The sequence below is a fragment of the Desulfobacteraceae bacterium genome (assembly GCA_022340425.1).
Classification (GTDB): domain Bacteria; phylum Desulfobacterota; class Desulfobacteria; order Desulfobacterales; family JAABRJ01; genus JAABRJ01.
Genome location: JAJDNY010000049.1, coordinates 1 through 52172, shown reverse-complemented (window position 1 = coordinate 52172; position 52172 = coordinate 1). Strand labels below are relative to the sequence as shown.

Here is a 52172-nt window from a genome sequence, read left to right as displayed (position 1 = left end):
CATCTCTTCAAGGATGTCCCTCTTAACGTCGTCAAGACCATTTATGTAGTCGGTCAGGGAGGGGGCGTCATCAAAAGGCCTGTCGCCATCATTCGGCCCGAACGGCTCATCCATTAATGCCTTGGCCCGTTCAAGGTATTTCGTGACCATGTCGCGGATCTGGTGATCGGTCAGTTTCATGAATCCTCTGTGGTTCCTCCTCATCCCCTGGAATAGTAACTGAACCTGTCCGGCAAGAACCCTTGCCCTCGATTTTGCGGTTCGTAGGTACCCTGTTTGGAGGGAGAAGCGCAACTCCGTTTTTCCGATAAACGGTCGAAGATCTGCCGGCACGCTCATCCTGAAACAGTACGAGTGCGGATTGCGGATCAAATAGGAGGGGGACCTGGTGATCTGGTGCATATGCTCGCCTCCAATCCCTCGGTTTGTGTAACCGATTTGTGTAAGAGTTGGAGTCGAGCCTTAAAGGGTGGGCGAACCAATAAAAAACCCACTGTTTTCACAGTGGGTTATACTGAAAAGATGGTGGCGATGCAGGGATTTGAACCCCGGACACTGCGGATATGAGCCGCATGCTCTGACCGACTGAGCTACATCGCCATTTATTGGATATTACCGCGGAGGCTGGAACATTTCCACCGAAAATTAACAGCGGGGTTGATACCAGTTCCGAACGCCGTAGTCAAGGCGAAATTGGCGAAAATATCCAGCCGGCGGGCCGTGGCGGCAGCGGTCCGGAACCCGGTGGTGCGGGTCCCGGACCGCCGGGAGAAACGGGTTAGTTGGCCGTCGGGGCGGTAACCGCCGCGGAGCCGGTCACCTCGATGGTGAACTCTTCCAGGTTTTCCGGCAGGTCCGAGAAAACCAGCATGAAGGGAATGGTGGCACCGGGCTTGACCTCGAGGTTGGCCACGCCGATTTCGCCTTTGGTGTTCAGGCGGCCCTGAATCTCCTCGAAACTCAGGTTTTTCAAATCCAGGTCGGCGAGAATGTTGCCGCTGACTACGTTCTCGCTTTTCACCAGCTGCTTTCCCTGGGAGTAGATTTTGCCGTTGACCGCGATGTCACGGCGGGCCACGGTGTAGCCGTTTTTGACCTCACCGGTGATGATGAAGAGCCTGCCGGCGCTATCGTTTTCGATAAACCGGCTGTTGATGTTGAGGGTCGAGAGATACAGGTTCCCGGCAGGATCGCTCACCTGCCCCTGGGGCTGAACAAACTCGCCGATAAAGGGGATGCTCCGGGTGAGATCCGTGACATAGGGGATGTGGACTCCCAGAAATTTTTGAAGGGCCAGAACACCGACGATCAGAAGAATCAGCAGGAGCAGGATCAGGGCCGGTGCGCCGCTGCCCTTTTTCTGGGCGCCAGCGGCGGCCCTGTAGGGCTCCGACTTGCGAACCTTATTACGCTCGGCCGGCCGGGTTTCGGCTAAGCCCTTTTCAGCCGGCGTCTCGGCGCCAACGGGCGTGGCCGCCCCGCCGGCCGCGACCGCTGCCGTTGCCGCAGCCCCAAAGCCGGCGGCTTGCTTGCTCTCGTCGGTTTCGAATTCAAGCTCGAAACCATCGGCCGCGGCTTCCTGATCCTCATCGGCAGCCGAATCAAAGTCCAGCTCGAGTTCCAGATCATCGGCATCGGCGGTCTCGGCACCGTCAGCGGATGAGCCGTCACCTTCGTCATCGAAGGCCCCCCCGACATCGGAGAGATCGATCAATTCGACGTCATCGCCGTCGGCATCAAGGGCCTCTGGCGCTTCGCCCCGCTGCGGATCACCGGTGGCCGCATCGGTATCGCCGCCTTCGGCCTCATCGGTTTCCAGCAGCGACTCCAGATCCGAGAGGTCCAGGTCATCCTCCTCGCCGCCGCCTTCATCAATAGCCGACAGATCCTCTTCTGCGCCGAAATCCTCGCTCAAGGTGAGTTCCACCTCCTGGGGTTCCAGCGCATCCTGATCCTCCTCGAAATCCAGCATTTCCTCGAGATCGGAGAGATCGATGATCTCGTCTTCATCGGCCTCATCCTCAGCGGGTTCGGCCTCCTGCCCTTCGGCGGCCGCCACCGGGTGTTCCCCCCCCTCGTTGGCCTCGGCTTCCTCCGGAATATCGAACAACTCATCCAGACCGCTGAGGTCCAGGCCTTCATCGTCGGCCGAGGCCCCTTGGCCTTCGGCTGCGCTCCCGGCGGTTTGAGAAGCCCCCGCTGGCCGCTTTTCGCGAGTCCCGGCATCATCCTCCAGTTCCAGCAGGTTCTCGATCTCGCCCAGGTCCATGTCACTGCTGCCCGCAACGCTGTCGTCCTCAAGCCCCAGCTCTTCCAGGGCTTTCTCGAAGGCCCGCTCGGCCCCGGGGTCGAACTCCTCGTCAAAGCTCAGGGCCCCGCCGGCTGCCACCGCCCCGGCTGCTGAAGCCTGGGCCGCTTCGGCGCCCCCACCAGCCGGGGCATCCGCCCCGTGGGTCGCCGGTTGCGGGGGAAGCCCGGCCTGATCCGCCGCCAGGCCAGACGATGGGTGGACCGTGAAGACATGCCGGCACTGGGAACACCGCACCTTGGAACCGGACGGTTTGACGACTTTATCGTCCAGGTTGAAACTGGTATCACACTCTTCGCAGGTAATAATCATGACAGATCCTCGCGGGTTATAATTTCAGGTGATAAATCTCCTGCAAGCACCGGTAGTCCTCGGCATAATCCAGGCCGTAGCCCACCAAAAACCCCTCCTGCACCACCTGGCAAGCATAATCCACCGGCACCGTGCGCTCGCGCCGCTCGCGCTTGTCGAGCAGCGCGCAGACCTTCACCGAAAGCGGCCCGAATGATCGGAGGTGGTCCATCAGGCAGGAGAGAGTCAGGCCGGTATCGACGATGTCCTCGACGATCAGGACGTCCTTGCCGCGGATATCCAGTTCGAGGTTCTTGGTCAGGGAGAGTTTCCCCGACGAGGTGGTGCCGGCGCCGTAGCTGGCCACCCGGACAAAATCGATTTGGGCGGGGATGCTCAGCGCGCGGGCCAGGTCGGCCAGAAAGATGAAAGCCCCGTTGAGAACCCCCACCAGAACCAGCTTGCGCCCCTTGTAATCGCGCGAGATGCGCAGGGCCGCGGCGGCGACCATCCGCTGGATTTGATCTTTGGTGAAGACTGGGAGTAGTTCGGGCATGACGGGATTTCACTGTATCCGAAGCGCCGGCGGCGGCCTCACCAAAGCCATCGGGTCGCTGCCGGTGTTGCAGGCTCGCGGCCGGCTGAAAAGGACTTAAAGGCCTGTTTGGGCGAGTTTTTCAACCAGTTCCTTCTGTTCCCGCGTCAGCTTGCCGGGAATGATGACATGCACGTGCACGTAAAGATCGCCTTTGCCAGTTCCCTGCATCTGCGGCAGGCCGCGGCCGCCCAGCCGCATCTTGGTTTTGTGCTGGGTTCCCGGCGGGATCTTGAGTTTGAGGCTCTTGCCCTCCAGGGTCGGGACCTCCACCGTGGTCCCCAGGAGCGCTTCGGTCAGCTTGATTTCGCGCACCACGTAGAGGTCTTGACCTTCGAACCCAAAAACCGGATCGTCCATCACCCGGGAGCGGATGAAGAGGTCCCCGGGCGGCCCCCCGTAAGGGCTGGGATCGCCCTTGGCCGCCAGCCGCAGCTTTTTCCCGGTGGTCATCCCCTTGGGGATCTTGACAGTGATTTTTTCGCTGCGCCCCTCGTGCTGGAACGAAATCGTCTTGCTGGCGCCGGTGGCCACCTCCTTGAGGGTCAGCGGCAGTTCGTAGACCAGATCGCCGCCCTTGACGGGCGCCTGCTGCCGGTGACGACCGCCGCCGAAAGGCTCGCCGGGGTTGAAAGAAAACCGGAACCCGCCGCCCTGCCCGGGTCCGCCGAAGCTGGCGCCGCGGGCGCCGCCGCCGCCAAAGCCGAATTCGCGGAATATGTCTGAAAAATCGAAATTGCGGAAAATATCTTCCTGCGAATAGCGCTGTTGAAAGCCTGCTGAGCCGAAGGTGTCGTATTGCTGGCGTTTTTCCTTGTCACTGAGTACGGCATAGGCCTCGCTGATCTTTTTGAACTTCTCCTCGGCCTGCTTGTCCCCCTCGGTGTGGTCGGGGTGGTATTTCATCGCCAGTTTGCGATAAGCCTTCTTAATTTCTGCTTCGGTCGCGTTTTTACTGACTCCCAGTTCGGCGTAGTAATCCGTCTCGGACATTGTCGCTACCCTATCTGATAAACAATGTTAATCGGAATGGTTTGCTTGAAACTTGAAACAATATTTAACAGGTTAAACTAAGGTTAGAGCCGGAAGCTGTCAAGCGCGCTTGTTCTAATAATTCTAAATATATCAGATATTTTTAAGCGGGCTTGGGCACCGTTGGCGGAGAGGTTTTGGCTCTTCGCGGCGAGTCAAACCCCCTGCTCCGCGACCCGCTTCCGGCGCCGCACCGCCGCTGCCTGCCGGCGAGTGCCGGACGCGGCCTCAGGGGGCGGACTTGAGGCGCTCCAGGCGCAGGCGGTGGCGCTCGTCGAACAGCCTCTGCCCCCCCAGCCATACGGCGGTGATGGTGCCGAACCCGGTGCCGGCGGCGATCAGAAACATCACCAAAATCTGGTACTTGACGGCCTCCAGGGGCGGCGAGCCGCCGAGAATCTGGCCGGTCATCATGCCCGGCAGACTGACGATCCCGGCCGCCGACATGGCGTTGATGATCGGGATCAGACCGCTGCGGATGCTGTCACGGCGGATGCCGGCGATAGCCGCTGGGGCCTCTTCGCCCAGGATCAGCCGCCCCTCGATGGCGGCCCGCTGGGACCAGGCCGCCTGGGTGAGGCGGTCCAGACCAACCGCCATGCCGGTCATGGTATTGCCCAGCACCATGCCCAGCAGCGGCACGGCATAGCGCGGCGCGTACCAGGGCTGGATGTCGATGATGGCGGTGAGAGCCAGCAGGGTGATTGAAAAAGAGGACACGAACATGGAGACCGTCCCCACGCCGAAGCCCCACCAGCCGGCAAACCGCCGCTTCTGCCGGCCCATGACCTCGCGACCCGCGGCCAGCAGCATGACCAGGGCCATCAGGCCGATCCAGAGCAGGTCGACGTGCGCAAAAACGGTTTTCAGCACCAGACCCACCAGCAGGAGCTGGACCGTGGTGCGGGCGGCGGCGATCACGATCTGGCCGGCCAGGTTGAGCCGCAAGCGCAGGCTGAGCAGAGCCAGGAGCACCACCAGCAGCGCGGCAAGGCCGAGATCCAGCGGGCTCAGGGGCACGACGTGCATCAGGAGCCCTCCAGCCGGCCATTTTGCAGGCGGCGGCAGCGGGTTGCGACCCGCCTGAGCTGGTCCAGATCGTGGGTCACCCAGACCACGGCGGCGCCCCGCGCCTCGCGGTAGCGGCGCACCAGATCCTCCAGGCGAGCGGTGTTTTGGGCGTCGAGATTGGCCGTCGGCTCGTCCAGCAGCAGCACCGCCGGCTGCCCCACCAGCAGCCGCAGGAATGCCAGGCGTTGACGCTCGCCGCTGGACAGGCGCGCAACCTCCCAGTGCAGCACCTCGGGCCCAAACCCCAGCCGGTCGAGCCAGGGGGGCGCAACCCCGTCAAAGTGGGCGCCCACCGTGTCCGCCCACCAGGCGCTTTCCGCCGGCAGGAGACCCACCTGGCGGCGCCAGTGGGGCGCGGGCAGCGCCCCGGCCGCGACCCCGTCCAGGTATACCTCGCCTGTGTGCGGGTCCAGATCGGCCAAGGCCCTCAGCAGAAGGGTCTTGCCGCTGCCCGAAGGGCCCGTGATCCCCAGGCACTCCCCGTGCGCAACGCCGAACTGGAACGGCCCCAGGTCGAGAAAAGAGAGGTTTTCGACTCTCAGGCGCGCCGCGCTCCCGCCCGCCGCCAGGGACGGTGGCAACCCCTCTTCTGCCACGGCAATCACGATGCCGCCGTTTCCGGGCGGGCGCCGGCGGCCTTGATGGCGATCATCAGGACCGATAGCGCCGCCGGGGTCATGCCGTCGATCCGCGAGGCCTGCCCCAGGGAGGTCGGGCGAATCGCCGAGAGCTTCTGGCGCAGTTCGGTGGAGAGGCCGTGGATCTGATCGTAGGCCAGGTCCGGCGGGATCGGCCGCTGTTCAAAGCCTTTGAATTTTTCGATCTCTTTCTGCTGCTTCTGGATGTAGCCCTCGTATTTGATCTCGATCTCCACCTGGCGGGCCACCTTGGGATCCACGGGCTGCGGTCCGGGGGCCAGGGCCTCCACCGCACCGTAGTCCAGCTGGGCGCGCTTGAGTAGCTGCTCCATGGTGGCCCCGCTGGTTATCGGCGGGGTGCCGGCCTGGTCGAGAAAGGCGTTGACCGCCGGGCCGGGTTTGACCACCTTGTTTTTGAGGCGCTGGATCTCGGCGGCGATCCGCCGTCTGCGTTCCCGAACCTCCCGGCTGGCGGCCGCATCGACCAGGCCCAGGTCGTGCCCGATTTCCATCAGGCGCAGATCGGCGTTGTCCTCGCGCAGCATCAGGCGGTACTCCGCGCGCGAGGTGAACATGCGGTAGGGCTCGCGCGTGCCGCGGGTGACCAGGTCGTCCACCAGAACCCCCAAGTAGGCCTGGGAGCGATCCAGGACGAACGGGGGCCGGCCCTGCACCTGGCAGGCGGCGTTGATCCCGGCCCACAGCCCCTGAGCGGCGGCCTCCTCGTAGCCCGAGGTGCCGTTGATCTGGCCGGCCATAAAAAGACCGGCCACCCGCTTGGTCTCCAGGGTCGGGGTCAGCTGGACGGGGTTGACGTAGTCGTACTCGATGGCGTAGGCGGGCCGCATGATCTCGGCTTCTTCAAGCCCCCTGACCGAGCGCACCACCCGAATCTGGATTTCCAGCGGCAGACTGTTGCCCAGCCCGCTGGCATAGATCTCGTCGGTCTCCAACCCCTCGTGTTCGAGGATCACCTGGTGGCTGTCCTTGTCGCCAAAGCGCACAATCTTGTCTTCGAAAGACGGGCAGTAACGCGCCGAGACGCCCTGGATGACCCCGCCGTAGAGCGCGGAGAATTTCAGGTTGTCCCGGACGATCCGGTGGGTCGCGGGGTTGGTGTGGCCGATGTAGCTCGCCACCTGGGGCAGCAGGCGGCCACGGGGGAAAAAGGAGAAGGGCGCCGGGTCGGCCTCGCCCTCCTGGCGCGTGAAGGCCTCGAAATCGATGCTGCGGCGGTGGATCCGCGGCGGGGTCCCGGTTTTCATGCGCCCCAGCTCGAAGCCCAGGGCTTTGAGGTGGTCCGGCAGACCGTAGGAGGCGAATTCGCCGGCGCGGCCGGCCTGCACGGCGGTAAAGCCGATGTGCACCAGCCCGCTCAGGAAAGTACCGGTGGCCAGCACCACGGCCTTGGCGCTGTAGCCGAAGCCGGTCTGGTCGGTGAGCCCCGCGATCCGCCCGCCGGCCACCTCCAGGCGCTCGACCATGGCCTGCTTGAGATCCAGCCCGGGCTGTTTTTCGACCACCGCCTTCATGGCGATGTGATAGCGGGCCTTGTCGTTCTGAGTCCGGGAGGAATGCACCGCCGGCCCCTTCTTGGTGTTCAGGGTGCGGTAGGAGATGGCGGTCTGATCGGTAACCCGGGCCATTTCCCCGCCCAGGGCGTCGATTTCCTTGACCAGCTGGCCCTTGGCCATCCCGCCGATGGAGGGGCTGCAGGGCATGGCCGCCAGCTTGTCCAGGTCGATGGCCATCAGCAGGGTGCGGCAGCCCATCCGAGCGGCGGCCAGCGCCGCCTCGCAGCCGGCATGGCCGGCCCCCACGACGATGACATCATAAGATCTGGCATCCGCAACCATTTCCAACAACCCTTTTTATTTGGCCTTTTTGTGCTAAAATGAGCACGTTTTTGACCCCCCCTCCCCAGCAGGAGACGGCATGCCGGAGCGCTACCGAGATTTCAACACCCACCTGAGGGCCCTTTTCGGCTGCCGGGTGCAGAAAATCAGCGTGGATGCCGGCCTGACCTGCCCCAACCGCGACGGCCGGGTGGGCACCGGCGGCTGCATCTACTGCAACGCCCGCGGCTCGGGCACCGGCGCCCACGGGCGGGGCCTGAGCGTGACCGAGCAGCTCCGGCAGGGCAAGACGGCCCTTGCCCGGCGCTACAAGGCCAGGAAATTCCTGGCCTATTTCCAGTCTTTTTGCAACACCTACGCGCCGCTTGAAACCCTGCGGCGGCTCTACGCCGAAGCCTTGGGTGTGCCGGACATCGTCGGCCTGGCCATCGGCACGCGCCCCGACTGCGTCGACACGGGCGTTCTCGAGCTGCTGGAAGAGCTGGCCCGCGGCCACCTGATCTGGATCGAATACGGCCTGCAATCCGCCCACGACACCACCCTCGCGCGCCTCAACCGGGGGCATACCTTCGGCCGGTTTGCAAAGGCGGTGGCGGCGACCCGGCAGCGCGGCATCCGCATCTGCACGCATGTCATTCTGGGGCTTCCGGGGGAGACCCGCAAGCAGATGCTGGCCACCGCCGACGCGGTCGCGGCTTTAGGCATCGACGGCATCAAGCTGCACCTGCTCTACGTCGTGCGCGGCACCCCGCTGGAGGCCCTCTACCGGGCGGGGCGCTACACCTGCCTGGAACAGGCCGCCTACGTGGATCTGGTCTGCGATTTTATCGAACGGCTGCCGCCGGAGATGGTGATCCAGCGCCTGACCGGCGACCCCCACCCGGAGGAGTTGGTGGCTCCCCGGTGGTCCCTGAAAAAATCGGAGACCCGGGCGCTGATCCAGGCCGCGCTGGCGCAGCGGGACTCCTGGCAGGGCAAACGATGCCAGCAAAGGGGGACCATCGGGAGATAACCCGCTTGGAACGGAAAGGTCCGGAAGGCCGCGCAAGAAAGCGCAGGGAAACGTTTTTTCCCTGCGCTTGTCGCGATTCACGGCTCCCGGGCCACCGTGGCCAGGGGCCGGATCAGGCCGGCAGTTTGGCGGCCACAGCCCGACCGTAGTCCTGGCAGGCACGGTTGCCGTCGGGGGTGCCCACCACGTGCTCCAAGAGGTTCAGCGAACCCAGGTCCACCATGTCCATCTTGAAGACATGCATCATGGTGTCGTAGATTCGGCCGGGGGCATCCCCGCTGTGGGTGTAGGAGCCGAAGGCGCCGCCCATCTTGCCCAGCAGGTTGGCCTTTTCCGCCAGGAAAAGAAAGGTCTTCATGTTGCCGGTCATGTCCCGGTGGTAGGTGGGGCAGCCGAAAATGAAACCGTCATAGCCCTCCAGGTCCTTTTCGCTTTTGATATCCCCCAATTTCTTGACATCCGCGGTGTGCCCGCTCATGCGGACCCCCTCGGCGATGAAATTGGCCATGGTTTCGGTCTTGCCGGTCCGACTGGTGTAGGCCACGACTACCTTTTTCATGTTGCGCCTCCTTTTGGGGTTGAGTTGTTTTCCTCTGACACACGCGCCTTTCAGGCACGCATTTTTTGCCGCAAGGCGAGATCACCTATCACCAGGGCGGCCATGGCTTCGACGATGGGCACCGCCCGCGGCACGACGCACGGGTCGTGCCGCCCCTTGGCCGCCAGAACGGCCGGGTTGCCGTCGAAATCCACCGTCTCCTGGGCCAGCCCGATGGTGGCCGGCGGCTTGAAGGCCACCCGGAAAAAAACCGGCTCGCCGTTGGAGATGCCCCCCTGGATGCCGCCGCTGTAATTGGTGGCGGTCCCCAGGCGCCCTGATTTGAAAACGAACGGGTCGTTGTGGCGGGAGCCGCGCATCCGGCTGCCGGCAAAGCCGGAGCCGATTTCAAACCCCTTGGTGGCCGGGATCGACAGCATGGCCTGGGCCAGGCGGGCCTCGAATTTGTCGAAGACCGGCTCGCCCAGCCCCACCGGCACCCGCCGGCAAACGCAGGCCACCACCCCGCCCAGGGAGTCGGCCGCCTCGCGCGCGTCCACGATCGCGGCCTGCATCGCTTCGGCGCTTCGACCGTCCGGGCAGCGCACCGCGCTGGCATCCACCGCCTCACGGCTGACCGTTTCCGGGTCGATCCCCTCGGCGGCGAGTTCCCCCACCGCCTGCACCCAGGCGACGATCTCCACCCCGAAGGCCTCCCGCAGGTATTTCTCGGCAATCGCACCGGCCGCCACCCGCCCGACGGTCTCGCGCGCGCTGGAGCGGCCGCCGCCGCTGGCGGCGCGGATGCCGTATTTCATCTGGTAGGTGAAGTCGGCGTGGGAGGGGCGCGGAACGGACTGCAGGTCCCGGTAGTCGTCCGGGCGCTGGTCGCGGTTGGCCACGAAAAGCGCGATGGGAGTCCCCAGGGTGCGGCCGTTTTCGACGCCGGAGAGGATCGTCACGGCGTCGGCTTCCCGGCGGTCGGTGGTCAGCCGGCTCTGACCCGGCCGGCGCCGGTCGAGCTGGGGCTGGATGTCGGCCTCGCTGAGGGCCATCCGCGGCGGGCAGCCGTCGACGACCGCGCCGACACCCTTGCAGTGGGACTCGCCAAAGGTGGTGACCCTGAATAGGGTGCCGAAGGTGCTGGACATGGAAAATTTCCTCGCTGGCCGGTTAGCGACCGAAGGCGCTGCCGGGCCGGAACCCGTGGGCAATGGGGTAGCGCCGGCCGTAGCCGAACGCCTTGGAGGTGACTTTCAGCCCGGGCGCGGCCTGATGGCGCTTGTACTCGCTGCGCACGATGCGCCCGACAACATCCGCCACCAGGGCGCGTTCATAGCCCAGGGCGGCGATTTCATCGACGGTTTTGAGGTCTTCGACGAAGGCTTTCAGGATTTCGTCCAGGACCGCGTAAGGCGGAAGGTCATCCTGGTCGGTCTGGCCGGGGGCGAGTTCGGCCGAGGGAACCTTCGCGATGATGCGCGCCGGAATCACCTCGCGCCCGTGGTTGAGGTGCCGGGAGAGTTCATAGACCATGGTTTTGGGCACATCCGAAATCACGGCCAGGCCGCCGCTCATGTCGCCGTAGAGCGTGCAGTAGCCCACGGCCAGCTCCGACTTGTTGCCTGTGGTCATAAGCAGTGAGCCGTCGCGGTTGGAGTAGGCCATCAGGATCGCCCCCCGGATCCGGGCCTGGATGTTCTGCTCGGTCACCCCCGGCGCCCGGGGGTCAAAACCGGGCGCGAGCTGCCCCAGGAACTGGTCGAAGATCGCGTCGATAGGCACCGTGTTCAGCGCAATGCCGAGGTTAGCGGCCAGCCGGGCGGTGTCCTCGAAGTTGTCGGGGGAGGTGTAGCGCGACGGCATGAACACCCCGCGCACGTTCTCGGCCCCGAGGGCCTCCACCGCAATGGCGGCGGTCAGGGCGGAGTCGACCCCGCCGCTCAAGCCCACCACGGCTTTGGCGAAGCCGCACTTGGTGACGTAATCGCGGGTGCCCATGACCAGCGCCCGGCGCACGGCGGCGACATCCGAGACGGCGGCCGGGTGGCATTCCCCGCGGCCGGTCTCCAGATCGTAGACAACGAGGTCCTCGACAAAGTCCGAGGCCCGGGCGGCCACCTCGCCGGTGGCCGCAAAGGCCGTGCTGAGACCGTCGAAAAGCAGGCTGTCGTTGCCGCCCACCTGGTTGACGAAGACCAGCGGCAGACGGTACTTGCCGGCGATGGTGGCCAGCATCCGGCTGCGGAAGGCGTCTTTGCCCACATGAAAGGGCGAGGCCGAGATGTTGATGATCAGTTCCGCCCCGCTTTCCACCAGCAGGGCCACCGGGTCGGCCGGGTAGATCCGGCGCTTGAAGACGTCCTTGTCGTTCCAAGCGTCCTCGCAGACCGTCAGCCCCAGCCGGCGCCCGCGGAAGGCGACCGTCCGGTAGATCGCACCGGGTTCGAAGTAGCGGCCCTCGTCAAAGACGTCGTAGGTCGGCAGCAGCCGTTTGGCGGCTTTTTGAAGCACCCGGCCGTCTTCGAACAAGACCGCGCTGTTGAAGAGCGGATTGCCCGCGGCCGCCGGGTTGATGTCGGCCACCCCGCAGACCACCCCGATGCCCCGCAGGGTGTCGATCAGCCGTTCCAGGCAGGCCAGGCCGGCGACGACAAAATCTCTTTTCTCCAAAAGGTCCCGGGGGGGGTAGCCCGAAATAGCCAGCTCGGGAAAGACCACCAGGTCGCACCCGCGACCGGCGGCATCGCCGGCAAAGTCTTTTATTTTTTTGAAATTGTAATCGAAATCCCCGACAATCGGGTTGATTTGGGCGAGGGCGATTTTCATGGCAGGATCGTCTGCTCCAGGGCAGCGGGGACAGGTCGCACAAGGTCGCGGCCGGTTGGATGAGGTGCAATCAGGCGCCGTGGCCGGAACCGGCACCCTGGCGAGTCGGCTGAAAATACTACAGCGCCTTTGCGGTTGTCAACCGGGGCGGCGGCGTATATACCATCGTCAAGCCGACGGTTGGATCCCGGTGCCGTAGCCCACCCCCAACAGGTGAACCCCATGGCGACCGAACCGCAAAACGAGCTGGACGACTTCGACCTCTCCTTCAAGGTCTTCTACGATCTGATGACCCGCAAGGTGCATCACATCCTTCTGGTCTCAAGCCCGTACGAGGCTTTCATCATGGAGGAGGACGGCCGCCTGGCCGAGCGGATCGTGAATGAATACGAAGGGCTGAACCTCTCCAGTCCGCCGCGTCTGACCTGGGTCGCCACCGCCGCCGAAGCCCTTGCGGCCCTGGAAAAGGAACCCCTCGATCTGGTCATCCTCAACCCCGGCCTGGGTGATCGGGACCCCTACGACCTGGGGCGCCGGATCAAGCGCCACCACCCGGATCTGCCCGTCATTCTGCTGGCCCACAGCACGGATCTGTTAGACGACCCACGCGGCACCGACCAGCGCGCCATCGACAAACAGTTCGTCTGGCTGGGCAACTCCGACCTTTTCCTGGCCATCATCAAGAGCGTCGAAGACCTCCTCAACGTGGCCCACGACACCACGCGGGCACGGGTCAGGGTCATTCTCCTGGTTGAGGACTCCCCCTTTTACTACTCTTCCTTTCTCCCTCTGCTCTACCGTGAGATCGTCAGCCAGACCCAGGCGGTGATGGAGGAATCCATCAACGCGGAGCACCGGCTGCGCCGGATGCGGGCGCGGCCCAAGATCCTGCTGGCGGAAACCTACGAGGAGGCCCTGGATATTTTTCGCCGCTACCGCCCCTACATGCACTGCGTCTTTTCCGACGTGCGCTTCAAGCGCCATGGCAAAATGGACCCCCAGGCCGGTTTTGCGCTGCTGTCCAAAATTCAGCGGGAATCGCCGGGGGTTCCCTTTCTGGTCTTGAGCAGCGAGGAGAGCAACCGGCAGCGGGCGCTGGCCCTGCCGGCGGCCTTCGTCAACAAGAACTCCCCCTCGCTGAACGCCGAAATCCGCTCGTTTTTCACCCGCTACCTGGGTTTCGGCGAGTTTGTATTCCGAATGCCGGACGGGCGCGAGGTGGCCCGCGCCAACAGCGTGCAGGCCCTGGAAAAGGTGCTGCCATCGGTGCCGGACGCCTCGGTCCTCTACCACGCCACCCAAAACCATTTTTCCAACTGGCTGATGGCCCGCTGTGAAATTCTTCTGGCCTCCCGGCTGCGCCCCATCAAGGCCAGCGATTTCCCGTCCGCGGCGGCCATCAAGGCCTACTTGATTGCCAGTTTGCGCGAGCGCCGACAGAAACGCCAGCGCGGCGTGATCTCCGACTTCGTGCCGGCCAAATTCGACACCGAAAACGGTTTTTTCAAGATCGGGCTGGGTTCCATGGGCGGCAAGGCCCGCGGCCTGGCCTTCCTGGCCACGCAGTTGATCGAAAACGCCTGGCTGCCGGCCAAGTACCCGGGTGTGCGGATCACCATTCCCCACAGCGTGGCCATCGCCACCGAGGGTTTCGACGATTTCCTGGACGAAAACGCCCTGCGCAATTTCGACCCTGAGGGTCTCGACGACGACAGCATTCTCGGAACCTTCCTGGCCGCGCGTTTCCCCGTCTGGCTGCGCGAGGATCTCAAAGCCTACCTGCAACAGGTGACCTACCCCCTGGCGGTGCGCTCTTCGAGCCTGCTGGAGGACGCCCAGGGCCAGTCCTTCGCGGGGGTCTACAACACCTACATGCTGCCCAACTGCCACGAGGAACTCAACGTCCGGTTGGGCCGGCTGATCAACGCCGTCAAGCTCGTCTGGGCATCGACCTTCCTCGAGAACCCGCGCGCCCTTTTCCGCAGCACCCTGCACCGCACCGAGGAGGAGAAGATGGCGGTCATCGTCCAGGCGCTCACCGGCGCCCGGCACGGCGATTATTTCTATCCGGCCCTGGCGGGCGTGGCGCAGTCCTACAATTTCTACCCGGTGGGGCCCATGCGACCCGAGGAAGGCATCGCCCACATTGCCCTGGGACTGGGCAAAACGGTGGTCGAGGGCGGTTCGACGCTGCGCTTCTGCCCCCGCTACCCGGAACTGCTGCCCCATTTTTCGACGGTGGCCGACATTCTGCAAAATGCCCAGCGGGCCTTTTTCGCCCTCAAGATGACCGGCCGCTCCGAAGAACGGGGGCTTGGAGGGCAAGACGCGCTGGTCAAGCTGACGATCGACCAGGCCGCCGACCACCCGGCGGTACGTTTCTTTGCCAGCGGCTACAGCCCCCAGGATCAGCACATCCGCGACCGCCTTGGCGGGGGGGACTATCCGGTGGTCACCTTTGCCAACGTTCTCAAACACAGCGCAATCCCCCTGCCGGCCATCCTGGTGGACCTGCTGGCGCTCGGCCACCGGGGCATGGGCGGGCCGATGGAGATTGAATTCGCCCTGACCCTGGCATCGGCGGACCAGCCCCAGCCGAACCTGGCGCTGCTTCAGATTCGCCCGATGGCCAAGACCCCGGCGTGGCCGGGCGAAGAAGAGAGCGACAGCGCTGCACCGCACCACACCTTCTGCTACTCCAGCATGGTGATGGGCACCGGGGGCTTGAACACCGTCCGGGACTTGGTGTATGTCAAACCCGAATCCTTCGACCCGGCCCGCACCGTGGCGATCGCGGCAGAAATCGCAGCCTTCAACGTGCAGCTGCTGGCCGCCGGACGAAAGTACCTGCTGATCGGTCCGGGCCGCTGGGGATCGGCCGACAGCTGGCTGGGCATCCCGGTCAGATGGAAGGACATTTCCGGGGTGGGGGCGATTGTGGAAACCACCCACCCCCGGTTGCATGCCGATCCTTCTCAAGGCACCCACTTTTTTCACAACATCACGTCTCTGGGGATCAGCTACATCACCATTTCCAAGGACCCCCGGGACTTCATCGACTGGCCGTTTCTCGCCGGCCTGCCGGCCGCCCGGGACGGCCGGTTCGTGCGCCACGTAGCCCTGGCGCAGACGCTGAGATTGAAATTTGACGGCAAACGGTCCTGTGCAGCGATTCTAATCCCCCAAACGGAGGAAACCGATGAACGAGATAGTGGACCGGATCACCAACCGTGACCCGGCTGAAAAGGAGTTCCATCAGGCGGTGGGCGAGGTGCTGGAATCGGTTCAACCCGTGCTGGAGCGCAACCCCGAGTACCGGCGGCAGAAGGTGTTCGAACGCCTGGCGGAGCCCGAACGGGTGGTCATGTTCCGGGTGCCCTGGCAGGACGATCGCGGCGAAATCCAGATCAACCGCGGATTTCGCGTCCAGATGAGCAGCGCCATCGGCCCCTACAAGGGCGGGCTGCGCTTTCACCCCTCGGTCACGCTCTCGATCATGAAGTTTTTGGCCTTCGAGCAGGTTTTCAAAAACGCTCTAACCACTCTGCCCATGGGCGGCGGCAAGGGCGGCTCGGACTTCGACCCCAAGGGCAAGTCCGACAGCGAGGTGATGCGCTTTTGCCAGAGCTTCATGCAGGAGCTCTTTCGCCACATCGGCCACGACACCGACGTCCCGGCAGGCGACATCGGCGTGGGCGCCCGTGAGATCGGATACCTCTTCGGCACCTACAAGAAGCTCAGCAACCGCTTCACCGGCATCCTGACCGGCAAGGGGGTCAATTGGGGCGGCAGCCTGATCCGGCCCGAGGCCACCGGCTACGGCTGCGTCTATTTCGCCGCCGAAATGCTGGCGACCCGCAGCCAGAGCCTGGAAGGCCAGCGCTGCCTGATCTCGGGGGCAGGCAACGTCGCCCAGTTCACGGCCGAGAAGCTCATCGCCCTGGGCGCCAAGGTGTTGAGCCTCTCGGATTCCTCCGGCCACATCTACGATGAGGCCGGCATCGACCGCGACAAGCTGGACTTCGTCATGTTTCTGAAAAACGTGCGCCGCGGCCGGATCGCGGAATATGCCGAAAAATACGATGGCGTGGTCTACACCCCGGTGGACCCCACCCTGGAGCACAACCCGCTCTGGGACCACCCCGCCGACCTGGCCTTTCCCTGCGCCACCCAGAACGAAATCAACGCCCGGGACGCCGAAAACCTGATCGGCAACAAGGTCGCCCTGGTCTGCGAAGGCGCCAACATGCCCACCACCCCGGAGGGGATCACCCGGTTTCTGGACAGCGGCATTCTCTACGCCCCGGGCAAGGCCGCCAATGCCGGCGGCGTGGCCGTGTCGGGGCTTGAGATGGCCCAGAACAGCATGCGCCTGAGCTGGCCGCGCCAGGAGGTCGAAGAGCGCCTGCGGGCCATCATCAGGAGCATCCACCAGGTCTGCCTCTCGGCCGCCGAGGAATACGGTACACCGGGCAACTACATGAACGGCGCCAACATCGCCGGGTTCGTCAAGGTGGTGGAGGCCATGCTGGACCAGGGGCTGGTCTGAGCCCCGCAGCCAGACGGATCGCATTGGGGTCGCGGCAACCAGTAATTCAACGGGCTGGCGCCGAATTTCGGTTCCTCACCAAGGCGTGTCCACCGGTGCATTTCGTGATATGTGTCGCCGGATGTAACGCCGGTGACGGGCCAAAAGACAAGCAAGCCGTGGCATGATTTTTGGCCGGGACTCTTGGCCCGCAAGCCGCGCTGAATGCGGGCCCCACCTAACCGGCATCCCTCAAACCGCTGGCCGAAAACCCGGCCCCCCGCCGCCCTGGCGCGCAGCGGTCAACCACCGCGGCCGGGGCCGGCGGGCCCGGAACGGCCGCGCTCCCGGCGAAGGCTTTTAGCGCCTATGCGACCGCCCCCGTCCGCTTCCGACCACACCCGCCTCGTGGCCGACTGGCAAGCCCTGATGCGCACCTTCCTGCGTCCCGACAGCGACGCCGCGCGGGCCACCCTGGTCAAGTACATGGAGCAGATTCTCTTCGGTCTGCAGGACTTTCTGAAGGAAAATGTCGGCATCACCGAGGAGCGCAGCCTGCGGGAGTTGGCCGCAAAGTTCACCGAAACCCGCATCAGCCCCACCCCCGAGAAGAAGCTCGCCGCGGTCATCACCGACCTGATCGAGGAGATCGCCCCCCACGCGGTTAACGTGGCCTCACCCTATTTTGTGGGGCACATGACCTCGGCGATCCCCTTTTTCATGGTTCACCTCAAAACCATCGTGGCCGCCCTCAACCAGAACGTGATCAAGCTGGAAACATCCAAGGTGGTCTCGGTGGTGGAAAAGCAGGTGCTTGCCAAGATCCACCGGCTGATCTTCCGGCGCGGCGAGAAATTTTACCGCCAGCACGTCCAGGACACCCGCACCACCCTGGGCGGCTTCACCGAGGACGGCACACTGGCCAACCTCACCGCCCTGTGGGTCGCCCGCAACCGCCGTTTCGCGCCCCGCGGCGATTTCAGCGGCATCGAGCGGGAGGGGGTCGCCGCAGCTTACGCCGCTTACGGGGTCACGCGCGCGGTGGTGCTAGTTTCCCGGCTGGGGCACTACTCCCTGCGAAAAGCCGGCGGCCTGCTGGGGATCGGCAACCGCAGCGTTCTGCCGCTGCCGGTGGACGGTTGCAACCGGCTGGATCTAAGGGCCCTGGAAAAGACCCTCGCAGACCTGGACCAGCCGGCGGCCCGAACGGCCGTGATCGCCGTGGTGGGCATCGCCGGGACCACCGAAACCGGCACGGTGGACCCCCTGGCGGCCATCGCCGAGGTCTGCGCCGCCCGGGGCATCCATTTCCATGTGGACGCCGCCTGGGGCGGGCCGGTCTTGATGTCGGAAAAATACCGCCCCCTTTTGGCGGGCATCCACCGGGCGGACTCAGTCACCATCGACGGCCACAAGCAGTTCTACATGCCCATGAGCTGCGGCATGGTCTATTTTCGCGACCCCACCCTGATGGACGCCATCGCCTACCATGCCAACTACGTCAACCGGCCCGGCTCGCTGGATCTGGGCATCCGCACCCTGGCCGGCTCGCGCGAGGCAAGCAGCCTGATCCTCGACAGCACCCTGAAGATCATGGGCACCCGGGGCTACGGCCTGCTGATCGCGCACGGCATCGAGACGGCGCGGCGCTTCGCGGCCGAAATCCAGCGGCGGCCTCTGTTCGAGCTGGTGACGCCGCCGGAGCTCAACATCCTCACCTACCGGATTTGCCCCCCGGCCCTGCGCCATGCGCTGCAAAACGCGCCACCCGCCGAGCGCCGCAGGCTGGTGGATCGGCTCAACGCAATCACCGGCACCGTCCAGCGCCTGCAACGCGAGGCCGGCAAAAGCTTCGTGTCGCGTACCACCCTGCAGTTTGCCGCCCGCCCCGATGAGAAAATCGTGGTGTTCCGCTGCGTGATCATGAATCCCATGACCACGCCGGCGATATTGGGGGAGATCCTCGATGAGCAGGCGGCGATCCTGCGGCGGGCGTTCCCGGAATTGGACGGCGAAGGGACATCCGGTGGGGAGGGTTAGCCCTCGGGGGGCTCGCACCAGGCCACGGCCTCGGGTGCGAAATCAACCCGCACCGTTTGTCCTGGGTAGAGCGCGAGGGCCTGCAGCAGCTCGGCGTCGAGCTTGACGGTAAGCGCCAGGGGACCGGCGCTGATGGTGGCCACGATCCGGCGGCTGTGCTTTTCAAGGACCAGGCGGGAAACCACCCCCTCCAGGGTGTTCAGCCCCGGCCGCAACTCGGCCCCGGGTGCGGTCAGCGAAACCGCCCGGGCATCCAGCACGCCCACGGCCTCATCGTCGGGCGGCGGCGGCACGCGGACCATCCCGCCGCCGTCCAGGGGCTTGTGCCAGTAAGCGTCCGGACCGGGCCGCCAGGGACCGAAGAGCAGGTTGTCGGCTCCGCTTTCCAGGATTCGCCCCCGGAAGAGGTGCAGGCTCTCGTCGCAGATTTCATGCAGCCACTGCCGGTCGTGGCTGGCGACCACCAGGGTGGTGCCCCACTGGTCGCGCGCCCGCAGGACTGCCGCCTTGATCAGCTCCGCACTGGCGGCGTCCACGCTGGCGGTGGGCTCGTCCAGCAGAAGGGCCTCAGGCCGCAGCGCCAGGCGGGCCGCCAGGCTCACCCGTTGCGCCTCGCCGCCGGAGAGCTGAAACCACTTGCGTTCGGCAAAACGCTCCGGCGCGAGCCCCACCAGTGAGAGTGCAGTCGCCACCTGCCGGCGGCAGTCCCGGCGCCGTCCCCTGAGTTTCAAGCCGTAAGCGACGTTGGCATGGACCGTGCGGCGCATGAGGTAGGGCTCCTGGGTCAAGAGGGTGACCTGGAAGCGCACCGCGTCGGAGAAGGGCGCCTCGATCCGGCCCTTGAAGCGGATCTCGCCACGGGTCGGTTTTTCCACGAAGGCCAGCAGTTTGAGCAGGGTGCTCTTGCCGCTGCCGTTGGGGCCCACCAGCCCCAGGATGGACCCCGGCGCCACGCTCAGCCGCTCGATGGCCAGCACCGGCGGCCCGTCGCCGTAAATATGCGCCAGGGCGCGGATGGAGTAAAGCGGCCGCTGCAACCCCCCTCACCTCCTGCGCAGAAATGAAACCGAAAAATTGACCCCGAAGGCGATGGCCATGAGCACCAGTCCCAGCGCGACCCCCATGCCGAACTGCCCCTTGTTGGTCTCCAGGGCGATGGCCGTGGTCATGGTGCGGGTCAGCCACTTGATGTTGCCGCCCACCATCATCGAGATCCCCACCTCGGTCATCACCCTGCCGTAAGCGGTCGCCGCGGCGGCCAGAATACCGAAGCGCCCCTCCCACAGGATGCTGAAAAGCAGATGGGTGCGGCTGGCGCCCAGGGTGATCAGGGTGGTCCGCAGGTGGCGGTCCATGGCCTCCACCGCCGTGGCGGTGAGGGCCACCACGACGGGCAGGGCCAGAAAAGTCTGGCCGATGGCGATCCCCGGCAAGGTGAACAGCAGCCCCCAATCCCCCAGCGGCCCGCGCTGGGAGAGGAAGGCGTAGACCAACAGCCCCACCAGAACGGTGGGTAGGGCCAGCAGGGTGTCTACCACCAGGCGCAGCTGACGCTTGCCGCGGAAATCGAAATGGCCGAGGAAAAAGCCCCCCGGCACGCCGAGCACCAGGCTGGCCGCCATGGAATAGCTGGAAACCCGCAAGGTCGCGAAAACGGCCGAATAGGTTTCGCTGTCGCCCGTTACGAGCAGTTGGATCGCGGTGAGGAAACCGCCGAGCAGAAAATCCATGATGCCTGCCGGAAAAAGGGGTGCGCGGAGGCGCACCGGCTGCGGGCACCCCGAAATCGAGCGGGGGCCTGACGGCCCCCGCGCACCGGATCAGGTGTGGACAGTTTTCTCCGCCGGCTTATTGGGCATTGGGAGTGAAGAGCTGTTTTTCCAGCAGCTTGAAGCCGCCGATCAGCCCCTGGCCCCTTTCACCGGCCATCCAGTCGCTGAACGCGGTGGCCAGTTCCAGTTGGGCCTTGGGGCAGCGCTCCGGGTTGACCGCCATCACGCTGTACTGGTTGAGCAGCACGGCATCGCCTTCCACCAAAATCTTGAGCGGCGGGTTGCCTTTCAAATCGGCCTCGTACTTGATGTAGGTGCCGCGATCGGTCATGGTGTAGCCGTTGCGCTCGGCGGCGACGTTGATGGTGGTCAGCATCCCCTGCCCGGTCTGGATGTACCAGGCCTCTTTTTCGGGGATCGGCAGCCCGGCGGCTTCCCAAAGGGACAGCTCTTTTTTATGAGTGCCCGAATTGTCCCCGCGGCTGACGAAAACCGCCGTTTTGCCTTTGATGGCTTCCAGGGCCGCCGAGACCCCCTGACCCCGGATGCCGGCCGGGTCGTCGGCCGGGCCGATTATCACGAAGTCGTTGTACATGATTTCCCGGCGGTTGATGCCGAAGCCGTCGGCGACATATTTTTTCTCGGCGGCCGGAGCGTGCACCAACAGGACGTCGACGTCACAGTTCTCCCCCAGCTTGAGGGCCTTGCCGGTGCCGGTGGCAGTCCAGCGCAGCACGATGCCGGTGTCCTGCTGGAATTCGGGCGCCAGGTAATCCAGCAAACCGGTGTTGTCGGTGCTCGTGGTGGTGGCCATCATGAGGACCTTCTCCTGCCCAAAGGCCCCCGATCCGCCGATCAACAGGGCCGCCAACAAAAAAAAGCCAAATCGTTTCATCTCTCTCTTCCTCCTTAACAGCGGGTGATGGGTTCTGGTGGTTTGCTTTCAGCCAGCGGAATCAGCCGGCCGATGCCTGCGGCGGGAAAAGCATGGACCCGCTGGCGGAGACGTCGTAGCCTGCATAGCGGGCGGCCATGGCCCGGAAGGCGTCTTCGTGCAGCAGGCCCAGAAAAAGCTGGATCCCCTTGTCGAAGAAGCGCTCGCGGGTCACCAGCAGATCGTAGCGCTCCCAGCGCAGCGGGATGAAGTCCAGCCCCAGTTGGGCGGCGATCGGCCGGATACCCGGTCCGGCATCCGCCTGGCCGGTCAACACCGCCAGGCCGACATCCAGATGGCGCAGCACTTCTTCCGTGTAGCCGGCGATTTTTTCGGCCTGCAGACCGGCCTTTTGCAGCTCGCGGTCAAAGAGCAACCGGGTGCCGGTGCCCAGGCGCCGGTTGACGATTCTGACTCCCGGGCGCCCGAGATCGGCGACCGCCTGGATCCCCTTGGGGTTGCCGGAGGGCAGCAGCAGGCCCTGCTCCCGGCGGCAGAAATTGATCACCACCGGCATCTGGTCCAGCTCCTTTACGGCGAAATCGAAGTTGTATTCCGTCTCATCCTCCTGCAGCAGGTGGCTGGAGGCCATGTGGCAGAGGTTTTGCCGCAGCGCCCGCAGCCCGCCCATGCTGCCCAGGTTGCCGAAGACGGCCACCTGGTCGGGGTGGCGTTCGTTGAAGAGTGCAAGGGTTTTTTCCAGCAGGGGGTCGTTGCTGCCGGCCAGGATCAACAGGCCGTGGTAGGGGGGCAGCACGTGGTTGGGGCGGGGGTAGTTGAGGGTGTTGGTTTCGATCCACTGCTCCACGAGATGCCGCGGGAAGAGCCATTTTCCGGTGATCTTGGCGGCCGGCAGGCCCTTGTCGGAGATCAGGGTGTAGACCATCTTCTCGTTGACATCCAAAAACTTCGCCACCTCCTTGGTGGAGAGAAATTTCTTGGTCGCCAGGTTTTGGGGATTACGCTCCATTTACACCTCCTGCCCCGGCCGCTCGCAGGGCCTCGGCGCCGGGCGGGGGCAGCCGGCTGCCGCCGGAAATAAGGGTCAAACTATAGAATTTATGTTATCTTATGTCAACAAATCACTTCCCATCAAAAAAATAACAAATTTATGAACCAATTTTTACCAATAACGACCATTAATAACCTGAAAACCGTTCGTGCCCACCCCGCCAACCCTCCCAATTGACAGCCAGGTCAAGCCGCCATAGAGTGTAGCTCATTTTAGAAATCCCGAAAAGAGGCCGCAGCAGACCGCCGCCAAAGCGGTTTGAAAATCTGGTGTCCTCAAAAAGGCCCGGCAAGACAGGTTGCGCCGCTTGACCGGCAATGTGAGACCTGTGGACGAAAGGGAGAATCGAGACCATGGCAAAATTGATCAAGGAAGAGGCGGAAAAGGGAACGGGGCGGCTGCACATCGACTCCCCCATGATGGGGGAGTCGCTGGTGAGCAAGGAATTCTTGAAAACCACCGAGTCCCAGGAGTATTTCCGGATGCACCCGGATATCAACGTGCTCAAAATAGGCGGTCAGAGCATCATGGATCGGGGCGGCAAGGCCCTTTTTCCGATTCTCGACAAGCTCATCGAAGCCAAGAACAAGTTCAAGATCCTGCTGATGACCGGCGGGGGCACACGGGCGCGGCACGTTTACAACATCGGTGTCGACCTGGGCATGCCCACCGGGGTGCTGTCCAAGCTAGGCGACAAGGTGTCCTGGCAGAATGCCGAGATGCTGGCGGTGCTGCTCTCCAAACACGGCGGGGTAAAAATCGGCCACGGCGACAACCTCGAGCAGCTGACGATGTTCTGCCGGCTGGGATACCTGCCCATCACCTACGGCATACCGCCTTACGGCTTTTTCGAGCACCCCGCCGAATTCGGCTCGATCCCGCCCCACCGCACGGATTGCGGCGCGTTTTTGCTGGCGGAAAACATCGGTGCGCGGTCGCTGATCTATCTGAAGGATGAGAAGGGCCTCTTTGACAGAGACCCCAAGAAGGTGGGTCCCGAGGATAGGAAGAACCTGAAATTTTATGATCGGATTTCAGCGGGTGAGCTGCTGGCGACAGACCTGGATGACCTGATCATCGAAAGGCCCATCCTGGCGATGCTGCAGCGCGCCAAATGCATCCAGCAGCTTCAGATCATCGATGCCCTCCACAACCCCGGGGACATCCTCCGGGCGCTGGAAGGCGAGCCGGTGGGCACCATCATCACCAAAGGCTGAGGGCGGTCGTGGACGCCGCCGCTCAAGCGCCGTCCACGATGGTTCATTGACCGCCGCCGTCCCGGCCGCCCTGACCGGCTTCAAGGTACACCACCTCGGCGCCGGTCGCGGCCGAAATCTGGTCCAGCTCCTTTTTACGGATGTGCTCGACGTAGAGCTTGACGTCGCCGCCGCTGACGCCGACCACGCGGAATCGCGGCTTCTTCTCCCCCTTTTCGATTTTGCGCCGCTTGCGCACAAAAATAGTTGCGCTCATGGGTGCCTCCTTTTATTTTGAGGGTTAATCAACGGCTTCCTAAATATTTTTTATGTGAATATAGATCCTTTAAAGATATATGTCAATAAAATGAAAAAAAGCCCCCAAAAAGCACGCCGGCCGGGATCGGGCAAGCGGGAGCGCTACATCCAGCCTTCAATTTTGATGGGGCTTTGCCGCAAAGCCTCCTACGGCTATGAATTGATCCACTCCCTGCAGGAATTCGGCTTCGTCAAAGGCGAGGCGCCGCCGGGAATGATCTACCGCCACCTCCGGCAGCTGGAGGAGGACGGGCTGGTGGTTTCGGAGTGGATCACCGAGGGCACCGGGCCCGCCAAGCGCATGTACCGCTTAACCCAGGAGGGACGCGAAGTGCTGGCACTCTGGGTGGCGCACATGGCCGCCCAGGCCGCCAGGCTGGATCATTTCGTCCGCATTTACCGCGAGATGAACACCCCCCCGCTGGACCAAAACGCGGCGCGCTGAAACGGGCCGCGGCCCAAAGCGTCAAATCCGGGCGGCCGCTTTCTCGATCCGGTGCTTTCTCTTGGCACCGATATTTTCCCACGCCCCGCGGCCGGCGCCGCGCACCAGCAGAACCGGCCGGCCGCCCATCAGCCGCGGCCGCACCCAGCGATTGGTCAGCACCATATCGGCCGGGCCCGGCACTGCGGCATCGCGATCCACCGAGACCACCGCAATCCGGTGCGCCTCCAGATCCTTCACCCGGACCATGTCGGGATATTCCCTGAGAAGCCCGAACTCGATGAACCGCCCGCACCAGCCGGCGGCGGTCAGCCCCACGGCCGCGGCGGCCCCGATGATGCCGTCCCCGCTGCCGCCATGGGCGGAGAGATGGACACCGGCGGCGGCGGCCAGGGCCGCCTTCTGGTTCAGCACCCGGCAGGTGCATTGCCGCCCGAAATCCGCCAGCTCGGCAAGCCCGGGGGCCCCCACCGCGGCGACGCACAACCCCGGGTCGCTGCCGTCCAGAAAGTTTGCGCCGATGTGGGCTGCGGCCCGCTCGATGATACCCTTCAACCCCTGGGGGTCTTCAAGCTCCAGCACCACGCAGGCGGAGCTGTTGTGGGAGGTGTACGGCACACGCGCGTCCACCAGCAGCTGCTGGCGCACCACCCCCCACAGGCGGCAGCCCTCCGGCAGCCGGTCTTCAAAACAGCGGGCCAGCTTTCCGGTGCCGCGGTCCGCATCGATGGTGTCGGTGTCGTCGAAGCCCACATAAACCCGCATGGCGTCTCTCCCGTTTCGCTGCCACAAATGGTCATTTAAAGTCGGAAACAGAAGACCCAATTAACCAATCGCCTCCAAAAGATCAAGAACAACCTATCCGCCCGACGGGCCGTCGATGGCGAAATCCACCGCCGCCTCGGCGTGGATCCGGGCGGTATCGAAGAGCGGCGCGGCGGTATCCGCCTGGGTGACCAGCAGCCCGATCTCGGTGCAGCCCAGGATGACGCCCTGGGCGCCGGCCTGCAACATACCGTCGATGATGCGCAGGTAGGCGGCCTTGGAGGCGGGCAGGAGGCGCCCCCGGCAGAGTTCGTCAAAAATTACGGCGTCCGCCACCCGGCGGTCCGCCGCCGGCGGCACCAGCACTTCCAGACCGTACTTTTGCGCCAGCCGGCCGCGGTAGAAATCCTTTTCCATGGTAAAGCGCGTTCCCAGCAGCCCGATGCGCGTGAACCCCCGCGCCAGCACTCGCTCGGCGGTGGCGTCGGCGATGTGCAGCAGCGGTATGTCCACCCCGGTCTGGACGGCGTCGGCCATCAGGTGCATGGTGTTGGTGCAGATCAGCAGCAGTTCGGCGCCGGCGCGCGCCACCGCCTGTCCGGCGGCCACCATCCGGCGCGTGGCCGCCGCCCAGTCCCCCCGGCGCTGGAGGGCCTCGATTGCGGCGAAATCCACCGAAAAGAGGATGCAGGCTGCGGAGTGCAGCCCGCCCAGGCGCTCGCGGGTGCGGGTGTTGAGCACCCGGTAGTACTCAGCCGAAGACTCCCAGCTCATACCGCCGATCATGCCGATGGTTTTCATCCCGCCTCCTTTGGCCGGTTTCCCGGCTTCGTGTGGGGTCTGGACATTTGACGCCGGGGCCCCAGATCGGTTACCGTGGCCGCCAAACGCCATTCAAACGCGCGCCGAATCCTGCGGCGCATGACATCGGAGGCGCCCATGCCCCCTGCCGCCAAGACCGGCCTGGTGCTCGTGCTGATCTACGCAAGCTATTGCGCTTTGCTGTTTTTGATGCAGCGCCAGATGATCTTTCCGCGCCACCTCAGCGGCGGGCCGGCGGCCGCGGCGGGACCGGACGTGGCGGTGCTCTGGCTGGACACCCCCGAGGGCCGGGTGGAAGCCTGGTTTCTGCCGGTCCAGGCCCAAGGCCTCCCGCACAGCGGTCCCTGGCCGGCGATCATCTTCGCCCACGGCAACGCCGAGCGCATCGACCTGTGGGCCGATGCCTTCCGGTCGATCACCCGCCGGGGCGTCGCGGTCCTGCTGGTGGAGTACCCCGGCTACGGCCGCTCCCAGGGCGCGCCCTCCCAGGCCGCCATCACCCGGACGATGATCGCCGCCCACGACCACCTCCGCGGCCTCCGGGACGTTGACCCCGACCGCATCGTTTTCCTGGGGCGCTCCATCGGCGCCGGTGCGGTTTGCAGCCTGGCCGCAGAGCGCCCGCCGGCCGCGCTGGTGCTCCTGTCGGCCTTTAAAAGCACGCGCGCCATGGCCTACCGCTTCCTGGCGCCCGGCTTCCTGATCCGGGACCCATTCGACAACCTGGCCGTGGTCAGCAGCTACCCCGGCCCGGTGTTGGTGGTCCACGGCCGCCGCGACGACATCATCCCTTACGCCCACGGGGTGGCCCTCAGCCGGGCGGCCCCCCGGGGGCGGTTGATCACCTACGAGGCCGCCCACAACGACTGTCCGCCGGACTGGGAAAAATTTTGCTCCGACCTGCTTGATTTTCTGGGAGAAGCCGGCATCCTGGAACCGGCGGGAGTCTGAAGGGGCAAACAGCGCGACGGCCCCCGGCCTCAGGACCGGCCGCCGGCAAGAAAGCGCTTGATCTTCTGGAGCAGGGGCAGGCGGATCCGGACCCGCAGGAAGAGGTCGCCCGGCCGGCCGCCGGCCTTGCCGTCTCTGCCCATTCCGGCCAATCGGATCCGCTGCCCGTGGCGCACCCCCGGGGGGATCTGCACCACCAGGCGTTTGTTTTTGGGGCGATGAAAATAGGCGAAAGGGCCGCCCTGGCGGGCAAATTCCGGGGTCAGTTCGATATCCGCCTGCAGGTCGCCACCCGCCTGGGGCAGACGGGCGCCGACGATCTTTTCCAGCAGCAAGCCGGGCAGCCGCCCCAGCCCGCCGCCGGATTGCAGCCGGCGCGAGCCGTGAGCGGTGCGCCCCAACGGGCCGAAAAAAACGAAGCCGCGGGCCTTCATCCCCGGCTTCTGAAACTCGAAGGAGCGGAACCCCTTGCCGTAAAACTCCCGGAAGATCTCCTCGTAGCCGCGAAAACCGAACCCCTTGGAAATCTCGTCAAAGAAATGGAAAAGGTCCGAGCCCCTGAAGATATCCTGCTCGGAATAGGCCTGCCGGAACTGGGTGTAGGCCGAGGCGCCGAATTGGCTTCGCAGGGCATCGTAGGCGCGCCGCTTCTCGGGGTTGGAGAGCACCGCGTAGGCCTCGTTGAGGGCTTTCATCTTCTCGGTCACCTGGGGGTTGCCCTGGTTGCGGTCCGGGTGGTATTTCAGGGCCAGTTCGCGGTAGGCGTCCTTGACCTGCTTGACATCGGCCTGGGGTGATACACCCAGTATGCGGTAGTAGTCCTTCTGTGCCATGACGGCTCCATCCTGGGGATTTTGTCCGGTTGTGATTCTGCGGCCCGGGTGCGGCATGCGCCGCCGCCGGCCGTGGGGGATCCTTATCACGCTATCCGGCGGGGCGCCAACAGTTTTCCCGGAGGCCTGCGGCCCCACCGGCGCGGTTTACAATCTGGCGGCCACATGGTAGAAGGGGCCGTTTTCCAAGCTGCCGCCGACCCTGCCGATAGCCTGAAGATTTCCCCCACCCCGCCGCCCAATCGACCCGCGCCGGGCGCTATCCGCAGCGGTGGGCGCCGGCCGGGCGCACACCTGCGGGCGGGCGGTATGACCCGATGACGATCACGAGGGGCCAAGATGACGATTGCGCGTGAAAGAATTGATTTCGACGTGGTGTTCGTGGGCGGCGGACCGGCCTGTTTGGCCGGCGCCATTCGCCTGATGCAACTGGCGGGGGAGCAGGGGCTGACCCCCGAGGTCGCCCTGGTGGAAAAAGGGGCCGAGGTCGGGGCCCACGCCCTGAGCGGCGCCGTGCTGAACCCCATCGCCCTTGAAGAGCTGATCCCCGATTACATCGCCCGCGGCTGCCCCATCGAGGCCACCGTGCGGGGGGACGAATTCTACTTTCTCACCCGCGACAAGGCCTACCGCCTGCCGCTGGTGCCACGCTACATGCACAACACCGGGTTTCTGATCGTCAGCCTGGCGCGTTTCACCCGCTGGCTGGCCACCATCGCCGAGGAGCTCGGGGTCAACATCTTCCCCGGCTTCAGCGCCAGCGAGGTGCTCTACGCCGAGGGCGGCCGCCGCGTTGCCGGGGTGCGAACCGGCGACCAGGGCCTGGACAAGGACGGCGCCCCCAAGGGCAATTTCGAGCCCGGCATCGACCTGCACGCCCCGGTGACCGTTTTCGGCGAAGGCGCCCGCGGCAGCCTGATGAAATCGCTCACCGCAAAGCTGGGGCTGGCCGCCGGGAAGATGCCCCAGGTCTACGAAACCGGCATCAAGGAAGTGATCCAACTGCCCGAGGGGCACTATTTCACCACCAGCGAAGGCAACGACCTCCACACTTTCGGCTATCCCCTGGGGATGGAAACCCCCGGCGGCGGGTTCATCTACGAGATGAGCGACAACCGCGTGGCCCTGGGCTTTCTGGTGGGGCTGGGCTACGCAAACCCCTGGCTGGACCCCTATGCGGAGTTCATCAAGTTCAAGCGCCACCCGCTGGTTGCCGGCATCATCCGCGACGGCAAGGTGGTCGAACAGGGGGCGCGCACCGTCTCCACCGGCGGCTACTACACCATGCCGCGTCTCGCCGCCGACGGGGCCCTCTTCGTGGGCGCTGCGGCAGCCTTCCAGAACACGCCGGGGCTCAAGGGGATCCACGTCTCGATGAAATCCGGCATGCTGGCGGCCGAGGCCGCCCTGGCGGCGCTGACCAGCGGCGATGCCGGCGAACAGACCCTCGCGCGCTACCCCCGGCGCGGGGAGGGGAGCTGGCTCAAGGCCGAAATTTACGAGGGCCGCAATTTCACCCAGGCCCTGGCCAAAAAAATGCCCGCCAAACTGATCCACCTGGGCGCCCAGTACGTCAGCGCCGGCCGCGGCCTGATCGACCCCCTGCACCACCGGGAGGACTGCCGCACCCTCAAGCCCGTAGGCAAGGCCCCGGCGGCCCAGCCCCAGGCCGATGCCAAGCCCCCCTACGACGGGGTCCTCTACGTGGACAAGCTCACCGGCGTTTACCTCTCAAAGACCCTGCACCGCGAGGACGAGCCCTGCCACCTGATCGTCCACGACACCGGGCTGTGCGTCACCACCTGCTATGAAACCTACGCCAGCCCCTGCACGCGCTTCTGCCCGGCGCAGGTCTACGAAATGGAGACGGACGAAAAGACCGGCCGCCGCCACCTCAAGCTCAACCCCTCCAACTGCCTGCACTGCAAAACCTGCGACATCAAGGACCCCTACCGCAACATCACCTGGACATGCCCGGAAGGCGGCGAGGGGCCGAACTACAGCACGGTGTGATAGGCAAAACCGGGAAAGAGCGGCCCGCCCGGCGGGCCGCCCAGCAGCGGTCGTCTAGTCCACCGGCTCGCCCGACGAAGGGGGTGTTTCGGGGACGTTTTCCGTTGCGGCAACCGCTTCTGTGGCCTCACCGGCATCGGGAGGCGGAGGCGCCAGCTGGTCGATCCTGCGGCGCAGGGCGGCCACCTCCTCGGTCAGGCGGTTGACCTGTTCGCGGGTGGGCAGCTTCATCAGCTGCAGCAACTCGGCGACCCGCTGATCCACCTTCTCGCCGATCCAGCCCTTGAGATTGTCGGCATACCCGAGGATCTCTTTTTTCAAGGTGCGGCCTTCCTTCTCGCTGATCTCCCGGTCCCTCACCAGCAGGCCGATCAGCTTTTCGACTTCATCCTCGGCCAGGGTGATGGTGTGTTGCCAGAAGGCGGCGGACTTGCGCGCATACCCGCTCAGGGTCCCCCCGCCCTTGCGGATCAGCTGGGCGAGAAAGCCGGAGGACATCTCCTCGACGCTCTCCCGCCGGTCACGGGCCAGAAGCTGGGCGAGGATGACGGAGGTCAGGTCTTCACCGGTGGCGTTGTCCACGATGCACACCTCTTCTCCACCCTTGACCAGCTCCCCGATTTCGGTCAGCGAGACGTAGCGCTTTTCGGTGGTGTCGTAGAGCTTGCGGTTGGCGTATTTCTTGATTTGGTGCATGGGTCTCCTCCTGTGGCCGGGCGGCGGTCCGCCGGGCGGCCGCCGCTAAACGGGATTATGGCATCAAAAATGACGCATTGCGTCATAATTGTCAACCCCCGCTTCTCCCGCCCGGCGAAACCGTTGAGCTTTGGCGCAATTCGGGCTATAAGCCGAAAGGCCGTGCGCCACACCCCACAGCCCCAATCGAGGGACACCCGTGAACCCCAGCAAAGGAGACGCCCATATGAACTTTGTCGATCATGGAATAGAGGCCTTGATGCGGTTTGCAACCGAGACCATCCGCCGGACCGGAGCGGAAGCGATGACATTTTACGGGAAGGGCAAACACGGCATCAAGTTCGACGAGGAGCTGGTGACATCCGCGGAGCTGCACCTGCGTCAACACTTCGAAAAAGAGGTGCGGGCGGCCTTCCCCGCCCACCAGGTTTTCGACACCCAGCATCTCGGCACGGCCTATGCCCATGACGAAACGCGTTATCTGTGGGTCTTCGACCCCCTGGACGGGGTCTCCAACTTTCTGGCGGGGATTCCCATCTGGGGCATGTCACTGGCATTGCTGGACAATTTCTGGCCCACGCTGGGGGTTTTTTTCATGCCGGCCACCGGCGATATTTTCCACGCCCAGGTGGGCAAGCGCGCCTATTGGGGCAAGAAAGCGATCTCCATCTCAGCCCAGCAGAGCATCAACGACGAGAGCTTGCTGCTGCTCTACTCCCGCTTCCACCACCATTACCACACGAGCTTCCCGGGCAAGATCCGCAACCTGGGGTGCACCGCCGCGCATATCTGCTACGTGGCCATGGGCCGCGCCGAGGCGGCCTTCGTCGCCAACGAATCCTATCAGGACCTGGCGGCCGCTCAGGTCATTCTGGAAGCCGCCGGCGGCAAGATATACAAAATGGACGGTCGGCCGCTGTCGGCCAATGAGTACATCGACGGCGAGCAGCGCGGCGAGCACCTGCTGGCGGCCGCTCCCGAGACGTGCCAGCAGGTCCTGCGCTGTTTGCAAAAAGCGGTTTGACGAACGCCGCAAGGCAGGGGCGGCGGTGTGGGAGGGAACGCCTCGAATGCGACACCGGGGGGCTCAGTCCCCTAGAAAGAGCCGGACGCGCTCGGCCGCGGCCTCCTGCCCGGCAGCCTTAAGCAGCCGGCCGACTGAGCCCAGGCATTCGCGCACGATGGCGGTCTTGGGGCGCGGCGAGGTCAACTGGACATCGATGGTTTTGAGATCGGTCAGCAGTTCGCTGAGCCCGTCGGCCGCAAGGCCGAAGCCCCCCAGCCCGACTTTCAGCTCCCCTGCCACCCCCTCCACGGCCTGGCGGGCGGCCGCATCCACCACCGGCCCGTCCCCCAGCCGGGGGCCGGTGTCGGCCTCACCCGGCAGTTGGGCCCCGGATCTGCGCCCCTCGGCGACCCCCTCGGCGGTCAGGCCGACCCCGCCGGAGAGGGTCCGGACCTCCACCAGGTCCCAGCCGATCAGGGTTTCGGCCAGGCGGCCGGCGGCGGTGCGGTCAAACCCCAGCGCCTCGCCAATCCCGTACATGGAGACCTGGGCGGTGGTCTCTCCGCCGGTCGCCTCGCACAGCGCAATCAGGTAGCGGCGGGTGTCCTCATCGAGTTCATAGGCGGCAGTCATACACCAGTGTCCTTTCGATTGGTCTATCCGTTGATTGAAATTTTGTTTTTGTAGCCCATTTCAAACCCGATGTCATCGCCTTTTAAGCCTGCAAGTTCCGAAACGGCCGCGACGTCGGCCGGCTTTCCTTTTTGGGGCGGGAATTTGCTATGGAAGATGGTCCGCGCTGCCACCGCTCTCCGCCGCCCATATTTCGATGAAAACGCCCCGGCCTGTTGTGGATGGTAAACTACCGTACTCCGTTCCTCGCCGGGGCCGACATGAGCCTGTTATCCCTGGCAGCCGTCCAGCTGATCCGCACCCCGCCGGTTATCGCAGCCCCCCATGAGACCAGCGCGGTTGCAAAGAAGTTCGAATCGGCGTATAAAGCCTAAATATCATTTGATTATGGGGATTCATCGCGCGGCCGTGGGGTTGTTTTCGGCCCGCGGGCCCCCCCCGCCCGGCGCCTGCGGGCCCGGACGGCCGGCAAAACGCAGCCGCTTGCGCGGCGGTGCCTGCGCCGCGGGCAGCCCAAGCGATGCTTGATGAACACTCTCAAAGGGAGGTGCCCATGAAACGTTTGCGGGGTGCGCTGTGCGCAGCCGTTCTGGTTATCCTGGCGATCAGCCTGCCGGCTTCCGCCGCTGCGGCGACCGCGCCGATTAAGCTCGGTTTCGTCTATATCATGTCGGGACCCTTTGCCACCTACGGTCAATTCGCCAAACAGGGGGCAGAGATGGCCATCGATGAGATCAACCGCGAGGGCGGCATCCTGGGGCGCCAGTTGGAGGCACGCTTCGAGGATTCCACCGGCAAGCCCGATGTGGGCATCCGGGTCTTTCGCAAACTGGTCTTCCAGGAGGCGGTGGACTGCCTGATCGGGCTGGATTCCAGCGGGGTGGCCAATGCGGTCGTACCGGCCCTTTTGCAGATGAAAACGCCGCTGATCATCACCCACGCCGCCACCCCCGATGTTACCGGCAGCCTCTGCAACCGCTACGCCTTCCGCATCTCGCTCAATCTCGACCAGAACGTCAAGGCCGCTGCCCTGATTGCCGCCGAGACCAAGGCCGACACCTGGACCACCATCGGCCCGGACTACGCCTTCGGGCATCAGTCCTGGGAGTACTTTCAAAAATACCTCAAGCAGATCAAGCCCGCGGTGCGTTTTCTGCCCGAGGCCCAGACGGCCTTTCCGCCCGCCAAAACCACTGATTTCAGCGCCTACATCACCAAGCTCATGCAGGCAAAGCCCCAAGGCGTACTGATCTCGCTGTGGGGCGGCAACCTGATCGATTTTGTGCGCCAGGCCGACCAGATGGGATTTTTTAGCGGGGATTTCGAAGTGCTCATGACCCTGGGCGGGGCCGTGGAAGTCCTGGACGCCCTGCGCGACAAGATGCCCAAGGGGATCTGGGTGGGCACCCGCTACTGGTTTCTGGCCAACGATACGGACCGCAACCAGCGCTTTCGAAACGACTACTACAACCGCTACGGCCAGTACCCGTCCTACAACGCCCACGGGGCCTACGGGGCGGTTTACAGCTACAAGGCCGCGGTGGAAAAGGCCGCGACGGTGGACAAGGAGGCCGTGATCACGGCTCTCGAGGGGCTCAGCCTGGAGCTGCCGGTGGGGCTCATAACCATCCGGGCCGAAGACCACCAGGCGCTCACCGACGCCTGCTGGGGCAAGACCTCCGCGGACCCGGCTTATCCGATCCCCATCCTGAAACCCCTGCGGGTTTTCCCGGGGGCGGAGATCACCCCGCCGGTAACCGAAACCGGCTGCCAGATGACGCCCTGACGGGGGTCCACCCGGATTCCAGGCGCCCCTGACATAAAGAGGTGGGTGTGGAAACACTGGCCATAAACATGCTGAACGGCCTGAGCTGGGGGATGCTGCTGTTTCTGATCTCCATGGGGCTCACGACGGTCTTCGGGGTGCTGGGGGTTCTCAACTTCGCCCACGGGGCGCTCTTCATGCTGGGGGCCTATCTCTGCATGCAGATCATGCGGATCGTGCCCAGCTTCTGGCTCGGCCTGGCGCTGGGGCCGCTTCTGGTGGCGGCCCTGGGGGTCGTGGTGGAGCGTTTTCTGCTGCGGCGGGTCTACGCCCGGGACGTGAGCTTCCAGCTCCTGTTGACCTTCGCGATCCTGCTGGTGCTGGACGACGCGGTTCGGCTGCTCTGGGGGCCGGCCTATCACGTGGTCGAGGCGCCGCCGCTGTTGGCCGGGGTTTTTCCGCTCTTCGGCCACACCTACCCGGTCTACCGCCTCTTTCTGATCGTGGTCGGCCCGCTGGTGGGCCTCGGCCTGTGGTTCTTCTTCCAGTTCACCCGCTGGGGCCGGATCGTGCGGGCGGCGGCACTGGACCGTGAAATGGCCGAGGGCATTGGCGTGCGCGTTCCGCTGCTGTTCACCGCCGTCTTCGCCCTGGGGGCCTGGCTGGCGGCCCTGGGCGGGGCGCTCGCAGCGCCCCAGCAAAGCCTGGCGCCTTCCATGGGCGACCGGATCATCATCGAAAGCTTCATCGTGGTGGTCATCGGCGGGCTGGGAAGCTTCCCCGGCGCCTTCGTGGGGGCCCTCTTCCTGGGCCTGCTGGAATCCTTCGGCACCGTTTTCGCCGGCCAGGCCCAGATGGCCCTGCCCTACCTCCTCCTGGCGGTGGTGCTGCTGGTGCGGCCACGCGGCTTTTTTGGGCGCGAGGCGTAGCCATGCCGGCCACCTTCCCAAGACGCGGCGGCCCCCTTCTGTGGGCCTGCCTCGGCCTCGCGGCCCTGATCCTCTGCCCCTTCCTGCTACCGACCTACTGGACCATGGTGCTGACCGAGATTCTGATCATGAGCCTCTTTGCGCTGAGCTTCAACCTGCTCTTCGGCGCCGCAGGACTGCTCTCATTCGGTCAGGGGGGTTTTTTTGGCCTGGGGGCCTTTGCCGCCGCCCTTTACCTTCAGGCCGGCGGCGGCTCCGTCTGGCTGGCGCTCTTTCTGGGAAGCGCCGCCGCGGCCCTGGCGGCGCTGGCGGTGGGGTATCTCTGCGTCCGGCGCGACGAGATTTTCTTCGCCATGCTGACCCTGGGTTTCGGCATGATGCTCTTTACCATCGCCCACAACTGGCGCGCGGTGACCGGCGGCAGCGACGGCCTGCCGCTCTTCGCGCTGCCGCCCCTGCGGCTGCCGGGGGCCGCCATCAGCCTCTATTCGCCCGTCAGCCTGTACCTCTTCACCCTGGCGGCGAGCCTCCTGGGCGCCCTGCTCCTCTGGCAGGTGGGGCGTTCGCCCTTCGGGCTGATTCTGACGGCCGTGCGGGAAAACAAGGAACGTTTCGCCTTCGTCGGCGGGCGCGTCCAGCGGGTGCGCCTTTTGGCCTTCGTCATTGCCGGCGGGCTGGCCGGGCTGGCCGGCACCCTGTTCTGTTTTTTCAACAGTCTTGCGACCCCCGACTACCTGCACTGGACCTTTTCGGCCAAACCGGCGCTGATGACGATCCTCGGCGGCAGCGGCGTTTTCCTGGGGCCGGCGGTGGGCGCCGCCGTCTTTTTCCTGCTGGAGCAGATCATCACCCAGGTCACCGAAAGCTGGATGATCGTCCTGGGGGCCATCCTGATCGTGGTGGTCCTTTTTTTCCCCAAGGGCATCACCGGGCTTCTGGCAGCGCGCCGGCCCCGCACCCGGAGCCCCCGGCCATGAGCGCGCAACCACTGCTCCAGGTGCAGGACCTCTCCCACCACTTCGGCAAATTCCAGGTGCTCAGCCGCATCTCGCTGGAAATTCCGGCGGGCGCCCTCACCGCCCTGATCGGTCCCAATGGGGCGGGCAAGACCACCTTCTACAACCTGGTTTCCGGCCGTTTCGCCCCCAGCGAGGGGCGCGTGGTGTTCGACGGCCGGGACATCACCGGGCTGCCGGCCCATCGGGTGGCCCCCCTGGGGCTGGTGCGCTCCTTTCAGATCACCAATATTTTCCCGGCCCTCAGCGTGCTGGACAACGTGGCCGTGCCACTGCTGCTGCAGCACCGCCAGGGGTGGAATTTCTGGCGCCCGCTGGCCCGTGAAAAGGCGGTCTACCGCCTGGCCGAAGCGCAGTTGGAGCGCGTCGGCCTGGCGGCCGCGGCCCACCGCCCGGCGCGTGAGCTGGCCTACGGCGACAAGCGCCTGGTGGAGATGGCGATCGTCCTGGCGCGCGAGCCCAAACTGGTGCTGCTGGACGAGCCCACCGCCGGCATGAACCCCGAGGAGACCGACCGCATGATCCGCCTCATCAAGACCCTGGCGGACACCTCGGGCACCACCTTCTGCCTGACCGAGCACGACATGAAGGTCGTCTTTGCGGTGGCCTCCCAGATCGTCGTCCTCCATCAGGGCCAGCTGCTGGCATGGGGCCCGCCGGAGCGGATCCGCAACGACACCGCCGTCAAACGGGCCTATCTGGGGGGCAGCCTCGATGCTTGAAGTCGATGACATCCACGTTTACCGGGACGACAGCTACATCATCCAGGGCTTGAGCCTGACGGTCGACCGCGGCGAGATCGTCTGCCTCCTGGGCCGCAACGGCGCCGGCAAGACCACCACCATCCGCAGCATCGCCGGCTTCAACCCCCCCGCCCGCGGCACAGTGCGCCTGGACGGAGCGCGCATCAGCGGGGAGCCGGTCTACGCCAATATCCGCCGCGGCATCGGCTACGTGCCCGAGGAGCGCCGCATTTTCTCGGACCTGACCGTATCGGAAAACCTGGAGGTGGCCCGCCTGCCCCCCCGCAGCGGGCAGGCCCCGTGGCCCCTGGAGCGGCTCTTCGAGGTCTTTCCCCTGCTGGTCAAGCTGCGCGACCGCAAGGGCGGTGAGCTCAGTGGCGGCGAGCAGCAGATGCTGGCCGTGGCCCGGGCCCTGGCCGGCAACCCGCGACTGCTGCTGCTGGACGAACCCTGCGAAGGCCTGGCCCCGGTGATCATCGAAATTTTAAGCGACATCATCCTCAGCCTGAAAGAAGACCTCGCCATTTTGCTGGCCGAGCAAAACACCCATTTCGCGCTCAATATCGCCGACCGCGGCTACGTCATCGATAACGGCCGCATCCAGCACCACGGCAAGGCCGCCGAGCTCAAGCGCGACCGCACGATCCAGGAGCGCTACCTGGCGGTCTGATGCGGTCTGCGGCCGGCCGCAGACGCCCCCAGGAGGTCCGGGGACCCCTGGGGCGGGTTTTCCTTCGGTGAATTGGGCGCAAGCAGAGGGGGGCGGGCGCTTCAGCCGCTGGCCTTGGCGGCGGCGGCCTGGCTGAAATAATTCCCGAAAAAGCGTTCGATCACCAGGCGCGCATACTGGCCGGCGCGGACGCCGATATATTTTTCGTGGGCCACGACCACCGAGATGGCGATTTTCTCGGAGCCGTTTTTCTCCTCGGCGAAGCCCACAAACCAGTCGAAGCGCAACTCGTTGTTGCGGTTGCTGATGCTGCCGGTTTTGCCGCCGATATTGAGCTGGGAGAGTACCCGGTGGCGCTGGTGGCCTTTGAACGCCTTGCGCGAGGTGCCGCCGAGGACGGTGGCCTCCATGAGGGTGTTGACAATCTTGGAGGTCGAGGGGGAGATCGCCCGGTTGAGCGGCTGGCGGTGCTGGCGGTAGAGGGGGCGGCCGCTCGCGTCGCTGATCTGATCCACCACCGTGGGGGCCACCATCTGCCCGCCGTTTAAAATCGTGGCCGCCAGCATGGCGCCGTGCAGCGGCGAGATGACCGTCTGGCGGTTGAACCCGCTGGCAATCTCGGCCCACTGGTAGGGTTCGTCCGAGAAGGAGACCGTGCTGGGGGCCAGCGGGATTTCGAAATTGATCGGACGGTTGAAGCCGAAGGCCTCAGCATACTGCTGGAGGGCGTCTTTGCCCAGGGTGCGCGCGCCGAGCTTGCCGAAGACCGGGTTGACCGACTGGGCGAAGGCGTCCCGGAACGTGATGTAGCGGGTGTAGCGGTTCTGCTGGTCCTTGAGCTGGGACTTGTAGAGGGTGTACTTGCCACCGTTGAAGCTCAGGGAGGAGCCGGGGCGGAAGCCGAGCTTTTCGACGGCGGCCGCAGCCGTCACGATCTTGAAGATGCTGGCGGCCGGAAAGCGGGTTTCGATGCAGGGGTTGGCGCTGGCGGGGTTGTCCTTGTCAAAGCCGGCCATGGCCAGCAGCCTGCCGGTGGCGGGCTCCATGGCCACGACGGCGATGTAGCGGCAGTGCTCGCGATCCATGCGTTTGAGCAGCTGGGACTGCAGCTGGGGGTTGAGGCTGGTTTCAACAGTAAAGCGCCGGCCGTCCATTTCCAGGGGAAAGGCGGCCTCGGTGAGGTTGATGAAGCGGCTGGGGTCGATCAGGACCTGAAGGTCCGCCTTGGTGAGCACCGGCGCTGATGCGGCTTCCGCCGGTTGGGCCGCAGGCGCCGGCGCAGGGGGGCTTTGCGGCTTTGCGACGGGCGCCGGGGACGGGTCCGGGGCCGGCGGGGGGTCAGGGGCGACCCTCGGCGACGGGGCCGGGGGCGTCGCGGGCAGCGGCGAGCTGTCACTGCCGCTCAACCCGGCCGTCAGCCCGTAAACCACCAGCAGCAGCAGCGGCAAAAGGGCCCAGAGGCGCCGGGTGCGCCGCAGCAGCCGACGCAGCCGCGTTTTTCGCTGCAATTGGGCCTGATAGACTTTCCAGCTGGGTGTGTGGGTCATCTTTTCCTGGTTGACCGATGGGCTGAAATTCAAGGCTGCCGGCGCTATCGCACCCCGCTGCCGGGCTTCATGGGCCGGTCCACCGTCAGGACCGCCCCCCTGACGTCATCCACGGCCGCCAGCAGCATGCCGCGGGAGAGCACGCCCATCAGCTTGACGGGCTTGAGATTGGCCACCACCACCACCTGTTTGCCCACCAGCTCCTCCGGCGTGTAGCTGGCGGCCATGCCGGCCACGACGGTGCGCTTTTCCCCCAGATCGATTTCAAGCTGGAGCAGCTTCTTGGCCTTGGGCACCGGCGCCACCCGCAGGACCGTCCCCACCCGCAGGTCCACCTTGGCAAACTCCTCGATGGTGATTTCCGGCTTGAGGGGCGCGCCGGCAGCCGCTTCGCCGGCGGCATCGTCGCCGGGGGCGTCGTCCTTCTTGCGTTCGATCCGCGGAAAAAGTCCGACCGCCTTGGGCAGCTGGGTTCCCGCCGGCAGATAGCGCCACTGCAAAAGGGTCTCCAGCCGGTAGAAAGGCGCGTCGGGGTCCAGCCCGAGGTGGCGCTGCATGGTCCGGGCGGTATCGGGCATCACCGGGTAGATCAGACCGGAAATGACCCGCAGCCCCTCCAGAAGGTTGTAGAGCACGGCGGCCAGCTGCTTGTGGGTCGCCTTTTTTTTGGCCAGCACCCACGGGGCGGTGACATCGATGTACTTATTGAGCTGGTTGATAAACTCCCAGACGGCGGTCAGCGCCTTGTGGAAAACGAAATTCTCCATCTCGCTTTCATACTCCGCGATGACCCGCGAGGCCTCGGCGGCGATCCCCGGCTGAAGCTCCTTTTCAGCTTCATGATCGACTTCCGGGACCACGCCCTTGAAATATTTGTGCACCATCGTGACCACGCGCGAGAAGAGGTTTCCCAGGTCGTTGGCCAGATCGGAGTTGATCCGCTGCACCAGGGCGTCCTCGGAAAAATTGGCATCCAAACCGAACACCATCTCGCGCATCAGAAAATAGCGGAAGGCGTCCAGCCCGTAGACATTCTTGAGCTCCAGGGGCTCGACCACGTTGCCGAGGCTCTTGGACATCTTGCTCTGGTCGATGTTCCAGTAGCCGTGCACGTTGAGGTGCTGGTAGACGTCGATGCCGGCGGCCTTGAGCATGATCGGCCAGTAGATGCCGTGGGGCTTGAGGATGTCCTTGGCGACGACGTGCTGGACCACCGGCCAGAATTTCTTGAACAGCTCGCCCTCCGGGTAGCCCAGCGCCGAGACGTAGTTGATCAGGGCATCGAACCAGACGTAGGTGACGTAGCCGTCGTCAAAGGGCAGGTTGATGCCCCATTTGAGCCGCGCCTTGGGCCGTGAGATGCAGAGGTCTTCCAGCGGCTCGCGCAGAAAGGCGAGCACTTCGTTGCGGTAGCGCTCCGGCCGGATGAAATCCGGGTGCCGCTGGATGTGATCGATCAGCCACTGCTGGTACTTGCCCATGCGGAAAAAATAGTTGGCCTCCTTGATCACCTCGGGGGCCGCGTCGTGGTCCGGGCATTTGCCGTCCACCAGCTCGCGCTCGGTGTAGAAGCGCTCGCAGCCAAAGCAGTAGAGGCCCTCGTACTCGGCGAAGTAGATGTCGCCGGCATCGTAGATCTTCTGCAGGATCTGCTCCACCACCGCCATATGACCGGGTTCGGTGGTGCGGATAAAGCGGTTGAAACCGATGTTGAGCTCCGGCCAGAGCGCCTTGAAGAGCTCGCTGATCTGGTCCACGTAGGCCCGCGGGCTGAGGTTTTCGTTGCGGGCGGCGCGCACGATTTTATCGCCGTGCTCGTCGGTGCCGGTCAGAAAAAAGGTCTCCCTGCCCCGCATGGCGTTGAAACGACAGGCCACGTCGGCCACGATGGTGGTATAGGCATGCCCCAGGTGCGGCCTGGCGTTCACGTAGTAGATCGGCGTTGTGACGTAAAAGGGCCTGTCCATTCGCTTACTCCTTGCTCTTCTTGGGCGCGTCCCAATTGATCTGGGAAAGCGCCGTCTCGACTTCGGTTCCGTCCTGCAGCCGCAGGGTCAAGCGCTGACCGAGCAGGTTGTGGCGGATGACCTTGGCCTTGCCGTTTTTGTAGTCCACCGTTTTACCGATTTTGGGAAACCCCTTCCTCAGCTCGTGGTAGACCGGGTTTTCGTAGGTCAGGCAGCACATCAAGCGCCCGCACAGGCCCGAAATCTTGGTGGGGTTGAGGGAGAGGTTCTGTTCCTTGGCCATCCGGATGGCCACGGGCTCGAACTTTTCCATGAAAAGCGAACAGCACAGCTCCCGGCCGCAGCGGCCGATGCCGCCGCACATCTTTGCCTGGTTGCGAATGCCCACCTGCCGCATTTCGATCCGGACCCGGAACTCGCGCACGAGCAGCTTGACCAGCTGCCGGAAATCCACCCGGTCCTCGGCGGTGAAAAAGAAGGTCAGCTTGCTGGCGTCGAAAGTGCTTTCAACGTGAAACAGATTCATCTTGAGTTTAAGCTTCTTGATGCATTGCAGGCAGAAGGCATGGGCCTTTTTGCGGGTTTCGAGATTGCTCTCGCGCTGCTTGAAATCGTCCGGGCTGGCCAGCCGGAAAACCTTCTTGAGCGGTTTGGCGACGGCATCATCGGCCAGCGCCACCGGCGGGGTGGCGACGGTGCCGAACCCCAGGCCCTGCTCGGTCTCGACGATGACCCGGTCACCGTGCTTGAGAACGAAGGCGCCGCTGTCAAAATCGTAGACCTTGCCGGCCGGTTTGAATCTTATTCCGACAACTTTTTTCATGGTGCATCACAGTTCATAGCGGTAAACCCGGCGGCGGGCCGACTCATATTGGGGGGGATTGGTTTCCGGGCCTCCCGGACCCTGCCGGCAGGCGACCCGCCAGCTGCAGCATCAAGCGCTCCAGCACCAGGCGGGGATTGAGGTTGGCGGCGATTTGCCTTTGGGCGCTGGCAACCGCCTGGATGCGCTGCAACAGGGCTTCATCCGGCAGCCGGCCCGCGGCCCGGCCCACCAGCGCCGCCTGGTCCTGGTTGATCAGGCGGCCGGGTGTGTGCCGAAAAACCAACAGGTCGCGCAGCCAGGCATTGATCAGATCGAGCGCCTCGGGGATCCAGTCTTTCCGCCCGGCCAGTTTCTCGGCCACCGCCAGCAGCAGCTCCAACGGCCGACTGGACAGCGTTTCGGGGCGGTCCAGCCCGATGGCCGCGATCAGCCAGCTGCGGCGGGCGCGCCAGTCGGCCTGGCTGCAGCGCAGCGCACGCGTCAGGCTGCCGTCGGAGACGGCGGCGGCAAAGGCGGCGGCATCCGGGGCGATTCCATGTGCCTCGGTCAGCAGGGTCTGCAGCGTCCGTCGGGGAATCGGGCCGAAGCGCAGCTGCTGGCAGCGGGAGACGACCGTCGGCAGCAGGTCACCCATTTGGGTGGCCAGTAAAATCAGCAGGGTCCGCTCCGGCGGCTCCTCCAGCACCTTCAACAGGGCATTGGCAGCCTCGGGGTTCATGGCGCGCGCATCCCTGATGATCACCACCCGCGTGCGGGCCGCGTAAGGCTTCAGGGCCAAGGTGGCGCAGAGCTGACGCACCTGGGCCACCCGGATCAGCGGCCCATCGGGGGCGACCGTAAGCAGATCGGGGTGCTGACCCGCCGCAAGGCTTCGACAGGTGCGACACGCCCCGCAGGGCCCCTCCCCGGCCGCGGCGCTGCAGTTCAGCGCCATGGCCAAGAGCAGCGCCGCCTGGGCTTTGCCCACCCCCTCGATGCCGCAGAAGAGCAACGCATGGGGCAGGGCGTCCCGGCGCAGCATGGCTTTCAGGCGCTCGACGGCCCGTTCCTGCCCTATGAGGGCTTCAAATCCAGACAAAACAGGTCACCCGAGGGTGTCCACACGCTCTTTGAGCTCTTTGCCGCATTTGAAAAAGGGCAGCTTCTTGGGGCTGATCAGGACCTTTTCGCCGGTTTTGGGGTTGCGCCCGGTGTAGCTCTTGTACTCCTTGACAAAGAAGCTGCACAGACCGCGGATCTCCACCCGCTCTCCGCGGGCCATGGCATCGGCCATGCTGTCGAAAAACAGCTGCACCACCTTGGCCGCCTCGGCCTTGGAGATATTGGCATTGTCTTTCAAGGCGGATATGAGTTCCAATTTGTTCATAAACCCTCCTCCCCGGATTTTGCCCGCTGGCAGGCGATCTATCTAGATAAAAAAAAATTATTAAAATGTCAAACAGTTATGTCAGTATTTGGGGAATTTTCTCCACGTCCTCGGCGGCGACTTCCACCCCGGCGAACTGCCCCAGGGCGTCCACGTTGACCACAACCCGCCCCTTGCCCCGGTAGCTGACGAACACCCCGGTCAGCCCCACCAGCGGACCGTTGATCACCATCACCCGGTCACCGCGCCGCAGCCGGCTACCGGTGACGATCGAAAGGTCGCTGGCCACCATGATCTGCAGCGACTGGATGGTTTCGGCCGCCACCGGCACGGGCCCATCTTTGGTCCCGATAAGGCGCACCGCCCCGATGGTCTTCACGATCTCCAGGTGCTCGTTGGGATCCAGGTTGGTGCGGACGAAGATGTACCCCGGGAAAAGCGGCACCCGGATCATGAGCTTGCGATCCCGGCGGGTGCTGGGAACGGTGATCCGGGGCAGAAAGACCTCGATCGACTTTTTGAGCAGGCCGTCGTTGACCACATTTTCAAAACGGCTCCTGGTGTGCAGCACATACCAGGAACGGACCAGTTGCGATGATGGCATGGCGTGTTTTCCAAAGACTTTGTCGATGGGTGATCTGCGGGCCGCCGCATTTTCCCGGCGCGACCGTGGCCGGCCTGCGCGAATCAAAAAAAGGCCCAGGGCCGCGAAAGGCACCGGGCAGAATCCTCGACTGGGCGCTTAATCCCAGTCCAGCGGGCTTGGGATGGAACGCCCTATGGCCTTTTCGCCCAGGCTCCCCAAACCGCGCAGACTGACCATGAAAGCGATCTGGCGGTCCTCATCCTTTTGCAGATACCCGATACCGGCGGACCAGCACTGGGCGCTGTAAACCAGCCCGAAGCCGGCGCGCTGCACCAGTTCGTCTTCAAGGTTGTACTCGTATTCGCCGTAGGCCCACAGCCAGTCGGCCAGGCGGACGCCCGCATCGGCGTATAGGGTTTGACTGCGGTCGATTCTGGTAACATCGCCCGTTTCAAGATCCCGCAGCAGAGACAGCTCGGTGAAGCGATGCTCGAAAAACAGGTGGTCGCCCCGCAGATCCGTCAGACGGGCGGCGATGTTGCGCCTGAGAAAGGTGTCCTCGTAAAAGGACCACTCGGCACCGGCCTGAAGAGCCAGGTGGCGCCCCGGCACAAACTCCAATTGGCCCGAAAGAGGTGAGAACGGCTCCCGTTTGAGGGTCTCCTGATTGCGCAATTTCAAGGGGTCGCCCTCATCGGCCTCGGTGATGTCGTACCTCTGCTCGAGCTTGAAGCGCAAAAACTCGCGATAGTCAAACTCCGGCGGACTATCGCCGGCGGCCTCCCCGCGCGGCGCCCTGGGTTTACGCGAGGTCAGGGTGTTGGTCAGGGAGTAGGCCACCTGGTTTTTTTTCAGGATCTTGTCGATGCGGTCAAAATCGGGGAAGCGCTCGCTGTCCCTGTCGGGAATGAAGCTGTAGACCACCTGGGGGCGGAGGGTGTGCCGGATGCGATCGAGCCCCCCCAGGTCGGTCTTGTAAATCTTGAAGATGTCGGTGGAGAGGTCCAGCCGCAGGTCGTAGAGCTCGCGGCTCAGGGTGCGGTCATTCTCGCTGCTGCCATCGTCGAAGCGGTCGATGTACCAGAGGGTTTGGCGCAGGCCGACTGAGGGCTCCAATGCCAGGTAGCGCTGCCAGCGAAAAGGCCAGTAAAAACGGGGGTAGGCGTCCAAGCGCTGGTTGCGGTCGGCGTCCTCGGTGTAGTTGTGAAAGTAACTGGTGGCGAAATCGAAGTAGAGCGGGGAACCCGGCAGCGGCTGGCGCGCTCCGTTGAGGCCGATGGCCGGCAGGGTGCTCTCGGCGGTGTTTTGTTTGTCCTGGGTCCGGGCGATGACATCGTCCTCCCAGTTGGTCAGGGCATTGAAGCTGTAGCGCGACCAGACCCGGTTGATGTTGAGGCTGTTGCTGCGGATGGTGTCGTCCTTGTCATCCAGGTCGCGCCCGAAAAAGCGCTCGAACATCCGGTCGCTCCGGGTGTAGCCGGCATAGCCGTCCTGGAACTCCTTCAGGTAGTCCTGGTCGCTGACGAAATCCAGGTCTAGCCTGGCGAAGAAATCTTGGGGCAGCGCCTGGTTAGCCTTCATGCGAAACCAGTAGCGGTCCGAATTGGTGCGCAGGTAGTTGTCGTCGGTGTAGCCATAATCCTCACTGGAACTGCCGCTGCCGTCATCCACCTTGCGGTCCTCCAGGAAGTCGTACATCGCCACCCCCTTGGAGAATTCATCCAGCATGTAGCGATACTCCGCACCGGTCTTGACCCCCCGGTCGGACATGTAATCGACGTAAAGGGTGGCGTCGCTGCTGTCGTTGATGGCCCAGTAGAGGGGCTGCACGTATTGCGTTCCCAGACGGTCGGAAATCGCCGCCTCGGGGGTCAGCAACCCGCTCTGACGCTTTTGCTTGACTGGAAAGACCATAAACGGGGCATAGAACACCGGCACGTTGCGGACCCACAGGACGGGGTGCGTGACGAAGCCGTAGCCCTCGAGGGTGACCTTGAGGTTGCGGCCGGTGATCTTCCAGGCAGGCGGGTCGCCGTCGCAGCTGGTCAGGCTCGCCCTTGCGACCTTGAAATCCCGCGGGCCGACTTTCTGGATGGTCTGCCCGGTGATCAGAAAATGTTTTTCCTCGACGAACAGGCCGCCCCCGTAAACCGTACCGGTCTCGGTGCGCAGGTCCATCTCCATGCGGTTGCCGCTGAGGACGTCCTGACCCACGGTCATGACGACGTTGCCGGAAGCCTCGGCTAGCATGTTCAGGTAGTCGAAGCGGGCGAAATCGGCCTTCAGGCGGCGATCCAGCTTGGTGATGTCGACGTTGCCGCGGGCGATGTAGACCTGCAGCCGGTCGTCGTAGCTGATCTCATCGGCGGTGATGTGCCAGGGCTGGTCGGGGTCGTCGGTCAACGGCTGCCGGGCCGCGGCCCCGCCGGCAGCCAGGACCAGCAACAACGCGGCGGCCAGCAGCCTAACCGCGCGCGGGGCAGCCCTGGATCCTCTCCGGGGGCCGAGGCCCGCTGATCTTTGACCCGACCTGTCGATTGCGCTCATCTGGATCCAGTTGGGGGGCCGGCACAGCCCCTGGCGGCGGCCCTTCGCGGCGATTTTACCCACGGCAAGAAAGGAACGGATAACCTGTTGAACCCGGGCGGAATATGAAGTATAATTTTAATTTGGTTGAAAAATCAAGATGAAGTTCCAAAACGGCCGCGGGCGGCCGGACCAGGGGCGCCCGTTGGCGTCCTGCAGACAGCCGCCGGGAAAAAGATGAACCTCTTGTTGACCAACGATGACGGCATTCAGGCCGAGGGCCTGTGGGCGCTCTACCGGCGCTTGGCGCGGGATTACGCGGCGACGGTTGTGGCCCCCGAGCGCGAGCGCAGCGCGGTCAGCCACAGCATCACCCTGCACAAGCCGCTGCGACTGACCCACCACCGCAGCCCCGACGGGATGTGCGGCTACGCCGTCAGCGGTACCCCCGCGGACTGCGTCAAACTGGGGGTTCTGGAGCTCCTGGAACGCCGGCCGGACCTGGTGATCGCCGGCATCAACCCGGGGGCCAACGTGGGGATCAACCTCAACTACTCGGGCACGGTATCGGCCGCCAAGGAAGCCGCCCTGCTGGGCCTGCCAGCCATCGCGGTTTCGGTCAACAGCCACGCGCCGCGGCACTATGACGCCGCCGCCGGTTTTATCGCCCGTCTGGCCGAGATGGTCCTGAAAAAGGGGCTTCCCGGCGGCACCTTTCTAAACGTCAACCTGCCCGACCTGCCGCTGGGAGAAGTGGCCGGGGTGCGCATCAGCCGACAGGGCATCGGCGTATTCAGCGACGCCTTCGAAAAACGCACCGATCCCCGTGAGCGGGTCTATTTCTGGCAGGGCTGCGACCCGCAGACCGGCTACGACGACCCCGAGGTGGACGGCGGCGCCCTGGATCACAACTTCGTCACGATCTGCCCGCTGAAATGCGACATGACCGCCTACGACCTGCTGGAGAACCTCAGGGCCTGGCCCCTGGCCTTCGGCTGAGGCCGGTTGCGCCCCAACCTGCGAAAGGTGCCCCATGAAGCGCCAGTTTGTCGAAAAGCTCAAGGCCGGCGAAGCGGTGGACGACGTGTTCGTTCTGGCCGAGAAAGCCCTTTACCAGAAGCGCGACGGCAACCCCTACCTCAACGCGACCTTCTCCGACCGCAGCGGCAGCATCAAGGGCGTTCTCTGGGACCGCGTCGAGGAGCTGGCCCCGACGGTGGCGGCGGGGGATTTTGTCGCCGTCAAGGGCAGCGTCGGCGAGTACAAGGGCAGCCTGCAGCTGGTGGTCAAGTCGATCAAGCCCTGCCCGGCGGAGAATGTCACCCCGGCGGATTTCCTGCCCACCGGCCAGCGGGACCCGGAGCGGATGTTCGAGCGCCTCTGCCTGCTCACCCAAAGCCTGGAAACCCCCTGGCTCAAGGCCCTGGTGGCGGCCTTCTGGCAGGACGCCGAATTCGTGCGACTCTTCAAAACCGCCCCCGCGGCCAAAAACATGCACCACGCCTACATCGGGGGGCTTTTGGAGCACTCGCTGTCCATGGCGCTTCTGGCCGATAAGATCGCCCAGCACTACAGCGGCGTGGACCGCGACCTCTTGCTGGTGGGCGCCATTTTTCACGACATCGGCAAAATCCGGGAGTTCGACTACCAGGTGGCCATCGACTATTCCGACGAGGGCCGGCTGCTCAGCCACATCGTCATCGGCCTGGAAATCGTGGCGGCCAAGATCCGCGAGGTGCCCGACTTTCCCGTCGAGCAGGCCAACCTCTTGAAGCACATGATCGTCAGCCACCACGGCGCCCGCGAGCTGGGCTCCCCCGAGCCGCCCAAGACCATCGAGGCCGTGCTGCTCAACTACATCGACGAGATGGACTCCAAGATCAACGGGATCCGCGACTTCATCAACAGCGACCCCTCCCAGAAGACCTGGACCGCCTACCACCGGCTGCTGGGGCGCCATTTTTACACCGGCAAACACCCCCAGGCGGGCTGATTCGCGCAGCGCCCGCAAGGGGCCCGGCGAGAAAACCGCGGAAAGCGAAAACAGGGCATGTTCATCACCCTCGAAGGCATCGAAGGCTCCGGCAAGACCACCCAGATGGCCCACATCGCCCGGTTTCTGGAAGAACGCGGCCGGACCTGCCTGCAGACGCGAGAGCCCGGCGGCACCCGCATCGGCGAGAAACTGCGCGCGATTCTGCTGGACCCCGACCACCGCCACCTGGCGCCGGGGGCCGAGCTGCTGCTCTACACCGCCGACCGCGTCCAGCACGTCCAGGAGGTCGTCGTTCCGGCCCTGGACGCCGGGCAGACGGTGCTCTGCGACCGCTTTTTCGACGCCACCCTGGTCTACCAGGGTTATGCCCGCGGCCTGGACCGACGCCTGATCCAGACCCTGCACGATCTGCTGCTGGGCGGGCTGCGACCCGACCTGACCCTCCTGCTGGACCTGGATCCGGCGGTGGGCCTGCGCCGCGCCTGGCACCAGCTGGATAGCGGCTCGCGCGGCGCCGGCGAGTCGCGCTTCGAAAAGGAGGCCCTGGCCTTTCACCGCAAGGTGCGCGCCGGCTACCTGGAACTGGCCGCCGAAGCCCCCGAGCGCTTCGCCGTCGTCGACGCCGGCCAAAGCGAGGCGGCCGTGCGGCAGGCCATTTTCGATATTCTGACCGGACGCTTAAAACGCCTGCCGACCCCAGGCGCCGCCGTTTCACGATAGCCGTCAACCAAGGACACGCCAACATGGCTTTTTCAATTCTCGACACCATCGGCAACACGCCGCTGGTGGAGATCCGCCACCTCAATCCCAACCCCCGGGTCACGATCCTGGCCAAGCTGGAATACTTCAACCCCGGCGGCTCCATCAAGGACCGCGCGGCCCTTGCGATGATCACGGCGGGCGAGGAATCCGGGGAGCTGACCCCCGAGAAGACCATCCTGGAGGCCACCAGCGGCAACACCGGCATCGGCCTGGCGCTGGTCTGTTCGGTCAAGGGCTACCGGCTGCTGCTGGCCATGTCCGAGGCCGCCAGCGAGGAGCGCAAGAAGATCCTGCGGGCGCGGGGCGCCGAGATCCTCCTGACCCCAGGGCATCTGGGCACCGACGGCGCCATCGAGGAAGTCTACCGCCTGGCCCGGGAGAACCCGGAGCGCTACTACATGGCCGACCAGTACAACACCGAGGCCAACTGGAGGGCCCACTACCAGGGCACGGCGCCTGAAATCTGGCGCCAGACCGACGGCAAGGTCACCATGGTGGTGGCCACCATGGGCACCACCGGCACCCTGATGGGCCTCTCGCGGCGCCTCAAGGAGTACAACCCCGCCATCGAAATCGTCGGCGTCGAGCCTTACCTGGGCCACAAGATCCAGGGCCTGAAGAACATGAAGGAGGCCTATTGCCCCGAAATCTACGAAAAAAACAGGCTGGATAAAAAGGTCAACATCGACGACGAGGAGGCCTTCGAGATGACCCGCCGCCTGGCGCGCGAGGAGGGCATCTTCGTGGGGATGAGCAGCGGGGCGGCGATGGCCATCGCCGCCCGGGAGGCCGCGGCCATGCGCGAGGGCCTGATCGTGGTGATCTTCCCCGACAGCGGCGAGCGCTACCTCAGCACCCCCCTCTTCGCCGAGCGCGAGAAGGTGGCCTTCAAGCTCTTCAACACCTTGACCCACAGCAAGGAGGGCTTCGTGCCGCGCCTGCCCGGCAAGGTTTCGATGTTCACCTGCGGCCCCACGGCCCACGCGCGGATGCACCTGGGGGAGTGCCGGCGCTTTGTCTTCGCCGATCTGCTGGCCCGCTACCTGGCCTTCCGGGGCTACGAGGTCCGCCACCTGGTCAACATCACCGACCTGGACGACAAGACCATCGCGGGCTCGGAGCAGGCCGGCAGCGACCTGATCTCTTTTACCGATGGTCACATCGCGGCCTTCAAGGAAGACCTGGCCTGTCTGGGCGTCAAGCCCGCGGACCTTTACCCGCGCGCCAGCGAGCACACCGATGAGATGGTCGCCCTGGCCCAGAAGCTGGTCTCCAAGGGCTTCGCCTACGAAAAACTGCGCTCGCTTTACTTCAACATCGCCCGGGCCACCGATTACGGCCATTTCTCGGGCATCGACATCAACAAAATCCGCCTGGGCGCCACCGTCGACCTGGACGAGTATGAAAAGGACAACCCCCGCGATTTCACCCTCTTCAAGCGCTCCCGGCTCTCGGAACTCAAGCGCGGGCTGTACACCAAAACCGAGTGGGGCAACGTTCGGCCCTCCTGGCACATTCAGCGCATCGCGATGGCGATGAAGTATTTCGGCGAGGGCTATGACCTCCATGCCAGCAGCCGCGAACTGGCCTTCCCGCACCACGAAAACGAAATCGCCATCGCCAGGGCGCTCACCGGCCGGCCTTTGGCCAGCTACTGGGCCCTCTGCGAGGGGGTCCTGGCCGACGGCAAAAAGGCCGACGCCCGCAGCGCCGGTCCGACCCTGGCGACCCTGATCGCCCAGGGCTATACGGGCCGCGAGATTCGCTACTGGCTGCTTTCGGGCCACTACCGCAAACCCCTGGTCTTTTCCGACGAACGCATCGCCGATGCCCGGCAGGCCCTGCGGCGGCTGGATGCCTGCGTCCAGAACCTGCTCAACGTCCAGGGCGGGCCGCCCTTCGCCGAGCGCGACCAGCTGCTTTACGACATCCGCCAGGGCTTTGTCAGCGCCCTCGACGACGACCTCAACATGGCCCTGGCCGCGGCCTCGCTGTTCCGCAATGTCAAGCGGATCAACATCCTGATCTACCAAAACCGGATCGGCGCAGAGGACGCCGCCAAAATCCTGGAGGCCTTCAAAAGCATCGACGCGGTGCTGCAGATCTTCGATTTCACCGACGTGCTGGCCGACCCCCAAATCCAGCGCCTGATGGCGGACCGCGAAACCGCCCGCCGCAACCGCAACTGGGCGGAAGCCGACCGCCTGCGGGAGGAGCTCCGGCGCCGCGGCGTGACGGTCCGGGACGGCAAGCTGCCCCCGAACGGATGACAGCCGCTGGCCGGTCCGGCCGAGGCCTCAGCCCTTCTTCTGGAGGATTATGAAAGCGACCTTTTTCCCCTTCACCGATATTTCGCAGCCGCTTCTGGCGGCTGCCACAACCGTTTTTGAGCGCCTGCTGCTCTACCGCCCGTCGCGCCTGGAGCCCACGGGCGACCTGCAGGCCTGGGTCGACCGCGGCGCGCTGGAAATCCGCATCCCGGTTCAGGGCGATGAAGACCGCCTGGGCGTCCTCTTGCAGGAGTATCGGCAGTGGGCCGAACTTCGCGGGGGCGGCGACCTGGGGCGCTTCAAAGGGCGCCAGGAGGAGATTCCCTTTTTCGACGACCAGTCGCCCCTGAAACTGCGCGCGGAGATCCTGGGGCAGGGCGCCGGCGCCAAACACGACCCCGACCCCGCCGACGCCCTTTTCCAGGCACGGGTCTTTCTTCAGATGGCCCAGGCCTTTGACCGCCAGCAGCACGAGCTGCACCAGGCGCTGACGGCCATCGACGACCGTCAGCAGGCCATGCTGCGGGAGCTGGGCGATTATGAAAAGCTGCCGCCGGGGGCTTCCCGGCGGCCGGCGCCGGCACCCGACCCGGGCGCCCACATGACCGCCGAGCGCCTTGCCGCCTGGGCATGGCTGGCGCTGCAGGCGCCCCCAAGCGATGCCGTTTTGCTGACGGGCAGCCCGGCCGCGTGGGACCTGCTGACCGACCGCTTTCCCGCAACCGTGGTGCTGGCCCAGTGGCCCGTCCCCTCCTGGCCTTGGCCCGACGGCGCAGCGGTCACCCGGTGGCGTGGGGATGTGTTGACCGTTCTTGACGACCTCGCCCGGAACCCCTGGCCCGGGGCCGAAGCGCCGGTCCTGCCGCCGCCCCCGGCGGAGCCGTCACCTTACGAAGGGCTCACCCTGAAGCTGGCCCTGGTGCCCGAGACACCCCTGCCGCTTTTGCTCGCCGGTCTCAGCGCCAAGACGCCGGCGGCAACCCAGGGGGATCGGCCCGACCCACAGCGCCACAGCCTGCTGGCATTGATTGTCTGAGGCCACGCCGCACCCTTCTGCGCGGCAACCCAG

At 64.8% G+C, this 52172-nt stretch carries 46 protein-coding genes and 1 tRNA gene; 19 read left to right on the top strand and 28 right to left on the bottom strand.

Annotation, left to right across the window (positions count from 1 at the left end; translation table 11 throughout):
• The 8 genes from LJE63_04525 to mnmG all read right to left on the bottom strand — a co-directional run.
• Positions 1 to 180, bottom strand: a 180-nt coding sequence (locus tag LJE63_04525; protein ID MCG6905869.1) for a hypothetical protein, incomplete at its 3' end; no start/stop codon positions are given.
• A 343-nt stretch (positions 181 to 523) separates the two neighbouring features.
• Positions 524 to 600, bottom strand: a tRNA-Met gene (locus LJE63_04520).
• Positions 601 to 778: 178 nt separating this feature from the next.
• The gene (locus tag LJE63_04515; protein MCG6905868.1) at positions 779 to 2620 is read right to left on the bottom strand and encodes a zinc-ribbon domain-containing protein; all 1842 of its coding nucleotides are present in this window, start codon (positions 2618 to 2620) and stop codon (positions 779 to 781) included.
• Between the two features lie 16 nt (positions 2621 to 2636).
• Complete coding sequence (gene hpt / locus LJE63_04510; protein ID MCG6905867.1) at positions 2637 to 3155, bottom strand: hypoxanthine phosphoribosyltransferase; 519 nt, start codon at positions 3153 to 3155, stop codon at positions 2637 to 2639.
• A 96-nt stretch (positions 3156 to 3251) separates the two neighbouring features.
• The gene (locus LJE63_04505; GenBank protein ID MCG6905866.1) at positions 3252 to 4187 is read right to left on the bottom strand and encodes a DnaJ domain-containing protein; all 936 of its coding nucleotides are present in this window, start codon (positions 4185 to 4187) and stop codon (positions 3252 to 3254) included.
• A gap of 267 nt (positions 4188 to 4454) precedes the next feature.
• Positions 4455 to 5255 carry an iron export ABC transporter permease subunit FetB gene (fetB, locus tag LJE63_04500; protein ID MCG6905865.1) on the bottom strand — a complete coding sequence of 267 codons (801 nt, stop codon included), beginning with the start codon at positions 5253 to 5255 and terminating at the stop codon, positions 4455 to 4457.
• Entirely contained in the window at positions 5255 to 5902 is a 648-nt protein-coding gene (locus tag LJE63_04495) for an ATP-binding cassette domain-containing protein (protein ID MCG6905864.1), read from the bottom strand. The genes fetB and LJE63_04495 overlap by 1 nt, the downstream gene beginning before the upstream one ends.
• Positions 5899 to 7791, bottom strand: a complete 1893-nt coding sequence (gene mnmG / locus LJE63_04490; protein ID MCG6905863.1) for a tRNA uridine-5-carboxymethylaminomethyl(34) synthesis enzyme MnmG — start codon at positions 7789 to 7791, stop codon at positions 5899 to 5901. The genes LJE63_04495 and mnmG overlap by 4 nt, the downstream gene beginning before the upstream one ends.
• A 79-nt stretch (positions 7792 to 7870) precedes the next feature.
• Here mnmG and LJE63_04485 point away from each other — a divergent pair, with 79 nt between their 5' ends.
• The gene (locus LJE63_04485) at positions 7871 to 8803 is read left to right on the top strand and encodes a TIGR01212 family radical SAM protein (GenBank protein MCG6905862.1); all 933 of its coding nucleotides are present in this window, start codon (positions 7871 to 7873) and stop codon (positions 8801 to 8803) included.
• 112 nt (positions 8804 to 8915) lie between these two features.
• Here the strand turns inward: LJE63_04485 and LJE63_04480 are convergent, their stop codons facing one another.
• The 3 genes from LJE63_04480 to LJE63_04470 are packed head-to-tail and all read right to left on the bottom strand — an operon-like array spanning position 8916 to position 12170.
• The gene (locus LJE63_04480) at positions 8916 to 9362 is read right to left on the bottom strand and encodes a flavodoxin domain-containing protein (GenBank protein MCG6905861.1); all 447 of its coding nucleotides are present in this window, start codon (positions 9360 to 9362) and stop codon (positions 8916 to 8918) included.
• 50 nt (positions 9363 to 9412) lie between these two features.
• Entirely contained in the window at positions 9413 to 10492 is a 1080-nt protein-coding gene (gene aroC, locus LJE63_04475; protein MCG6905860.1) for a chorismate synthase, read from the bottom strand.
• 22 nt (positions 10493 to 10514) lie between these two features.
• A complete protein-coding gene (locus LJE63_04470) occupies positions 10515 to 12170 on the bottom strand; it encodes an NAD+ synthase (protein ID MCG6905859.1) in 1656 nt (551 codons plus the stop codon).
• A 222-nt stretch (positions 12171 to 12392) separates the two neighbouring features.
• Here LJE63_04470 and LJE63_04465 point away from each other — a divergent pair, with 222 nt between their 5' ends.
• From LJE63_04465 to panP, 3 genes are all read left to right on the top strand, one after another.
• Positions 12393 to 15404 carry a phosphoenolpyruvate synthase PpsA gene (locus LJE63_04465; protein ID MCG6905858.1) on the top strand — a complete coding sequence of 1004 codons (3012 nt, stop codon included), beginning with the start codon at positions 12393 to 12395 and terminating at the stop codon, positions 15402 to 15404.
• The gene (gene gdhA / locus LJE63_04460) at positions 15370 to 16719 is read left to right on the top strand and encodes an NADP-specific glutamate dehydrogenase (protein ID MCG6905857.1); all 1350 of its coding nucleotides are present in this window, start codon (positions 15370 to 15372) and stop codon (positions 16717 to 16719) included. Before LJE63_04465 ends, gdhA begins: the two co-directional genes overlap by 35 nt.
• 348 nt (positions 16720 to 17067) lie before the next feature.
• Positions 17068 to 18738, top strand: a complete 1671-nt coding sequence (gene panP / locus LJE63_04455) for a putative pyridoxal-dependent aspartate 1-decarboxylase (protein MCG6905856.1) — start codon at positions 17068 to 17070, stop codon at positions 18736 to 18738.
• On the opposite strand, the gene LJE63_04450 is transcribed toward panP, so the two are convergent.
• From LJE63_04450 to LJE63_04435, 4 genes are all read right to left on the bottom strand, one after another.
• On the bottom strand, positions 18735 to 19775 hold the full coding sequence (locus LJE63_04450) for an energy-coupling factor ABC transporter ATP-binding protein (protein MCG6905855.1): 1041 nt from the start codon (positions 19773 to 19775) through the stop codon (positions 18735 to 18737). The genes panP and LJE63_04450 overlap by 4 nt on opposite strands.
• 6 nt (positions 19776 to 19781) lie before the next feature.
• Positions 19782 to 20468, bottom strand: coding sequence for an ABC transporter permease (locus tag LJE63_04445; GenBank protein ID MCG6905854.1), 687 nt, complete (start codon positions 20466 to 20468; stop codon positions 19782 to 19784).
• A gap of 118 nt (positions 20469 to 20586) precedes the next feature.
• On the bottom strand, positions 20587 to 21405 hold the full coding sequence (locus LJE63_04440) for a substrate-binding domain-containing protein (GenBank protein MCG6905853.1): 819 nt from the start codon (positions 21403 to 21405) through the stop codon (positions 20587 to 20589).
• A gap of 61 nt (positions 21406 to 21466) precedes the next feature.
• Complete coding sequence (locus LJE63_04435) at positions 21467 to 22414, bottom strand: helix-turn-helix transcriptional regulator (GenBank protein ID MCG6905852.1); 948 nt, start codon at positions 22412 to 22414, stop codon at positions 21467 to 21469.
• A gap of 395 nt (positions 22415 to 22809) precedes the next feature.
• On the opposite strand from LJE63_04435, the gene LJE63_04430 reads away from it, so the two are divergent.
• Positions 22810 to 23673, top strand: a complete 864-nt coding sequence (locus LJE63_04430; protein ID MCG6905851.1) for a uridine kinase — start codon at positions 22810 to 22812, stop codon at positions 23671 to 23673.
• 43 nt (positions 23674 to 23716) lie between these two features.
• On the opposite strand, the gene LJE63_04425 is transcribed toward LJE63_04430, so the two are convergent.
• Entirely contained in the window at positions 23717 to 23929 is a 213-nt protein-coding gene (locus LJE63_04425) for a hypothetical protein (protein MCG6905850.1), read from the bottom strand.
• A 90-nt stretch (positions 23930 to 24019) separates the two neighbouring features.
• Here LJE63_04425 and LJE63_04420 point away from each other — a divergent pair, with 90 nt between their 5' ends.
• Entirely contained in the window at positions 24020 to 24415 is a 396-nt protein-coding gene (locus LJE63_04420; GenBank protein ID MCG6905849.1) for a PadR family transcriptional regulator, read from the top strand.
• Between the two features lie 21 nt (positions 24416 to 24436).
• On the opposite strand, the gene LJE63_04415 is transcribed toward LJE63_04420, so the two are convergent.
• Positions 24437 to 25180: a hypothetical protein gene (locus LJE63_04415; GenBank protein ID MCG6905848.1), complete on the bottom strand. Its 744-nt coding sequence runs from the start codon at positions 25178 to 25180 to the stop codon at positions 24437 to 24439.
• 93 nt (positions 25181 to 25273) lie between these two features.
• On the bottom strand, positions 25274 to 25981 hold the full coding sequence (locus LJE63_04410; GenBank protein MCG6905847.1) for an aspartate/glutamate racemase family protein: 708 nt from the start codon (positions 25979 to 25981) through the stop codon (positions 25274 to 25276).
• 138 nt (positions 25982 to 26119) lie between these two features.
• On the opposite strand from LJE63_04410, the gene LJE63_04405 reads away from it, so the two are divergent.
• The gene (locus tag LJE63_04405) at positions 26120 to 26953 is read left to right on the top strand and encodes an alpha/beta hydrolase (GenBank protein MCG6905846.1); all 834 of its coding nucleotides are present in this window, start codon (positions 26120 to 26122) and stop codon (positions 26951 to 26953) included.
• Positions 26954 to 26982: 29 nt separating this feature from the next.
• Here LJE63_04405 and LJE63_04400 read toward each other — a convergent pair whose 3' ends face one another.
• Positions 26983 to 27786, bottom strand: coding sequence for a DnaJ domain-containing protein (locus tag LJE63_04400; GenBank protein ID MCG6905845.1), 804 nt, complete (start codon positions 27784 to 27786; stop codon positions 26983 to 26985).
• Positions 27787 to 28125: 339 nt separating this feature from the next.
• Between LJE63_04400 and LJE63_04395 the strand changes: the two genes are divergently transcribed.
• Positions 28126 to 29799, top strand: coding sequence for an electron transfer flavoprotein-ubiquinone oxidoreductase (locus LJE63_04395; GenBank protein MCG6905844.1), 1674 nt, complete (start codon positions 28126 to 28128; stop codon positions 29797 to 29799).
• A gap of 54 nt (positions 29800 to 29853) precedes the next feature.
• Here the strand turns inward: LJE63_04395 and LJE63_04390 are convergent, their stop codons facing one another.
• Positions 29854 to 30495 carry a hypothetical protein gene (locus LJE63_04390; GenBank protein ID MCG6905843.1) on the bottom strand — a complete coding sequence of 214 codons (642 nt, stop codon included), beginning with the start codon at positions 30493 to 30495 and terminating at the stop codon, positions 29854 to 29856.
• Positions 30496 to 30721: 226 nt separating this feature from the next.
• On the opposite strand from LJE63_04390, the gene LJE63_04385 reads away from it, so the two are divergent.
• Positions 30722 to 31519, top strand: a complete 798-nt coding sequence (locus tag LJE63_04385; protein MCG6905842.1) for a hypothetical protein — start codon at positions 30722 to 30724, stop codon at positions 31517 to 31519.
• Between the two features lie 63 nt (positions 31520 to 31582).
• On the opposite strand, the gene LJE63_04380 is transcribed toward LJE63_04385, so the two are convergent.
• On the bottom strand, positions 31583 to 32134 hold the full coding sequence (locus LJE63_04380) for a hypothetical protein (protein MCG6905841.1): 552 nt from the start codon (positions 32132 to 32134) through the stop codon (positions 31583 to 31585).
• A 553-nt stretch (positions 32135 to 32687) separates the two neighbouring features.
• On the opposite strand from LJE63_04380, the gene LJE63_04375 reads away from it, so the two are divergent.
• From LJE63_04375 to LJE63_04355, 5 genes are read left to right on the top strand one after another with little or no spacing between them, the layout of a single operon-like run.
• Complete coding sequence (locus LJE63_04375; protein ID MCG6905840.1) at positions 32688 to 33920, top strand: ABC transporter substrate-binding protein; 1233 nt, start codon at positions 32688 to 32690, stop codon at positions 33918 to 33920.
• 47 nt (positions 33921 to 33967) lie between these two features.
• Positions 33968 to 34828 carry a branched-chain amino acid ABC transporter permease gene (locus LJE63_04370; GenBank protein ID MCG6905839.1) on the top strand — a complete coding sequence of 287 codons (861 nt, stop codon included), beginning with the start codon at positions 33968 to 33970 and terminating at the stop codon, positions 34826 to 34828.
• 2 nt (positions 34829 to 34830) lie between these two features.
• Positions 34831 to 35805 carry a branched-chain amino acid ABC transporter permease gene (locus tag LJE63_04365; protein MCG6905838.1) on the top strand — a complete coding sequence of 325 codons (975 nt, stop codon included), beginning with the start codon at positions 34831 to 34833 and terminating at the stop codon, positions 35803 to 35805.
• Positions 35802 to 36566 (top strand): ABC transporter ATP-binding protein, encoded by a 765-nt coding sequence (locus LJE63_04360; protein MCG6905837.1) that lies wholly within the window; start codon positions 35802 to 35804, stop codon positions 36564 to 36566. The genes LJE63_04365 and LJE63_04360 overlap by 4 nt, the downstream gene beginning before the upstream one ends.
• A complete protein-coding gene (locus LJE63_04355; GenBank protein ID MCG6905836.1) occupies positions 36559 to 37257 on the top strand; it encodes an ABC transporter ATP-binding protein in 699 nt (232 codons plus the stop codon). The genes LJE63_04360 and LJE63_04355 overlap by 8 nt, the downstream gene beginning before the upstream one ends.
• Positions 37258 to 37358: 101 nt before the next feature.
• Here the strand turns inward: LJE63_04355 and LJE63_04350 are convergent, their stop codons facing one another.
• The 7 genes from LJE63_04350 to lptD form a co-directional block, all read right to left on the bottom strand.
• Positions 37359 to 38804, bottom strand: a complete 1446-nt coding sequence (locus tag LJE63_04350; GenBank protein ID MCG6905835.1) for a PbpA — start codon at positions 38802 to 38804, stop codon at positions 37359 to 37361.
• A 44-nt stretch (positions 38805 to 38848) separates the two neighbouring features.
• Positions 38849 to 40771: a methionine--tRNA ligase gene (metG, locus tag LJE63_04345; protein MCG6905834.1), complete on the bottom strand. Its 1923-nt coding sequence runs from the start codon at positions 40769 to 40771 to the stop codon at positions 38849 to 38851.
• Between the two features lie 4 nt (positions 40772 to 40775).
• Positions 40776 to 41594 carry a stage 0 sporulation family protein gene (locus tag LJE63_04340; GenBank protein MCG6905833.1) on the bottom strand — a complete coding sequence of 273 codons (819 nt, stop codon included), beginning with the start codon at positions 41592 to 41594 and terminating at the stop codon, positions 40776 to 40778.
• Positions 41595 to 41637: 43 nt separating this feature from the next.
• The gene (gene holB, locus LJE63_04335; GenBank protein ID MCG6905832.1) at positions 41638 to 42675 is read right to left on the bottom strand and encodes a DNA polymerase III subunit delta'; all 1038 of its coding nucleotides are present in this window, start codon (positions 42673 to 42675) and stop codon (positions 41638 to 41640) included.
• A 6-nt stretch (positions 42676 to 42681) separates the two neighbouring features.
• The gene (locus LJE63_04330; protein MCG6905831.1) at positions 42682 to 42963 is read right to left on the bottom strand and encodes an integration host factor subunit beta; all 282 of its coding nucleotides are present in this window, start codon (positions 42961 to 42963) and stop codon (positions 42682 to 42684) included.
• Between the two features lie 76 nt (positions 42964 to 43039).
• Positions 43040 to 43567: a UpxY family transcription antiterminator gene (locus tag LJE63_04325; GenBank protein MCG6905830.1), complete on the bottom strand. Its 528-nt coding sequence runs from the start codon at positions 43565 to 43567 to the stop codon at positions 43040 to 43042.
• Between the two features lie 138 nt (positions 43568 to 43705).
• Entirely contained in the window at positions 43706 to 45997 is a 2292-nt protein-coding gene (lptD, locus tag LJE63_04320) for an LPS assembly protein LptD (GenBank protein ID MCG6905829.1), read from the bottom strand.
• Positions 45998 to 46312: 315 nt separating this feature from the next.
• On the opposite strand from lptD, the gene surE reads away from it, so the two are divergent.
• Genes surE through LJE63_04295 form a run of 5 tightly spaced genes read left to right on the top strand, consistent with a single transcriptional unit; the run spans position 46313 to position 52139 of the window.
• Positions 46313 to 47074: a 5'/3'-nucleotidase SurE gene (surE, locus tag LJE63_04315; protein MCG6905828.1), complete on the top strand. Its 762-nt coding sequence runs from the start codon at positions 46313 to 46315 to the stop codon at positions 47072 to 47074.
• Positions 47075 to 47108: 34 nt separating this feature from the next.
• Positions 47109 to 48068, top strand: a complete 960-nt coding sequence (locus tag LJE63_04310; protein MCG6905827.1) for an HD domain-containing protein — start codon at positions 47109 to 47111, stop codon at positions 48066 to 48068.
• A 57-nt stretch (positions 48069 to 48125) separates the two neighbouring features.
• Positions 48126 to 48791 carry a dTMP kinase gene (tmk, locus tag LJE63_04305; protein ID MCG6905826.1) on the top strand — a complete coding sequence of 222 codons (666 nt, stop codon included), beginning with the start codon at positions 48126 to 48128 and terminating at the stop codon, positions 48789 to 48791.
• Positions 48792 to 48814: 23 nt separating this feature from the next.
• Positions 48815 to 51103, top strand: coding sequence for a cysteine synthase (locus LJE63_04300; GenBank protein ID MCG6905825.1), 2289 nt, complete (start codon positions 48815 to 48817; stop codon positions 51101 to 51103).
• A gap of 49 nt (positions 51104 to 51152) precedes the next feature.
• Complete coding sequence (locus LJE63_04295; protein MCG6905824.1) at positions 51153 to 52139, top strand: hypothetical protein; 987 nt, start codon at positions 51153 to 51155, stop codon at positions 52137 to 52139.
• Positions 52140 to 52172 lie beyond the last annotated feature (33 nt).

Coding starts and splice junctions, on each gene's coding strand:
- LJE63_04515 (MCG6905868.1), bottom strand. CDS start 2,620: ATGATTATTACCTGCGAAGAGTGTGATACCAGTTTCAACCTGGACGAT.
- hpt (MCG6905867.1), bottom strand. CDS start 3,155: ATGCCCGAACTACTCCCAGTCTTCACCAAAGATCAAATCCAGCGGATG.
- LJE63_04505 (MCG6905866.1), bottom strand. CDS start 4,187: ATGTCCGAGACGGATTACTACGCCGAACTGGGAGTCAGTAAAAACGCG.
- fetB (MCG6905865.1), bottom strand. CDS start 5,255: ATGCACGTCGTGCCCCTGAGCCCGCTGGATCTCGGCCTTGCCGCGCTG.
- mnmG (MCG6905863.1), bottom strand. CDS start 7,791: ATGGTTGCGGATGCCAGATCTTATGATGTCATCGTCGTGGGGGCCGGC.
- LJE63_04485 (MCG6905862.1), top strand. CDS start 7,871: ATGCCGGAGCGCTACCGAGATTTCAACACCCACCTGAGGGCCCTTTTC.
- LJE63_04480 (MCG6905861.1), bottom strand. CDS start 9,362: ATGAAAAAGGTAGTCGTGGCCTACACCAGTCGGACCGGCAAGACCGAA.
- aroC (MCG6905860.1), bottom strand. CDS start 10,492: ATGTCCAGCACCTTCGGCACCCTATTCAGGGTCACCACCTTTGGCGAG.
- LJE63_04470 (MCG6905859.1), bottom strand. CDS start 12,170: ATGAAAATCGCCCTCGCCCAAATCAACCCGATTGTCGGGGATTTCGAT.
- LJE63_04465 (MCG6905858.1), top strand. CDS start 12,393: ATGGCGACCGAACCGCAAAACGAGCTGGACGACTTCGACCTCTCCTTC.
- gdhA (MCG6905857.1), top strand. CDS start 15,370: ATGAACGAGATAGTGGACCGGATCACCAACCGTGACCCGGCTGAAAAG.
- panP (MCG6905856.1), top strand. CDS start 17,068: ATGCGACCGCCCCCGTCCGCTTCCGACCACACCCGCCTCGTGGCCGAC.
- LJE63_04445 (MCG6905854.1), bottom strand. CDS start 20,468: ATGGATTTTCTGCTCGGCGGTTTCCTCACCGCGATCCAACTGCTCGTA.
- LJE63_04440 (MCG6905853.1), bottom strand. CDS start 21,405: ATGAAACGATTTGGCTTTTTTTTGTTGGCGGCCCTGTTGATCGGCGGA.
- LJE63_04435 (MCG6905852.1), bottom strand. CDS start 22,414: ATGGAGCGTAATCCCCAAAACCTGGCGACCAAGAAATTTCTCTCCACC.
- LJE63_04430 (MCG6905851.1), top strand. CDS start 22,810: ATGGCAAAATTGATCAAGGAAGAGGCGGAAAAGGGAACGGGGCGGCTG.
- LJE63_04425 (MCG6905850.1), bottom strand. CDS start 23,929: ATGAGCGCAACTATTTTTGTGCGCAAGCGGCGCAAAATCGAAAAGGGG.
- LJE63_04420 (MCG6905849.1), top strand. CDS start 24,020: ATGAAAAAAAGCCCCCAAAAAGCACGCCGGCCGGGATCGGGCAAGCGG.
- LJE63_04415 (MCG6905848.1), bottom strand. CDS start 25,180: ATGCGGGTTTATGTGGGCTTCGACGACACCGACACCATCGATGCGGAC.
- LJE63_04410 (MCG6905847.1), bottom strand. CDS start 25,981: ATGAAAACCATCGGCATGATCGGCGGTATGAGCTGGGAGTCTTCGGCT.
- LJE63_04405 (MCG6905846.1), top strand. CDS start 26,120: ATGCCCCCTGCCGCCAAGACCGGCCTGGTGCTCGTGCTGATCTACGCA.
- LJE63_04400 (MCG6905845.1), bottom strand. CDS start 27,786: ATGGCACAGAAGGACTACTACCGCATACTGGGTGTATCACCCCAGGCC.
- LJE63_04395 (MCG6905844.1), top strand. CDS start 28,126: ATGACGATTGCGCGTGAAAGAATTGATTTCGACGTGGTGTTCGTGGGC.
- LJE63_04390 (MCG6905843.1), bottom strand. CDS start 30,495: ATGCACCAAATCAAGAAATACGCCAACCGCAAGCTCTACGACACCACC.
- LJE63_04385 (MCG6905842.1), top strand. CDS start 30,722: ATGAACTTTGTCGATCATGGAATAGAGGCCTTGATGCGGTTTGCAACC.
- LJE63_04380 (MCG6905841.1), bottom strand. CDS start 32,134: ATGACTGCCGCCTATGAACTCGATGAGGACACCCGCCGCTACCTGATT.
- LJE63_04375 (MCG6905840.1), top strand. CDS start 32,688: ATGAAACGTTTGCGGGGTGCGCTGTGCGCAGCCGTTCTGGTTATCCTG.
- LJE63_04365 (MCG6905838.1), top strand. CDS start 34,831: ATGCCGGCCACCTTCCCAAGACGCGGCGGCCCCCTTCTGTGGGCCTGC.
- LJE63_04360 (MCG6905837.1), top strand. CDS start 35,802: ATGAGCGCGCAACCACTGCTCCAGGTGCAGGACCTCTCCCACCACTTC.
- LJE63_04355 (MCG6905836.1), top strand. CDS start 36,559: ATGCTTGAAGTCGATGACATCCACGTTTACCGGGACGACAGCTACATC.
- LJE63_04350 (MCG6905835.1), bottom strand. CDS start 38,804: ATGACCCACACACCCAGCTGGAAAGTCTATCAGGCCCAATTGCAGCGA.
- metG (MCG6905834.1), bottom strand. CDS start 40,771: ATGGACAGGCCCTTTTACGTCACAACGCCGATCTACTACGTGAACGCC.
- LJE63_04340 (MCG6905833.1), bottom strand. CDS start 41,594: ATGAAAAAAGTTGTCGGAATAAGATTCAAACCGGCCGGCAAGGTCTAC.
- LJE63_04330 (MCG6905831.1), bottom strand. CDS start 42,963: ATGAACAAATTGGAACTCATATCCGCCTTGAAAGACAATGCCAATATC.
- LJE63_04325 (MCG6905830.1), bottom strand. CDS start 43,567: ATGCCATCATCGCAACTGGTCCGTTCCTGGTATGTGCTGCACACCAGG.
- surE (MCG6905828.1), top strand. CDS start 46,313: ATGAACCTCTTGTTGACCAACGATGACGGCATTCAGGCCGAGGGCCTG.
- LJE63_04310 (MCG6905827.1), top strand. CDS start 47,109: ATGAAGCGCCAGTTTGTCGAAAAGCTCAAGGCCGGCGAAGCGGTGGAC.
- tmk (MCG6905826.1), top strand. CDS start 48,126: ATGTTCATCACCCTCGAAGGCATCGAAGGCTCCGGCAAGACCACCCAG.
- LJE63_04300 (MCG6905825.1), top strand. CDS start 48,815: ATGGCTTTTTCAATTCTCGACACCATCGGCAACACGCCGCTGGTGGAG.
- LJE63_04295 (MCG6905824.1), top strand. CDS start 51,153: ATGAAAGCGACCTTTTTCCCCTTCACCGATATTTCGCAGCCGCTTCTG.